Annotated in this window: 51 protein-coding genes and 4 tRNA genes (2 of these 55 running past the window's edge); 23 read left to right on the forward strand and 32 right to left on the reverse strand. The window is 41.7% G+C overall.

Going from position 1 to position 57,671, the window contains the following annotated elements:
• Positions 1 to 2,130, reverse strand: the 5' portion of a protein-coding gene (locus tag A7sIIA15_RS06540; RefSeq protein ID WP_095686327.1) for a beta strand repeat-containing protein. It extends 594 nt beyond the left edge of the window; only the first 2,130 of its 2,724 coding nucleotides appear in the window; it begins with the start codon at positions 2,128 to 2,130; its stop codon lies off the left edge, out of view.
• A gap of 142 nt (positions 2,131 to 2,272) precedes the next feature.
• Complete coding sequence (locus A7sIIA15_RS06545) at positions 2,273 to 3,688, reverse strand: RNA polymerase sigma factor (RefSeq protein WP_095686328.1); 1,416 nt, start codon at positions 3,686 to 3,688, stop codon at positions 2,273 to 2,275.
• Between the two features lie 289 nt (positions 3,689 to 3,977).
• Between A7sIIA15_RS06545 and A7sIIA15_RS06550 the strand changes: the two genes are divergently transcribed.
• Positions 3,978 to 4,682 carry a glycosyltransferase family 2 protein gene (locus A7sIIA15_RS06550; RefSeq protein WP_095686329.1) on the forward strand — a complete coding sequence of 235 codons (705 nt, stop codon included), beginning with the start codon at positions 3,978 to 3,980 and terminating at the stop codon, positions 4,680 to 4,682.
• A 244-nt stretch (positions 4,683 to 4,926) separates the two neighbouring features.
• On the opposite strand, the gene A7sIIA15_RS07125 is transcribed toward A7sIIA15_RS06550, so the two are convergent.
• From A7sIIA15_RS07125 to A7sIIA15_RS06575, 6 genes are all read right to left on the reverse strand, one after another.
• Positions 4,927 to 5,082, reverse strand: coding sequence for a hypothetical protein (locus A7sIIA15_RS07125; protein ID WP_190279131.1), 156 nt, complete (start codon positions 5,080 to 5,082; stop codon positions 4,927 to 4,929).
• Positions 5,083 to 5,941: 859 nt separating this feature from the next.
• Positions 5,942 to 6,014 (reverse strand) — tRNA-Lys (locus A7sIIA15_RS06555).
• Between the two features lie 79 nt (positions 6,015 to 6,093).
• Complete coding sequence (locus A7sIIA15_RS06560; protein WP_095686330.1) at positions 6,094 to 7,149, reverse strand: glycosyltransferase family 61 protein; 1,056 nt, start codon at positions 7,147 to 7,149, stop codon at positions 6,094 to 6,096.
• 69 nt (positions 7,150 to 7,218) lie between these two features.
• Positions 7,219 to 8,043, reverse strand: coding sequence for a glycosyltransferase family 2 protein (locus A7sIIA15_RS06565; RefSeq protein ID WP_095686331.1), 825 nt, complete (start codon positions 8,041 to 8,043; stop codon positions 7,219 to 7,221).
• 18 nt (positions 8,044 to 8,061) lie between these two features.
• Positions 8,062 to 9,675: a hypothetical protein gene (locus A7sIIA15_RS06570; RefSeq protein ID WP_095686332.1), complete on the reverse strand. Its 1,614-nt coding sequence runs from the start codon at positions 9,673 to 9,675 to the stop codon at positions 8,062 to 8,064.
• Positions 9,676 to 9,728: 53 nt separating this feature from the next.
• The gene (locus tag A7sIIA15_RS06575; protein ID WP_095686333.1) at positions 9,729 to 10,661 is read right to left on the reverse strand and encodes an L-threonylcarbamoyladenylate synthase; all 933 of its coding nucleotides are present in this window, start codon (positions 10,659 to 10,661) and stop codon (positions 9,729 to 9,731) included.
• A 104-nt stretch (positions 10,662 to 10,765) separates the two neighbouring features.
• Here A7sIIA15_RS06575 and A7sIIA15_RS06580 point away from each other — a divergent pair, with 104 nt between their 5' ends.
• From A7sIIA15_RS06580 to A7sIIA15_RS06610, 7 genes are all read left to right on the forward strand, one after another.
• A complete protein-coding gene (locus A7sIIA15_RS06580; RefSeq protein WP_095686334.1) occupies positions 10,766 to 11,491 on the forward strand; it encodes an SIMPL domain-containing protein in 726 nt (241 codons plus the stop codon).
• 72 nt (positions 11,492 to 11,563) lie between these two features.
• Positions 11,564 to 11,636 (forward strand) — tRNA-Glu (locus tag A7sIIA15_RS06585).
• 66 nt (positions 11,637 to 11,702) lie between these two features.
• A tRNA-Asp gene (locus A7sIIA15_RS06590) sits at positions 11,703 to 11,776 on the forward strand.
• Positions 11,777 to 11,828: 52 nt separating this feature from the next.
• Positions 11,829 to 11,902, forward strand: a tRNA-Phe gene (locus tag A7sIIA15_RS06595).
• A gap of 126 nt (positions 11,903 to 12,028) precedes the next feature.
• A complete protein-coding gene (gene rfbG, locus A7sIIA15_RS06600) occupies positions 12,029 to 13,099 on the forward strand; it encodes a CDP-glucose 4,6-dehydratase (RefSeq protein ID WP_095686335.1) in 1,071 nt (356 codons plus the stop codon).
• Complete coding sequence (gene galE / locus A7sIIA15_RS06605; RefSeq protein WP_190279132.1) at positions 13,096 to 14,037, forward strand: UDP-glucose 4-epimerase GalE; 942 nt, start codon at positions 13,096 to 13,098, stop codon at positions 14,035 to 14,037. The genes rfbG and galE overlap by 4 nt, the downstream gene beginning before the upstream one ends.
• Positions 14,038 to 14,056: 19 nt before the next feature.
• Positions 14,057 to 15,031: an acyltransferase family protein gene (locus A7sIIA15_RS06610; RefSeq protein WP_095686336.1), complete on the forward strand. Its 975-nt coding sequence runs from the start codon at positions 14,057 to 14,059 to the stop codon at positions 15,029 to 15,031.
• Here the strand turns inward: A7sIIA15_RS06610 and A7sIIA15_RS06615 are convergent.
• Complete coding sequence (locus tag A7sIIA15_RS06615) at positions 15,018 to 15,947, reverse strand: glycosyltransferase family A protein (protein WP_190279133.1); 930 nt, start codon at positions 15,945 to 15,947, stop codon at positions 15,018 to 15,020. The two genes, A7sIIA15_RS06610 and A7sIIA15_RS06615, sit on opposite strands and share 14 nt — an antisense overlap.
• 38 nt (positions 15,948 to 15,985) lie before the next feature.
• Between A7sIIA15_RS06615 and A7sIIA15_RS06620 the strand changes: the two genes are divergently transcribed.
• Positions 15,986 to 16,918, forward strand: a complete 933-nt coding sequence (locus tag A7sIIA15_RS06620; protein WP_150123730.1) for a hypothetical protein — start codon at positions 15,986 to 15,988, stop codon at positions 16,916 to 16,918.
• Here the strand turns inward: A7sIIA15_RS06620 and A7sIIA15_RS06625 are convergent.
• Genes A7sIIA15_RS06625 through rfbA form a run of 3 tightly spaced genes read right to left on the reverse strand, consistent with a single transcriptional unit; the run spans position 16,902 to position 19,397 of the window.
• Positions 16,902 to 18,011, reverse strand: coding sequence for a DegT/DnrJ/EryC1/StrS family aminotransferase (locus A7sIIA15_RS06625; RefSeq protein WP_190279134.1), 1,110 nt, complete (start codon positions 18,009 to 18,011; stop codon positions 16,902 to 16,904). The two genes, A7sIIA15_RS06620 and A7sIIA15_RS06625, sit on opposite strands and share 17 nt — an antisense overlap.
• Positions 18,004 to 18,513 (reverse strand): sugar 3,4-ketoisomerase, encoded by a 510-nt coding sequence (locus tag A7sIIA15_RS06630; protein ID WP_095686340.1) that lies wholly within the window; start codon positions 18,511 to 18,513, stop codon positions 18,004 to 18,006. The genes A7sIIA15_RS06625 and A7sIIA15_RS06630 overlap by 8 nt, the downstream gene beginning before the upstream one ends.
• A complete protein-coding gene (gene rfbA / locus A7sIIA15_RS06635; protein ID WP_095686341.1) occupies positions 18,510 to 19,397 on the reverse strand; it encodes a glucose-1-phosphate thymidylyltransferase RfbA in 888 nt (295 codons plus the stop codon). Before rfbA ends, A7sIIA15_RS06630 begins: the two co-directional genes overlap by 4 nt.
• 39 nt (positions 19,398 to 19,436) lie before the next feature.
• On the opposite strand from rfbA, the gene rfbB reads away from it, so the two are divergent.
• A complete protein-coding gene (rfbB, locus tag A7sIIA15_RS06640) occupies positions 19,437 to 20,420 on the forward strand; it encodes a dTDP-glucose 4,6-dehydratase (protein WP_095686342.1) in 984 nt (327 codons plus the stop codon).
• Here the strand turns inward: rfbB and A7sIIA15_RS06645 are convergent.
• Positions 20,417 to 21,454 (reverse strand): glycosyltransferase, encoded by a 1,038-nt coding sequence (locus A7sIIA15_RS06645; protein WP_095686343.1) that lies wholly within the window; start codon positions 21,452 to 21,454, stop codon positions 20,417 to 20,419. The two genes, rfbB and A7sIIA15_RS06645, sit on opposite strands and share 4 nt — an antisense overlap.
• A gap of 44 nt (positions 21,455 to 21,498) precedes the next feature.
• On the opposite strand from A7sIIA15_RS06645, the gene A7sIIA15_RS06650 reads away from it, so the two are divergent.
• Together A7sIIA15_RS06650 and A7sIIA15_RS06655 are read left to right on the forward strand one after the other, a co-directional pair.
• Positions 21,499 to 22,287: a glycosyltransferase gene (locus A7sIIA15_RS06650; RefSeq protein ID WP_095686344.1), complete on the forward strand. Its 789-nt coding sequence runs from the start codon at positions 21,499 to 21,501 to the stop codon at positions 22,285 to 22,287.
• Between the two features lie 27 nt (positions 22,288 to 22,314).
• The gene (locus tag A7sIIA15_RS06655) at positions 22,315 to 23,274 is read left to right on the forward strand and encodes a GDP-mannose 4,6-dehydratase (protein ID WP_095686345.1); all 960 of its coding nucleotides are present in this window, start codon (positions 22,315 to 22,317) and stop codon (positions 23,272 to 23,274) included.
• Here the strand turns inward: A7sIIA15_RS06655 and A7sIIA15_RS06660 are convergent.
• A complete protein-coding gene (locus A7sIIA15_RS06660) occupies positions 23,271 to 24,509 on the reverse strand; it encodes a nucleotide sugar dehydrogenase (protein ID WP_190279135.1) in 1,239 nt (412 codons plus the stop codon). The two genes, A7sIIA15_RS06655 and A7sIIA15_RS06660, sit on opposite strands and share 4 nt — an antisense overlap.
• 69 nt (positions 24,510 to 24,578) lie before the next feature.
• Between A7sIIA15_RS06660 and A7sIIA15_RS06665 the strand changes: the two genes are divergently transcribed.
• A complete protein-coding gene (locus tag A7sIIA15_RS06665; protein WP_095686347.1) occupies positions 24,579 to 25,739 on the forward strand; it encodes a glycosyltransferase in 1,161 nt (386 codons plus the stop codon).
• Here A7sIIA15_RS06665 and A7sIIA15_RS07130 read toward each other — a convergent pair.
• Entirely contained in the window at positions 25,701 to 27,038 is a 1,338-nt protein-coding gene (locus A7sIIA15_RS07130; RefSeq protein WP_190279136.1) for a hypothetical protein, read from the reverse strand. The two genes, A7sIIA15_RS06665 and A7sIIA15_RS07130, sit on opposite strands and share 39 nt — an antisense overlap.
• Before the next feature lie 209 nt (positions 27,039 to 27,247).
• On the opposite strand from A7sIIA15_RS07130, the gene A7sIIA15_RS06675 reads away from it, so the two are divergent.
• From A7sIIA15_RS06675 to A7sIIA15_RS06705, 7 genes are all read left to right on the forward strand, one after another.
• Positions 27,248 to 28,180 (forward strand): GDP-L-fucose synthase family protein, encoded by a 933-nt coding sequence (locus tag A7sIIA15_RS06675; protein WP_095686349.1) that lies wholly within the window; start codon positions 27,248 to 27,250, stop codon positions 28,178 to 28,180.
• Complete coding sequence (gene gmd / locus A7sIIA15_RS06680; RefSeq protein WP_095686350.1) at positions 28,177 to 29,157, forward strand: GDP-mannose 4,6-dehydratase; 981 nt, start codon at positions 28,177 to 28,179, stop codon at positions 29,155 to 29,157. The genes A7sIIA15_RS06675 and gmd overlap by 4 nt, the downstream gene beginning before the upstream one ends.
• Positions 29,158 to 29,253: 96 nt before the next feature.
• Positions 29,254 to 30,561: a lipopolysaccharide biosynthesis protein RfbH gene (gene rfbH / locus A7sIIA15_RS06685; protein WP_095686351.1), complete on the forward strand. Its 1,308-nt coding sequence runs from the start codon at positions 29,254 to 29,256 to the stop codon at positions 30,559 to 30,561.
• Positions 30,558 to 31,262 (forward strand): sugar phosphate nucleotidyltransferase, encoded by a 705-nt coding sequence (locus A7sIIA15_RS06690; RefSeq protein WP_095686352.1) that lies wholly within the window; start codon positions 30,558 to 30,560, stop codon positions 31,260 to 31,262. The genes rfbH and A7sIIA15_RS06690 overlap by 4 nt, the downstream gene beginning before the upstream one ends.
• Positions 31,263 to 31,267: 5 nt before the next feature.
• Positions 31,268 to 32,044, forward strand: a complete 777-nt coding sequence (locus tag A7sIIA15_RS06695; RefSeq protein WP_095686477.1) for a transketolase — start codon at positions 31,268 to 31,270, stop codon at positions 32,042 to 32,044.
• Positions 32,041 to 32,955, forward strand: a complete 915-nt coding sequence (locus A7sIIA15_RS06700; RefSeq protein WP_095686353.1) for a transketolase family protein — start codon at positions 32,041 to 32,043, stop codon at positions 32,953 to 32,955. Before A7sIIA15_RS06695 ends, A7sIIA15_RS06700 begins: the two co-directional genes overlap by 4 nt.
• Complete coding sequence (locus tag A7sIIA15_RS06705) at positions 32,955 to 33,836, forward strand: NAD-dependent epimerase/dehydratase family protein (RefSeq protein ID WP_095686354.1); 882 nt, start codon at positions 32,955 to 32,957, stop codon at positions 33,834 to 33,836. The genes A7sIIA15_RS06700 and A7sIIA15_RS06705 overlap by 1 nt, the downstream gene beginning before the upstream one ends.
• 9 nt (positions 33,837 to 33,845) lie before the next feature.
• On the opposite strand, the gene A7sIIA15_RS06710 is transcribed toward A7sIIA15_RS06705, so the two are convergent.
• The gene (locus tag A7sIIA15_RS06710) at positions 33,846 to 34,490 is read right to left on the reverse strand and encodes a VOC family protein (protein ID WP_095686355.1); all 645 of its coding nucleotides are present in this window, start codon (positions 34,488 to 34,490) and stop codon (positions 33,846 to 33,848) included.
• A 184-nt stretch (positions 34,491 to 34,674) separates the two neighbouring features.
• Positions 34,675 to 36,657: an acyltransferase family protein gene (locus A7sIIA15_RS06715; protein ID WP_095686356.1), complete on the reverse strand. Its 1,983-nt coding sequence runs from the start codon at positions 36,655 to 36,657 to the stop codon at positions 34,675 to 34,677.
• Positions 36,658 to 36,704: 47 nt separating this feature from the next.
• On the opposite strand from A7sIIA15_RS06715, the gene A7sIIA15_RS06720 reads away from it, so the two are divergent.
• Genes A7sIIA15_RS06720 through A7sIIA15_RS06730 form a run of 3 tightly spaced genes read left to right on the forward strand, consistent with a single transcriptional unit; the run spans position 36,705 to position 41,082 of the window.
• Entirely contained in the window at positions 36,705 to 38,417 is a 1,713-nt protein-coding gene (locus tag A7sIIA15_RS06720) for a hypothetical protein (RefSeq protein ID WP_095686357.1), read from the forward strand.
• Between the two features lie 43 nt (positions 38,418 to 38,460).
• Positions 38,461 to 39,210 carry a polyprenol monophosphomannose synthase gene (locus tag A7sIIA15_RS06725; protein WP_095686358.1) on the forward strand — a complete coding sequence of 250 codons (750 nt, stop codon included), beginning with the start codon at positions 38,461 to 38,463 and terminating at the stop codon, positions 39,208 to 39,210.
• 42 nt (positions 39,211 to 39,252) lie between these two features.
• Entirely contained in the window at positions 39,253 to 41,082 is a 1,830-nt protein-coding gene (locus tag A7sIIA15_RS06730; protein ID WP_095686359.1) for an ATP-binding cassette domain-containing protein, read from the forward strand.
• Here the strand turns inward: A7sIIA15_RS06730 and A7sIIA15_RS06735 are convergent.
• The 15 genes from A7sIIA15_RS06735 to topA form a co-directional block, all read right to left on the reverse strand.
• Positions 41,079 to 42,554: a glycosyltransferase family protein gene (locus tag A7sIIA15_RS06735; RefSeq protein ID WP_150123732.1), complete on the reverse strand. Its 1,476-nt coding sequence runs from the start codon at positions 42,552 to 42,554 to the stop codon at positions 41,079 to 41,081. The two genes, A7sIIA15_RS06730 and A7sIIA15_RS06735, sit on opposite strands and share 4 nt — an antisense overlap.
• Positions 42,555 to 42,562: 8 nt before the next feature.
• Entirely contained in the window at positions 42,563 to 43,846 is a 1,284-nt protein-coding gene (locus A7sIIA15_RS06740) for an aminotransferase class III-fold pyridoxal phosphate-dependent enzyme (protein WP_095686361.1), read from the reverse strand.
• Positions 43,836 to 44,597: a cytidylyltransferase domain-containing protein gene (locus A7sIIA15_RS06745; protein WP_190279137.1), complete on the reverse strand. Its 762-nt coding sequence runs from the start codon at positions 44,595 to 44,597 to the stop codon at positions 43,836 to 43,838. The genes A7sIIA15_RS06740 and A7sIIA15_RS06745 overlap by 11 nt, the downstream gene beginning before the upstream one ends.
• Complete coding sequence (locus tag A7sIIA15_RS06750; RefSeq protein ID WP_095686363.1) at positions 44,594 to 45,445, reverse strand: aldo/keto reductase; 852 nt, start codon at positions 45,443 to 45,445, stop codon at positions 44,594 to 44,596. The genes A7sIIA15_RS06745 and A7sIIA15_RS06750 overlap by 4 nt, the downstream gene beginning before the upstream one ends.
• Positions 45,446 to 45,469: 24 nt before the next feature.
• Positions 45,470 to 46,444, reverse strand: a complete 975-nt coding sequence (locus A7sIIA15_RS06755; protein WP_095686364.1) for a glycosyltransferase — start codon at positions 46,442 to 46,444, stop codon at positions 45,470 to 45,472.
• The gene (locus A7sIIA15_RS06760; protein WP_095686365.1) at positions 46,441 to 47,508 is read right to left on the reverse strand and encodes an N-acetylneuraminate synthase family protein; all 1,068 of its coding nucleotides are present in this window, start codon (positions 47,506 to 47,508) and stop codon (positions 46,441 to 46,443) included. The genes A7sIIA15_RS06755 and A7sIIA15_RS06760 overlap by 4 nt, the downstream gene beginning before the upstream one ends.
• A complete protein-coding gene (locus tag A7sIIA15_RS06765) occupies positions 47,505 to 48,389 on the reverse strand; it encodes an SDR family oxidoreductase (protein WP_095686366.1) in 885 nt (294 codons plus the stop codon). Before A7sIIA15_RS06765 ends, A7sIIA15_RS06760 begins: the two co-directional genes overlap by 4 nt.
• A gap of 6 nt (positions 48,390 to 48,395) precedes the next feature.
• Positions 48,396 to 49,379, reverse strand: coding sequence for a UDP-N-acetylglucosamine 4,6-dehydratase (inverting) (gene pseB / locus A7sIIA15_RS06770; RefSeq protein ID WP_095686367.1), 984 nt, complete (start codon positions 49,377 to 49,379; stop codon positions 48,396 to 48,398).
• Positions 49,380 to 49,475: 96 nt separating this feature from the next.
• Positions 49,476 to 50,627 (reverse strand): DNA polymerase III subunit delta', encoded by a 1,152-nt coding sequence (locus A7sIIA15_RS06775; RefSeq protein ID WP_095686368.1) that lies wholly within the window; start codon positions 50,625 to 50,627, stop codon positions 49,476 to 49,478.
• Positions 50,624 to 52,780 carry a dTMP kinase gene (gene tmk, locus A7sIIA15_RS06780; RefSeq protein ID WP_223298255.1) on the reverse strand — a complete coding sequence of 719 codons (2,157 nt, stop codon included), beginning with the start codon at positions 52,778 to 52,780 and terminating at the stop codon, positions 50,624 to 50,626. The genes A7sIIA15_RS06775 and tmk overlap by 4 nt, the downstream gene beginning before the upstream one ends.
• An 84-nt stretch (positions 52,781 to 52,864) precedes the next feature.
• Positions 52,865 to 53,737 carry a hypothetical protein gene (locus tag A7sIIA15_RS06785; RefSeq protein WP_095686369.1) on the reverse strand — a complete coding sequence of 291 codons (873 nt, stop codon included), beginning with the start codon at positions 53,735 to 53,737 and terminating at the stop codon, positions 52,865 to 52,867.
• Positions 53,721 to 54,785, reverse strand: coding sequence for an NAD-dependent epimerase/dehydratase family protein (locus A7sIIA15_RS06790; protein WP_223298309.1), 1,065 nt, complete (start codon positions 54,783 to 54,785; stop codon positions 53,721 to 53,723). The genes A7sIIA15_RS06785 and A7sIIA15_RS06790 overlap by 17 nt, the downstream gene beginning before the upstream one ends.
• Before the next feature lie 2 nt (positions 54,786 to 54,787).
• Entirely contained in the window at positions 54,788 to 56,050 is a 1,263-nt protein-coding gene (locus tag A7sIIA15_RS06795; protein WP_095686371.1) for a class I SAM-dependent methyltransferase, read from the reverse strand.
• Positions 56,050 to 56,481, reverse strand: coding sequence for a WxcM-like domain-containing protein (locus tag A7sIIA15_RS06800; RefSeq protein WP_095686372.1), 432 nt, complete (start codon positions 56,479 to 56,481; stop codon positions 56,050 to 56,052). The genes A7sIIA15_RS06795 and A7sIIA15_RS06800 overlap by 1 nt, the downstream gene beginning before the upstream one ends.
• 103 nt (positions 56,482 to 56,584) lie before the next feature.
• Positions 56,585 to 57,671: the end of a type I DNA topoisomerase gene (gene topA / locus A7sIIA15_RS06805; protein WP_095686373.1), read on the reverse strand. Its footprint extends 1,682 nt past the window's final position; 1,087 of the gene's 2,769 nt are visible here — the last part of the coding sequence; its start codon lies beyond the right edge, outside the window; the stop codon is at positions 56,585 to 56,587.

Consider the following 57,671-nt stretch of genomic DNA (forward strand, 5'->3'; position numbering starts at 1 on the left):
AACATTAGGAACAACGTTTCCGAAGCGATCCTTAGCAGTTACGAGATGACGGTTTCCGTCTGCAACTACAGAGATTGAACGAACCTCAGCTGCGTCCGCTTGACGGTAGTTAACTGTCTCAGTTGAAGTAACTGTTCCAGCAGTAACTGTGAATGTCTTAGCTCCTGAAGTCCAAGCATAGACCTCAGGTGCAACAGTTCCAGCTGCATCTGTGTAAAGAGTTGCAGATGTTGAAACAACTGCTGCTCCTGCAGAGGCTGTTGTAACTGTAACTGGTACGCCAACCATGATTGCTCCGTTAGCGTCCTTGATAGTTACTGTACATAGTGAAGCAGCGCCTTCTTCAGCACCGTCACCTGATGAGATATCACGGTATGTAACTGATGTTGCTGTATCTAGCTCTGCACCTGAAGTACAAGCGATTGTAGATACTGCTGTTGAGCCGTAGATAACAGTCATCGTCTTTGTTACAGCAGAACCAGTTGTAGGTGTGTGTGTGAAAGTTACAACATCCTGCTTGTTAACAGATGCTGAAGTACCTGCATCTGTACGTGTATACGTGATGTAACCACTTGCATCTGAAACAACTGTAGTAGATGTTGTTGATGCATTGCGGCCTGTAGTTGCAACTGTCACAACTGATGAAGCCACTGGAGCACCAAATTGATCTTCAACACGTAGTGTCATAGCTGTGCTTGCGCCATCAGCCTGGCGAACTGTTGTCGCTGTAGGTGATTGCGCTGTGATTGCTGTCACTGCAGATGTTGCAGATGTAACAGTCAATGTTCCGCCCGCTACAGTAACAGAGAAACTGTTTCCTGCAGTTGAAAGAGTTGCAGTGATTGAAACAGCTGCGGTTCCACCAGTTGTGGCGGTACCTACTGCTGCTGTAGCAATCGCGTAACCGTAGGTTGCGCCAACAAGACCAGAGATCTTGCCTGAAGTATCAACTACTGCTCCGAGAACAAAGTCACCTGCGAGTGTTGCTGCAGTTCCAAGAGTTACCTTGTATGAGTGTGAAGTTGCTGTACGTGATGCAGCTGATGCATATGTACCTGTAACAGCTGTGTGACCACCTGTACCAGCTGTAATTGCTGCAGCCTGAGTAGTTGAGTCAGTGAATACACCTGTTGCAGCTACAGTTGATGCTGTCTTTGTTGTCAAAGAAAGCGTTCCTGTTACTGTTGAAGATAGTAGACCTGTTCCAACTGCAGTAATTACTGCTGTTTCAGCCACGGTGTTTGTAAACTTCAAATACGCAACACCATTGGTGAAGTCTGCATTTGTCAGTGTGTACTCAGATGTTGTTGTCTGAGTTGTCAAAGTGTTTCCGGCAGCAGCTGAACGGATTGCATCCATTGTCACTGTTCCAGTCGCTGATGATGCGTAGACACGAATTGACTCGTTTGCACCTAACTGAGACACAGTTCCAGTTGAATCCTTAATTGTTGCCTTAAAGATCATACCGTTTGCCTTAGTTGCTGTAGCAATACCGTTTCCAGTAGGTGCTACCTGTGCAAGAGTTACAGTTGCGGCTGCAGCTGCTGTTGTGAATGTATATGAAACATTCGCATCGCCAGCTGTGTACTCCTCATTTTCATGAGCTCCATTAGCATCTTCTTGTGTTGAGACAAGAACAGTGTATGAACCAGCAACATCTGGAGTTACGTTGATTTTAAACGATGCTGCAAGTGATGTTGCAGCAACCTGAGCTGTTGATGGTGAGAACATAGCTGAGACAGTTAGGCCATCAGCAAGATCTACTCCATCGCCAGTCAATACGCCACCATTGCCGGTTGCGACATCGATAGTGATCTTTGCCTTGACAGTGTTTCCTGTCGCAGCAACACCTGCGTTAAGACCAGATGCGTTGATGCTGCGGTATGCAGAACCAGCTGGCGCAGATGTAACACGAACGCTGATCGCGTAAGTGTCTGCTGTTGTCGCTCCGCTTGGCAATGTGATGGTGATTGGAGCTGTATTAACAACACCCACCTGTGCCGTAGGAATTGTTCCCACAGTAACTGCTGTTGGAGCGGCTGCGCTCGCAGATACTGAAGAAAGCATTCCAAAGCCCAAAGCCGCAACAGTCACAAGCGCGATGCGCTTGAAAGTTGTCTTTGTAGACATTTGTTTCCTTTCGATTAGTCGATCGAGAGAATTTCTCCCGTTCGGCTTGGAGTTAAAGTTCTTAACTCCGGTTCGATGAATCGCACGTGCTGATTCACCAAATTCCCCACCGTGTATCCGGACGCGGCGAGGAAACCTATTTTTAGTTGTTCACCTGCACTGCTTGCGCTAGTACTTGTGTTTTTCCCGCATTCATAAGAATGCGAGTGGTAATCGAGGCAGGAGCATCAGCTAGGTCATAGCCGCGGGACCCTGTTGGGATTACGAAATCTGATTCGTTGAGATAGCCAAGGTTGAACGTGGCTGTGATGAGGTACTGGCCATTGGCTAGGCGATCGATTGAGGAATCTGTGCTCTTGATTTCAACTGAGTTCCAGTTGCCAACCCATCCAATGTTGATGCCATTTGTTGAATAACGGGTTCCGGTTCCATCAACTGTGATGAGCTGATCGATAATAAGGTTTGGTCCAACTGAGCCTGTGATGAACTGGTTATTGACAACGATTCCTTCGCTGTCAACAGATGTTACACCCTTTGTTACGCGGCCAACACCTTGTGTGCTCTTTGAGTCTGTGACTGTAAATCCAGTTGGAACTCCATCTTTATTCAGTCCGAAAAATGAAAGCGCTGCAATCTTTGCATTCAGCGCTGCAATCTGTGCCTTCTTAGTGGCAGCAGCAACGGCTGCCTTAGTTGCAGCAACAGTTGATGGTGACTCACTCACAGCTGCTGGTGCTTTGGCAACAGATGACATTGAAGGAATAGTTGAAACAACAGATCCTTCATTGCCAGTCATTGAGTTAAAGCCAAAGAATGCTGTGATAACTAGAAGAAGAGAAAGTGCGGCCTTAGATGATTTTTGGGCAATCTGAGCAGCTTTTTTGTATGTGGTTGAAAGAGCGTTAAGTGCAGTTAAGCCAGTTGCATCATCAACGACCCACTCTTCAAGAACGCGCACCATAGATTTGCGAGCGCGAACAAGGATGTGGCGAACATTTGCTGGGCTTGTGTTAAGCGCAGTTGCGATTTCCTCTGTTGTGCGGCCTTCCATTTCCCACATCACTAGCGCTGTGCGCTGATCTGATGTCAGGCGGGAGAGAGCTTCGCGAATAATCGCGGCATCTTCTGCTGCAGTAATAGAGGTATCAAGGTCGATGTGGTTTTCAGAGGCGATCTCATTCAGTCGCTCCTGGGTTGTGTCAGCATCGATAGCAACCAAGTTAGGACGTGCTCCGCGAGCGCGGATGATGTTAAGAGATAGGTTTGTAACAGAGGTGCGAAGGTATGCAATCGCACGATCTGTTGAATCTAGCTCTGGGGCAGCAAGCATGAACTTCAAGAATGCTTCCTGGACTACTTCATTGGCTTCTGCCTCATCGCGGGTGATGCGGCGAGCCTGTGAAACTAGCTGTGTGCGGTGTTCTGTGTATAGCGCTGAGAGCTGAGAGATAGACCAGTCTGCAGCAGAGCCTTGAGCTGATGCGGGGGCAGCTTCAAGAATGCGGGTGGCGGCAGTCATCGCAGCTAGTTTCGCTGCCTTTGACTTTAATAGTGCCATTTAAGTAACTCCCGCGAGTTTGAATAAGAAGAACAACGTCTTGCCCTCTATTAGTTAAGACACCGCGCAGGGGCAAATGTTGTTGCCTTGGTGGATTTATTTTTACCTTATATATGGGGGAAGTGCGAGCAGGGCTTTCGCCGAATGGCAGCGTGAAACAACCCTGCCGGAATCAGGTCTCTAGTCTATGGGATGGGCAAGCCTAAAGCCTGCATTGAGGGTTTTGAGCGTGTCTAGCCGCCTGTCGCGGGGTTGGAAGGCGAGCCTTTGAACCTATTCTTTGAAGACTATGAAGACCCTCGCCGTCTTGATCCCCATCTTTAATGAAGAGCGAACTATTTCTGAGCTTGTGGCTCAACTTTCTATGCTCCCAAAAGGCACTGTCGATCAGTATGTCTTTGTCGATGATGGAAGCACGGACAGCTCTGTGATGCTCCTAAACCAGGCGTTAACGGAGGTTAACTTCCCGCACCTGCTGCTGAAAAAGGAAAATGGCGGAAAGGCCAGCTCTGTCAGGGAAGGTGCAATCCACCTAACCACCTCACATGTTGTTATTCTCGATTCTGATCTTGAACTTGCTACTTCAGATATTGCACGGCTATGGGCGGTTGTTCAAGATGGAAAATCAGATTTTGTCTTTGGTTACCGAAAGTTTCTTGCTCATTCATCTTTCACTTGGAGATACAGCCGTGGAAATCAAATACTCTCAAATCTATATGGGTTGTTTTTCAACGAGGTAATAACCGACATCATGTGCGGCTACAAGCTCATTCCTACCAGTAGCTTGCAACAGCTTCCCTATAAGTACAATAAATTTGGTATTGAAATTGAAATCCCTATGAATATGTGGAAAAACCATCAAAGAGCTTATGAAGTAGAAGTTTCATACAAAGCGCGCTCACGAGCCGAAGGTAAATCCATTTCTGTCTCCGATGCAGTTCGAGTGATTCTCTCGATGGTTGTATTTCGGCTATCAAACAAGAGATCTAAATGAAACTTTTACTCAGAAATACTGAACTTAAACACTCCTTGCTTAGGAACTCATTAGTCCAGATTTTTTGGTGGATTGTATTTTTCCCAGGCTTTTTCTCTGGGGATTCCTTTGCAGCAGTTGATATGGCCAAGTCTGGTGAACTAACTAATTCTTATACCGCCTCCTGGGCCATATATGTGCGGATTTTTTCATTTCATGGGCATGCAATTGCACTTCTAACTCTTGTTAATGGGTTGTTGCTGACTTACTCCATAACGAGGTTTGCATATTCAGTTATGGCAAAAAAGAATGCCTCTATCGCATCATTCATCATAATTCTCACGCCGCTTGCATGGGGCATGGGAATAACACTGTGGCATGACATTCCAATGACCTCAGGCTTCTTAATCTTAACCGCCATTTACACTGAGGTCCTCCGGAAAAAAACCCTCACCAAATTAAACTTGTACTTGAATTTAATTCTTGGCTCAATTCTGATTACTTTTCGGCCAAATGGATTACCTACGCTAGTTATATTTGGAATTCTGTTCTTCGTCATAATTAGAAATCGTAATTTAGTTCGATTATGGTTGTTATCTACAGTCACAGCATTGTTGACTATATTGATAACTTCTTATGTAATTGTAGGAATGAGTCCAATTAATAATTACTATGCTCAGGAGTGGATGCGAAATGATATTTCATGTTTTGCAAGTACAGCTAAAGGTGAAGGCTTCGTTGAGGCCAATATTCCTTCAATAGGCACAACCGAAACTTGGAGATCGAATCGAGCCTGTACATTCTTGAATGATGCAGAGATAACCCAAGACCAGAAAGTTGCAGCTCAAAGGTACATTTCCGGTGCGTGGGGAAAACTTTTTTTAAGTGAGCCTGGTTTTATTCTCTCAACACATGCGCAAAGAAATGCCTACTTGATTCCCCTGCCAATTTACGGGATACCAAAGCCACCATTCTTACACAGCACAATTGAGTTTCAAGATCGAGGAATTGTGTGGGCCTTTCCTGCTCTTGCAGAAAATGCAAGGATTGCAATGAGACTCTGGAATGCATTGAGTGGGTTATTGGCTTGGGCTGGGCTTTGGCTACTTTCTCTTATCGCCTTTGCAATTTGGAAAGCACCGGCTCATCTTTATATACCTATTTCGATGGCAATCTCGTCGACGCTGATTCTCTTTGTCTTTTCCCCAATTCCAGACGGCCGATATACACTTCCAATTCTTCTCATGGCACAAATTTACCTAATTGGGAATTCAACAATGTGGGCCCAGACGGGCTCGAACCGTCGACCCACGGATTAAAAGTCCGTTGCTCTACCGACTGAGCTATAGGCCCTCGAAGGCAACTATAACGACTTAGAGGCATAATTCCTAAAGCGCTTATGCAACTAGTCAGTATCTTGAGAAGAAGATACCTACTCCGATTGTAGTCTTTCAATTCCCAGCCGGATTAATTCCATATTGACGGGATCTAAAGGTGTGCCAGGAAAAACTACTGGAAAATATCTCTGCCTTCGAATATCTGTGATTCTTGGTCCTAGCTCTGTCCAGTAATTTTCATTCACAATATCCAGTAAACTCGCGCCTTCTGGCATGAATATAGAATTTACATGTGCTGAACCATGAACGCCAGCAAAATTCTTCGTTTCCGCTAGCAACTTTATTTCATCCATAAAATTCAATTCCTCAAGAGCAACTACTTCGAATCCACTCTTTTGAAACTCCAATTCAATTAATTTCTCATTTCTTGGGGACCTCTTCGTGTTGCGACGACTTGCATAAACGGAATTTGTTGGTAAGTCAAAACCTAAAACTGCTTTAAATTGTGGAAGGTTTCGAATTTCTTCTACGTCTTTCGGATGCATCCAACCTGAGTCTTGCGACTTAGACACAAACAACAAATTCTTAACTCTTACGGGTCCTTCAAGTTCAATACAGTCTTTATCGATTATTGAAAGAAAGTCTCTAACATATTTTGGTGCAGATTTGCTGACAAGAATCTTTGCATTTGGATAATTTGATATCAAATGAACTATCGATCCGAGATCTTCTGCAAGCCAGTGACCATAAGCATTTGATGTGATCAAAATTGATTCACCAACATCAATTACCTTGGTTATATGTTTCGGCATCCATGGGAAGGAATAGTAAAGTTGATACAAAGGCCAAACGGTTGATTCTGCAAGGAGTGATCCGCTTAAATCATATACTAATCCTTGAACAGGTTCGATTACTGCCTCGCGAAGGCAGTACACATTTCGTGCGTTAAAGTAGTGGCCAACAATATTCCCATTTCGATGGTCAAATGATGATATTGACGTCCCTTCAGAGTAAGTACCAAGGAATTCACTACTTAAGGAACAAGGCTTCTCGTCTCTAATGAGATAGGTTGATGAAAAACTTCCCCCCGATATTAGCCTTGCCAAATTTCTGCGAAACCCTAGTTTAAATCGTAAGGCCGATTGATTCATGAAATAAATTTTACTACCTCTGATCCATAACTTGACTCAATACCTCAAAATTAGTCAAAATTCAACGATTTAACTGAGTGGTGATTTATCTGGCTTGTTGGATCTTTGGCGCATTCCCAAAAGAATATGTCTAGTCATTTGGAAATTAAAATAGGCTGAAGAAAAGTGTCCTTTTAACAGTGGTCTAAGTGATCTGATGATTGGAATTCGCACCAAAACATGAAAGTAAATCGGGAGTCGACGAGCTGGGAATTTCTCAATAAATTCAATGTATCCCACTCCATAATTCGTCCATTTCAAAATATTTCTGCTCATAGTATCCGGCACAATTCGATATGAAATAACTTTAGAAATTCCTTGCTTCAAACCACGATCCGTAAAAACCTTTGAGCCTTCCGTGTCGCAATGTATATGTTGTATATTCTCCGGAAGAGCTTGAAGATCTTCTGCACGGTGAATAGCGGGCCTACCGACCATGTTAGTGGATTTCTTTGGTCTAAGACTCTCTTGAAAGTAGTCATTCCATCCCTTTGTAATCCAATTCGTTCTGTTATAGACGCGCAAACCAGAGCCTAATGATGAATAATTCCCATTTTGCAAGCTAGATAACATCAATTCAAGCCAACCCTCAGGAATGCGATCATCCGCATCAACTACGGCGATGTAATCCAGACTTGTATTCAAATAACCCATACGATGCCGAAATCCTTTTGAAGTATTCGGAAAAACAAATACTTTCGCGCCTAAGCCTCGAGCAAGTTCTACGGTTCTATCCGTCGATCCCTTATCTATCACGAGTATTTCTCTAGGACTATTGGCAAGAATTGAATTTATGCAATCGACTATGTTGTCTTCTTCATTGAAAGTAACAATCTGTACAGATACTGGAAGCATGAGATAATTCTAGCATAACTAATTCTTTGAAATTTTCTGAAATATCACAGCCGCGAAATAGTCTGAAATTGCCAGCTTGTCCCTAACCTCGAAAACTTCTTTTTTGACTATGACTTCTGCACGGCGATCTACGAGAAAGGTATCAATTAAAAAATCAGCATCTTCGATGTTTTCTACAATGACAAAGCGTGAGCTGAATTTTGTATCAATACTCTCCAATGTCTTTCCCATCGATGAATCGCTGAGTAGAAAAATCTTGATTAATTCCCCGTCGTTGTATTTGGCAAGTCTATGCAATATCTCTTTATTAGCCGTACCCCAATAATCTACATCAAACTTAACTTGTACATTTTTGCTAAATTGAGAATTAAAATACAAATTTCCATAAGGATGATATGTGATCATCCAAATTAAATTAGGAACTAATGTAAGCAAAACAACAGATATGATTTTTTTGTAATCTAAATGGAACTCTATTTGTATAATCCTAATGCCAGCTAAGCACAAATAGACGAGGGATGGATAGATGAAGAATAGGTGCCTCCAACTATTGTAGAGACTTGAGTTTAGAACTATTACCGAGGTTAGGGCCAAGAAGAAAATCATAAAATGGAATGTTACAAAAGGTACTTTAGGCAAATTCAGGCTCCTGTTTTGTCCTGTTCCAAAATGTATACAACAAATTAGAATCGAGAGCGAAACCAGTATTGTCAGAGAGAGGGGGTTAGAAACCAAAAACCAACTGAAGAAGTAATGCCAAGGAAGGCTCTCTGAATTAATTATATTTCCCCAATAGTTCATGTCTAAATCCAGGGGATATCTTGCGAATTTCATAATCGCAATTAGGAAATTCTTTAAGGGGTTGGACCAGAGGAAGGGAAACGTCACAATTGTTAGAGATGAAATTTGGAGAAGGTAGATTGTAAAAATATAGCCAAGTTGCTTTATTGATTTCTTCTGCACGACATGTAATGTTTGGAGAGTATAAATGAAGACCAAAATTAAAAGCACGCCAGTCATTCGCGTGTTGATAGCAAACACGGTAGCTACAGAAACCAAAGATAAATTCACAAGATTTTGCTTCGCTAGATATCTAACTATCGACAAAAAACCTAACATAAAGGCACACATATGGACAATGTCTTTTGTATTGTAAAAGCTATCGACATATATTCTTGGGTTTAATACAAATAGTAAGAAACATAGAACTCCAAAAAAATGCCCTCTGAACAATGTGGATGCTTTCTTCGAAAAGAAGTAGATAACGATAATGAAAAAGGTATTATTCAGAAGGTGTCTAGTTTCAAAGATATTTTCTGGCCGATTAAGTCCGAATAGAATTTCGATTACGATGAGACAGATTTCATATATTGAACCAAAAATGGAATCTCCGAAATCGAGCAGTTTCGGTATGTTCTCAAATTTTGCCAAACTTGAAAAATTCAAGACTTCCTCATAAATAAATTTTGAATTTACCAAACCGATTAATCTCTGTTGTCTTTCATCCGTTGAAATGCCATAGTCTTTGTAGGTAAGCAGGCCTACAATTAGAGCGATGAACGTGATTACCTCGAGGGAATACTTAAATTTCCATTTATTTAAAGTGATTTCTCTAATTCTAAGATTAGGCATGTCGAAATCCTACATTTTATGTTATGGCTTTTATCCCAAATTTTGCTAGAGTTCTACTTATAGTTCGAGGCGCGCTTTAATCGGTCACGAATCGCGGTTGCTATTCCTTCTCCGGGTGGTTGATTCACAACAACGGTTTGTAACCCTTGTTCATCGGCTGCACGAAGCGCTGCATATAAAACCCGCCCAAACTCATCATCACTTTTCGGCGCAGCCAATCGCACAACTCCATCAGGTGTTGCCACATCTGACATTGCTATAAACCCTTGACCTGCGAGGGGGGATTGATCCAAAACAACTGTTGCCGCCGGCGCATAGTGACTATCTAAGGAACCACTGACTCGAATATCGGATTTATCCATATCTTCTTCAATGGTGTCTAACCCAGTTGCCCCAGCAATCATCGCAACAGTCACCGCACCTGGACGCAAGATCCTCGGCAAATCACCAGTGCAATCAATAATCGTTGATTCAACACCGACATCACACGCCCCACCATCAAGAATCAAATCATCATCGGCCAAGTAATCACTTAACTCATCTAACACGGCTTTCGGAGTTGTAGGTGAAACTTTTCCAAAGCGATTAGCACTGGGAGCAGCAACTCCCGAACCACCAATACGCGCAAATGCTTCTAACAAACCCAATGCAACTGGATGATTCGGAACACGCACACCGACTGTGTCCTGTCCTCCCGTTACAAAATCTGCAGCTAACCGCGAGCGATGAACCACCAAAGTCATTGGCCCTGGCCAAAAAGATCGAGCAAGTGCAATTGCATACTCAGGAACATCACTTGCCCACTCACCCATGCGATCCATAGATGCAATATGAACGATTAAAGGATGATCGTTAGGTCGTCCCTTGACTGAATAAATCCTTGAAACAGCCTTTGAATTAGAAGCATCTGCCCCAAGGCCATAAACAGTCTCAGTAGGAAAGGCCACTAAATCCCCTGCTTTTAAGTGCGCAGCAGCATCGAGCATGGCATCTGCCGTGCAGTTAGATAGGAATTGGCTCACCCTCTAATTCTCTCACTTTTCTCAGCATTAATTAACGCTAATGCAAGCCATTGAGGGATAATAGAGACATGAAACTAAAACTATTTCGCATAATCGCATCCATTATTACCGTCTCTGCAGTGGCAGGAGTTGTTGCCCTGGCTATCCCGGCAAATGGTGCTGACACCACCAATACCCGCTACATCACTGTCACAGGCGTTGGCACAATCTCAGTTGTCCCTGATGCAGTTCGCTTTAATGCAACAGTCTCATCCCTAGCATCAACAAATGCTGCTGCACTCTCTTCAGCTAGTAAATCAGCAGCAGCTGTGCGCGCAGCGCTAAAAGATAAGGGCATTGCCCTTAAAGACATCCGCTCAGCAAACATCTCTGTCTATCCTGAATACAACTGGACACAAGAAGCTGGCACAAAGATCACCGGCTACCGTGCATCACAATCATTTGATGTTCTTGTAAGAAAAGCATCTGATGCTGGCACAATCATTGAAGCAGTCGTCACCGCAGGTGGCGACAAAGTCCAACTTGGTGGAGTTATCCCAACTACTCTCAACCCAGCGATTGCAACTGAAGAAGCACGAGCAGCTGCAGTTGCTAATGCAAAATCTAAAGCCTCTTCCTATGCAAAGCTTCTAGGAACAAGCATCGGTAAAGTCCTTTTTCTTGAAGAGCAATCTTCACCTATCTACTCATCACCATTTCCAATGGCAAAGGCCGAAGCAGACTCAGCTGTTCAGATCGATCTAGGTGAGCAAGATGTAACAGTGACAATTACTGTGCGTTGGGCGCTCAATTAATAGGTAATTAAGCACAATAATCGCGGTTTGGTTACCCGCCTTTAGGCGGGTAAGATTGCCAAGCCTTGAAACGTCCCCATCGTCTAGGGGCCTAGGACATCGCCCTTTCACGGCGGTAACACGGGTTCGAATCCCGTTGGGGGCACGCACGAAATGTAGTAACGGCTTTAAGGTGACATAAGAGCCACTTATGTTTATGAGTTTCACTTAAGGCCCGGTAGCGCAGTTGGTTAGCGCGCCGCCCTGTCACGGCGGAGGTCGCGGGTTCAAGTCCCGTCCGGGTCGCAAAGGTTTTGGTGTCGTATGCCTTTAGGTGAATGACATTAGAACCTTGTTTGGCTTGGTAGCTCAGTTGGTACGAGCGAACGACTGAAAATCGTTAGGTCGCCGGTTCGATCCCGGCCCAAGCCACACTTATTCAATTCTTGGCACTCCCAATTGAGTAATTAAACTAAAGACCAATCAGTGAAAGCAACTAATGAGTAATCTTAAAGCAATCGTCTGTTGAATCTCACCTTTGCAAAGTATAGTTAATTTATGCTCAGTGAAGACTTGCGAGGTCTTGAAAAACTCAATGGGCCTGTTTTGATAACAGGACATACCGGTTTTAAAGGAACTTGGCTTACTTTCTTGTTAGAAAAATTGGGTGTTCCGAGCATTGGCTTCTCTTTGCCTCCTGAAAGAGATTCACTCTTCTCTCGAATTCATAATTCTAAGGAGCCAACAGGAGAGTATGGCGATATTCGAAATCCCCATGCTTTGCAAACTATTTTTAACAAACAAAGGCCTTCAGCGGTGATACATCTAGCTGCACAACCTTTGGTTTTAAGGTCATTCACAATGCCGATTGAGACATTTGAAACTAACTCAATGGGAACTGCCAATCTTTTGAAGGTAGCGAGTGAGTTCAGTTCTGTGAAAAGCATGATTATTGCTACAACGGATAAGGTTTATGACAACGACGAAAGTGGAAAGTTCTTTAAAGAAAGCGACCCCCTAAGAGGGAAAGATCCCTACAGCGCAAGCAAGGTTGCTGCCGAGGCAGCTGTAGATGCATGGAGGGAAATTTCAAAACTAAATGGCGGACCAAAGATTACTTCCGTTCGCGCAGGAAACGTAATCGGTGGTGGAGACTGGGCTGAAAATCGATTGCTTCCTGATGCTATTCGATCTTTTTCAAAACTAGAAAGCTTGATTGTAAGGAACCCCAATAGCGTTAGACCTTGGCAACATGTTCTTGATCCATTAATTGGGTATCTGAAAGTGCTCTCTCGCTCACTTCATGAGGAAGAATTCGACGTAAGAGCTGTAAATTTCAGTCCTAAGGAGTCAGGTCTAAGTGTGCGCAAAGTTGTCGAGGTTGCCGAGCAGAGTTGGCCTCAGAGAACCTCTGTTGACTTTGGTCAAGAGGAATCCAATATGAAAAAAGAATCAGCGATTTTAAATTTAGATTCAAGTTTTGCTGAACGAGAATTCGGTTGGATACCGAAATGGAGTCAAGAAGAAGCGGTTATATCCACTGTCTTGTGGTGGCATGATCACTTACTCAATGATATCGATGCTAAAACACTATGCCAGAGAAATATAGAAGAATTGCTCGAAGAATGAATTGGCTTATCACTGGTGGGGCTGGATATATAGGTTCGCACATTGCAGAGCTTTTTCAACAAGAAGGTCTTAATTACTACTGTTACGACAATCTTAGTACTGGAGATCCAGCCCGAATTTCCGATAGTGAAAGGTTGATCATTGGTGATATTCATGATGAAGTTAAGCTAGAGAGAATCATCAATAAAATGGAAGTTTCGGGCGTAATACACTTGGCAGCAAAAAAATCTGTTGAAGAGTCAAGAGAAAAACCAATCCTATATGAGAAAACAAACTTTGAAGCAACTGAAAGAATCTTAGATATATGTAGTAGAAATGGTGTCTCCCAATTTATTTTTTCTTCCACGGCAGCTGTTTACGGCGAGAGTAAATCAGGGTTTGTTTCTGAAGATGCAGAGCTTCACCCCATATCTACCTATGGTGTCACTAAAATGAAAGCTGAGAGTGTTCTTACTTCATACATTAGCCGGGGACTTATCCAGGGTGTGTCCCTTCGTTACTTCAACGTCATTGGGCAAGCTAGTGCGGCCCTGAAAGACAATTCAAGTGATAACTTGGTTCCAAGAGTGCTCACAGCAGCACGCCAACACTTAAAGCCGCAAATCTATGGAAATGACTATCCAACATCAGACAGAACCTGCATTCGAGACTATGTAGATGTCAGAGATATCGCGAGATTGCACCTACGGCTTTGTAGAGATTTTGATGGTCCTAAACTACCTCCCGCTCTTAATGTGGGCACCGGTGTTGGGGTCTCCGTACTTGAGGTGATGCAATCGATTTACTCGAGAATGGGATTGTCCTTGAATCCAGAAGTTCTGCCAAGACGCCAGGGAGATCCTGCGACACTTGTAGCTGAAATTGGAAAGTTAAAGGAAAAAATAGGCTTCGTTACAAAATTTGATTTCGAAAGTTCTATAGAAAGCCTCCTCCATTGAGGCGTAGCCGGAGTATTTAATGTCAAAAATTGCAAACATCCAAGTTATGCGAGGGATGGCCGCCCTCGCGGTGACCTTCTTCCATATAGCGGGGACGCAGAGAAAGGAAGGGTTCGATACTTGGATTTTCTCTCCATTTAGAAATTGGGGTAGTTGGGGAGTCGATCTATTCTTCATTATTTCTGGATACGTCATGGCGGTTTCACTAGGCCAAAACTTACAAACCTCCACCCAGTTTCTTCTGAAAAGATTCATTCGAATCTATCCCTTGTATTTTTTCTTAACTGTTTTGTTTTGCTTGATATCGATCATTACTCCTAAGCTTTTTTCCAACTTTTCTTTAGAATTTGATTGGTTACTAGCTTCACTTACCATGACCTCTGGTTTTTTGGGTTTTGGGGAGCCTATTTTGGGACAGGGTTGGACTCTGGAATTTGAAGCTCTCTTCTACATCCTGATTGGTCTTGTGATTTTCTTCAGGCAAAGCAAAAGACTTGAGTTGTTAACATTTCTGCTACTGCTAGGTTTCTGTCTATTCGGAGTCAACACAATAATTTTAGAATTCAGTTTTGGGTTGTTCGTTGCCAAGTTCAGGAGAGAAGTTAAAAAGTTATACCGTTATCGATTGCTAATCATTTGGTTTGGAATAGCAACCTTGTTGATACAATTAAGATATGGTGTTGAAACGCTACCAAGATTTATCTTAATTGGAATCCCTTGTTTACTGATGTTTTTGGGTTTTATTCTAATTACTCCCGCTAAAAATACGGTAATCCTCTATCTTGGTGAGATTTCATACAGTATTTACCTTATCCAATTCTTCATTATTCCAGCTTGTTTTAAATTTTTTAAAGAAAGTTCTCAATCTGAGATTATTGCAGATGCCCGTGGAATATTCGCAGTTGCATTGATAATTGGCTCTTCACACTTGACACATAAGTTTATTGAAGTTAAAAGTGCTATTTTTTTAAAAACAGTATTTAAATTAATTTAAATTGTCTTTTGAATTCAAATTTAATTCTTCGAAAAATCCTGCCAAGCAAAGGTAGTTTGGGAAAAATTCGATAGTAGTAAGCAATCAATTGTTCTCTTCCTACTTCTGACTCAGCAATCACCTCTGGGAATACCCAATTTGTTTCAGTAGAGATTTCTGTTTTCCAAAACTCTGAATTTTCAACCACATGTGTTCCTGAACCGTCAGCTCCAGCATACTCCACTAGAGATGTACCAGGAAAGAGAGTTAGACGCCCTTCAGAAAACATCGAAGCATGCCAATAAATTGCCCATGAGTGGAAACCTTTTTTTGCCTCCCCTTGTAGAGCTGAATAGTATGAATGAGAGCCATCTAAGTTAAAATCTTGAATCTGACCAAGGTTTTCAATCCGATTCAATAACACTCTTGGATCCCAATTAATGCTTTCCCATCTGTCTTTCCATGTTGCCCAGCCTAGACAATCAGCACCCCTTAAGAAGAATGGGTCTTTAATTGGCTGATCAAACCCAAAACAGTATCCATGAATACTGGCAACTTTAGGTTCAGTTTGATATTTGGTTAATCCCGCGTTCATGTACTTTAAGAACGAGTTCGTTACAATTAAATCATCCTCTAGCACAATAATTTTATCACTCTTACTAAGGACTTCTGTGACTCCGGTTTTGAGTGAGCTACCTAAGCCTAAATTTTGCTCACGCATCACAAGATGCTTTGCTTTCACGCCCAAGAAGCTTTTAGCCACTTCTCTGGTTTCTTGAACCAACTTTAGGCCTGAGCTATCTCTTGGACCATCAACATAAATGTAAAGTTCGCTTTCAGCAAACTCTTTGTTCTGCGAGAGTGATTTCAAGAGTTCTGCTAAGTGATTGGGTCGGTTAAAGGCGAAGATGACTATGGGAGCCAATTGTGTCGTCACACTGGTTCTCCTAACTATTTTGCGGCTATCCTAACATCATGTCAGTGTATGTGACCCACTGTGATGGCAACTACATCACGCGAGTAATTTCGCTAGAGGATTCCTTGCGCAAAAATGGAGATTCCAGAACTCTTTACATAATTGCCCATGATCAAGCCACACGAGTTCAGATTGAGTCCTTAAACTTAAAGTTTAGTCGGGTAATTGAGTTAAGTGAACTTGAGCAACAGTATCCGGAATTACGCGTTGCAAAGATGAACCGGAGCAAAATTGAATACATATTCTGTCTGTCGCCGTTTGTTGTCTCCTATGCCCATTTCATTTCAGGTAGTTCACTGGTTACCTATCTCGATGCTGACCTCTACTTCTTTAAGTCACCCGAATTTGCGATGGAAGGGTTTTCAGAAAATGCAAATGTTTCAATAATTGAGCATGATTTTCATCCAAAATTTCTTCATCTTAGTGAATATGGGACTTTCAACGTCGGATGGATGTCCTTTAGGATGCAAAAACATGGAAACTCGACCTTAGATTGGTGGAAATCAGCCTGTATCGAAAGTACGTCAACTTCAGTTAGTGAAAAAGTGTATGCCGATCAAAAATATTTGAATGAGTTTTCATCGCAATTCAGCGAGACCCAAGTAAATTACAAACAAGGGTTGAATATCGCACCTTGGAATATTGAAAATTACTTGCAAAAAAATACTAGCGAGATAGAAGCATTATCGAATATAGTGTTTTTCCATTTTTCAGGTTTGAGAATTTATGGAAAGTTCGTCGTGCTAGGGCTATCCGGATATTCATGCACACCAAGCCGACAAGTTAAGCGCAAAGTGTACAAACCGTATGCTAAATCATTAAATGAAGCAGGTAAGAAACTTAAGTTGAATCCTCAGGCTGATTCAAGAAAATACAAATTGAGAGAAATTTTTAAGATTATTCTGCATCGAGATTTTATTTTGAATTTATAGCTTCGACTACAACACACATCTCTTCGTGAGTAAGTTCAGGATAACAAGGTAGCGAAAAAATAGAATTTGACAGCAATTCTGAGTTCATTAAGCTCAAATCTTTATTGTTGCTGATTATTTGATGATGATCCGTAATCGGATAATGAATCGCATACCCTACGCCGGCATGCGAAAGCTTCTCCAAAATGCTGTTACGTGAACTTGATGCAACGGCATATATGTGAGCAACAAACTGTCCCTCCTTCCATTGTGGCTTTAGAATCTCAACAGATTGAATCTGTTCATTGTAAAATTGTGCTATCTGCAGTCTTTTTTCATTGTCTAAAGTGAGGTGGCGCAGAAACACTCTAAGAATTGCTGCTTGCACTTCATCCAAACGGCTGTTTCGTCCACGAGCAATTTCAACTCGATACTTTTCCCCCCAGCCATAAGTTCGAAGTTTCAACAATTTTACAAATAGCTCGTCGTCGTCGGTAATCAAAGCTCCGCCGTCACCCAAACCACCTAGATTCTTGGTTGGATAAAAACTGAAAGTGGAAATACTGCCAAATGTCCCGACTTTTTTTCCAGAAATCTCCGCACCGTGTGCCTGTGCGCAATCCTCAATGAGGATGACATTGTTATCTTTGCACAAAATTGAGATCTGATCAATATCTCTAATTGCCATTCCATACAAGTGAGTAGCAATAACATATTGTGCGCCTTGTTTAATTGCGTATTTGACTGACTCAATCGTTATGTTTCGGGATTCCAGTTCTACATCCATAAACATCGGCGTAGCACCAATACAGCTAATTGCAGTGCTGGAATAGCCTCCGGCATTTGCACATGTAGCTACCTTAGAACCCAACCCTGCACCAACAGCTATTAGTGCAATTTCTAATGAGTCAGTGCCATTTGCTGTTCCAACGCAATACTTTGCGCCGAGGAAATTAGCAAATTCTTTTTCAAAACTAGCCACTTCGCTGCCGAGTACCAAATTTCCAGAGTTAAATACACGTTCTACTGCCTCATTGATTTCACTACGATACTTTGCAATCTTCCGTGAAGAATCATAAAAAGAGACTTGGAATCCTGGGACTGATTTATTCACTTGCGCTATCCCGAATCATTTGAGAATACAACTCAAAATCCTCAATGTAATCTTTTGGATCATATGTGTGTGATGCAAGAACAATCAGAACGGTATTTTTGTCTTTATAAGTTTGGGTAGCCCAAGTCATTGCTGGTAAGAGGACCCCTATTTCGGCAGAATCCATGATTATCTTGAGGTTCTTCTGCCCCCTTTTGATTTCAAGGGTACAAACACCATGTGCAGCAATCAATAGCTGAATGCAATCTTTGTGCGCATGGAATCCTCTTGAATTATTCGGTGGAACATCATGAACAAAAAAGAATCTTCTTGGAATAAAGCTATCCAGCTCCGTAAATTCAAAGATAGAAATTGAACCATCAGATCCAAGGTGATTTTGTAGATTAATGAACTTGATTCCGGGAGCAAAAGACTCGGAATCAAAACTCAAATCCTTATCAGTATTGAGTAGGTTCGAAAGTGTAAGTTCTTTACAATCCGTTTCTTGAACTTGGTTACTCATTTTAAGTCATTTCCAAATTCACGCGAACGCGGAAGATGACGTAAGTAATTGCCATATGGCGAATTCGCGTATCTATCTGCAATAGATTCTAAGTTTGAATCTTCAATCCAGCCTAGACGCCAAGAGACTTCCTCTATGCAACCAACTTTACTACCCTGTCGTTCTTCAATAACTTTAATGTATGACGATGCATCATGGAGGTTTTGAATCGAACCAGTGTCTAACCATGCCGTGCCACGCGGCAAAATTGATACATGAAGCTTTGAGTTGTCCATGTAGTTTCTAATTACATCGGTAATTTCTAGCTCACCTCTCGGACTAGGTTTCAGATTTTTTGCAATCTCTATCACTGAATTATCAAAAAAATATAAACCTGGGATAGCAAAGTTGGATTTTGGCTCTAGAGGCTTTTCCTCAATAGAAATTGGAACGCCCTCATCACTAAATTCAATAACTCCATAGTCTGATGGATTTGATACTCCATATGCAAAAATCTGCGCTCCATCAATTTCGGTGTTTTCCATTAGTTGTCGTCCCAAACCAGATCCATGAAAGATGTTATCTCCTAGGATTAAACAAACCGGAGAGCCTTGAAGAAACTTCTCAGCGATTATGAAACACTCAGCGATTCCACGGGGATTTTCCTGAATCGCAAAATGAAACTGAACCCCTATTTCGGATCCATCTCCCAATAGTTTTTTGTATGAATCTAAGTCCGATGGGTTAGAAACTATCAATATTTCCCGGATACCGGCGGCCATTATGGTCGCTATCGGATAGTGAATCATTGGCTTGTCATATACAGGTAAAAGGTGCTTATTGGTACCTAATGTGATGGGCCAAAGACGTGATCCAGTTCCACCCGCAAGCACGATTCCCTTCATGAAAATAAGTGTACAGGTTGCTTGAAGTACAATATAGAAGTGCAGTCACTTAGTGAAAAAACCCTCGTTGTCACTGGCGGGGCGGGTTTTATAGGCTCCAGTTATGTCCGAATGTTGCTTGGAGGACATCTGGGCGAAATTCCTAAACGCGTTTACGTTTTGGATTCCCTGACATATGCAGGCTCCCTTGAGAATTTGTCATCCTCCTTGGACAATAAAAATTTTGAGTTTGTTAATGGCGATATTCGGAATCCAAAACTAGTAAATGACTTGTTCTCCGAAATTGATTTAGTTGTCCACTTCGCTGCCGAATCACATGTCGATCGCTCAATTTCAGATAGCTCCAATTTTATTTCAACAAATGTACTTGGAACTCATGTTTTACTTGAAGCTTCCGTCCGGGAGAATATTGCTACTTTTCTTCATGTCTCCACAGATGAGGTATACGGATCCATCGATGAAGGTTTTTGGGATGAGAATCAACCTTTGCAACCAAACTCACCGTATGCCGCCTCAAAGGCAGCATCTGATTTAATCGTAAGATCATTTGGAAAAACTCATGGCTTAGATGTCAGAATTTCAAGATGCAGTAATAATTATGGGCCATTCCAATATCCAGAAAAACTCATTCCGTTAGTTATTACAAATCTGATGAGTGATAAGAAGATTCCGGTCTACGGTGACGGAATGAATAAGCGTGAATGGATCCATTGCGAGGATCATTCACGAGCAATACACAAGATATTGTTAGGTGGAACTCCACAAAATGTTTACAATATTGCCGGACAGATTGAAATATCAAACTTAAGCTTAGTAAAAATGATCCTAGGCATCATGGGGAAAAATGCTCATGAAATCGAATTCGTAAGGGATCGCAAAGGGCATGACTTCCGTTATGCACTTGATGGTGGCAAATTACAAGACACCTTAAACTTCACTCCCAAAATAGATTTTGAAATCGGACTTAGAGAAACCGTCAACTGGTATGTAGATAACCAGAATTGGTGGAAATCTCGAGTTTAGGATGCAACTAAATTATGTATTAATACTTTCCAAGAATTTCCAATTGCGTCAATCCCACGTTCATTTTTGAGTGACTCAACAGCCAATGTGGCTGGAATCAAGTCATCAATTTTCATAGAAAACTCACGGATTCTTGAAATGAATTCCTCTTCGGAGTCGCAATAGCAGTATTCTGAGAGACGAAACTTTCTAAACTCGCTAATTTGGGATGCCAATAAAGGGAATCCGCCTAGTACTGCTTCTGCAATTACCAATCCATCACCTTCGAACTTTGAAGGCACAATGAGTAAATCACCATCCTTAAGCAACTTCCAAGGTTCCAAGTTATGGCCGGCAAACTCTACATCTGGCAATTTGTCTGCAGTTTGATTCTTAAGTCCTTCCATTAAGACTCCATCACCTATTACTAGCCCTGGATAATGTAAGCGGCGAAGTATCTCAATAAATGCTTCGGGGTTTTTGTCGGACGCCAATCTTCCAATAAAAACAAGTCTTTTGATTGACTTATCATTCCTATTTTTCGGATATTTACTAACTTGAAAAACAGGATTTGGAATTGTACGAGTTTTGATTTCTGGAAGCGACCAAATCTTTAAGTGCGCGGACACAGTGATAAAAGTCGACTTGCGCAGTTTAAGGATTCTTCTAACCACCAGCCCTAGGGATTCTCGCCCAAGCCAAGGATTTCTGGAATGTTCCACAACCACAAAGCTTGTTTTTACTGGAATGAAGCACGCAAATAGTTCTGGAAGCGCACAATTGAGAATCATGACTTTTGGCTTTTCACGAACGACGAGTGAAATAAATTTTAAATAACTAAATAAAGTGTTACTGAAAGTCCCACGCCACTTTCTTCCAATTGGAATTACTCGACAATTGGGATCCACTAAGTCTCTTGGTCCCTGATTTATTGGAACTAAAGTAAACTGATAATCATTTTGATTCTGTTTGCTAATATCCGAACAAACCAAATTCATGGCCCGTTCTGCTCCGCCACCTGTCAGGGAATTAGTTACAACAAAGACTTTTTCCATTTCATCATGTTACTACTGGTACTCTTTTATCTAGGGGAAGTGAGGTGTTGCAGGTGGTACCTTCAGTCTCCATAATTTCAATTGCGCGCAATAACAAAGAAGGATTGGCTAATACCTATAGAAGTGTCTTACCCCAAACATACAAAAACTGGGAATTAATTCTTGTCGTTGCCCCTTCACAAGACGGCACAATCGCGTTGAGCGAGAATCTCGCTAGTTCCGATCCGAGAATAAAAATTCTTGCTCAAAATGGTCTCGGAATCTACTCGGCAATGAATCAAGGATTAAAGAAAGCTAATGGCGATTATGTGTGGTTCTTGAATAGTGGAGATGAGTTCTATGATGACGCCACTCTTGAATTTGCCCTAAAACAAATCCAACTGCTAAACGCAGATTTATTGATAGGTGGTTACTCAGTATCGGGTGATAGTAATTCGCAACCATACTTAAAGAGTGCCAAGAGGTTGAGTAGCTTTGAATTTGCATTCAATAGACGCGGTGGATGCCATCAAGCCATGTTATTCCATAAGAAGAAAGTTCTTGAGTTTGGAGGGTTTGATATAGATTTTGAATTAGCCAGTGATTTCGATCTAGTTATGAAAATAGTTAAAGGGGAAAATTCATTTCGAGCCGAAAGAGTATTTGCATGTATTGAGCCAGGAGGAGTTTCGGATCAGCGGATTTATGACGTTATTCGTGAAAAACATCAGATTAGGCGAAGCCACTTTGGGAGAAAGACTCCTCTTTTGTTTATTTCGATAGGATGGGGAATTGCCGTAAAGTCAAAAATTCGTGCAAGAAACTTCCTCAGGTCGCTAAGTAAAGCGCTTTAACTGACTTATCTGAGATAACCTATCCTAATGAAAATACTGGTGACTGGTGGTGCAGGATTTATCGGTTCGCACCTTGTAGAAAGATTGCTCAATCTTGGTCACGAGGTTTCTGTTCTCGACGATCTCAGCACCGGTTCAATGGAGAATCTAGAGAGCACTTCGGACAAGAAAAATCTAGAAGTAATCGAGGGTTCGGTTCTAGATTCTGAATTAGTTTCTAAGCAAGTGGCAAATAGCGACTATGTCTTTCACTTAGCTGCGGCCGTAGGTGTATTTAACATTGTCCAAAAACCACTACAAAGTCTGTCTATTAATCTAACCGGCACAGAAAACGTTCTGTCAGCTGCAGATAAATTCTCGGTGCCTGTTTTAATCGCGAGTAGTAGTGAGATTTATGGGAAAAATACCTCTGATTCTTTGTCTGAAAATAGTGATCGAATTCTTGGAAACCCCCTCACTCTACGTTGGTCTTATAGTGAAGCCAAGGCGATAGATGAATCTTTTGCATACGCTTACTTTGTTGAGAAATCGCTCGAAATTAGGATTGCTCGTTTCTTCAATACGGTCGGCCCACGACAATTGGGAGCATATGGAATGGTAGTACCGCGATTTGTATCGTCAGCACTTGAAAACTCTCCCATCACTATTTATGGAAGTGGGGATCAAAGTCGTTGTTTTATTCACGTCCAGGATGCTGTTGACGCACTAGTTGGAATTGCATTTTCAAAGAATACTATTGGTAGGGCCATTAATATTGGAAACTCCACAGAAATTTCTATATTGAAACTAGCTGAATTCATTAAGCAGCGACTCAAATCCAAAAGTGAAATAGTTTTTCTGGATTACGAAGAGGCTTACGGTAACGGTTTTGAAGACATGCAACGGCGTGTCCCTGATATCACATTAATAAAGCAATTGATTGAATGGGAGCCACAACTTTCTCTGGAAAACATCGTGGATGACATTGCAAAGGCTATGAAACGTTAAAGGTTGAATACTTTTTTTCCCATAATTTTAGAGTTGGTGCAATCTAACAATGGCTTTCGGTCATTGCGAAGTAAGTTTAATTGCATACCAGGTTGATTTGTTGCCAAGATTGCGACATCATAATCCACATTCAAATCAACCGAAGAAGTTCCTTCCCAATTAGCAACAAGGGGATCATGCCAAACCACTTGCGCTCCTAGATCTTCGAGGGCTAATTTTAATTCGCTTGCAGGTGTCTCGCGAACATCTGCCACACCGGGTTTATACGAAACTCCCAGAATCAAGATTTTTGGATTTGTTATTCCTGCTACTAAGCTCAAAGCACGTTGTGCAACGTAGGACGGCATGTTCCTGGAAACTCTGCTGGCTGACTTTGTCAGATCTAATGAGACTCCATTCGAATCTGCCCAACTTGTTAAATACGAATGGTCGACAGGGATACAATGGCCCCCAATCCCAACACCAGGATAAAAAGCCATAAATCCATACGGTTTGGTATTTGCAGCAGCTATTACCTCATACACGGATAAGTCCGCCGCAGAGCATGCTTGAGTTAACTCATCTACCAGTGCGATATTCACGAGCCTGAAGGTGTTTTCTAAAAGCTTTGCCGCTTCAGCTACCTCCGGGGAAGATACAGACACCACAGAGTCACAAATTTGTTGATAGAACCCGACGGCACTTTCCAGTGAATCAGAATCAATACCACCTACCAGCCGCGGTGTATTGCCTTGATTCCAAACCTTATCTCCAGGGTTTACCCTTTCCGGTGCGCACGCAAACTTCAAATCTTTTGATTTGTTCTCCTGGTGTTCCATAATTATGGGGATAATGACATTCCTAAGCGTTCCAGGAAAGGAAGTTGATTCACTAACTAACAGGGTTCCTTTTGCCAAGTATGGGGCAATACTCGTGGCTGCCGATCGCAACATAGACAAATCTGGCTTCAGCGAATCATCTAATGGCGTTGGGACGCAAATGGCGATAACCTTCGCTTGAGAAATTCGCTCAAAGTCAGCTGTTGGCTCATATAGATCTCGTTCTAAAGCTGATTTAATCTCACTACCTTGAATATCCTCAACAGGACTGACGCCTTGTCGGAGTTTCTCAATTTTTCCAAGATCAAGATCTACTCCATAGACTTTCCAACCAGCTTTTACAGCGGACATTGCTAGTGGGAGCCCAACGTATCCCTGTCCAATAATCGCGATTTCATCTGGTTGTCCTTTGGGCATGGGTGTTAGCATACATTTTGAAGGAAAAAAATCACCCAAATAATCTATTTTTTAGGATAATTTGAAAAAATGACTGCTAGTAACTCAAAAATCAAGATCATGCACGTCATTTCTCGCATGAATGTAGGTGGACCTGCGGTTATGATCTCGAACAGTATTCAAATGCTGGATTCTGACATGTTTGAGCAAAAAGTCTTTGCAGGTGAATGCGAATCTGGAGAAGCGGATTACCTCCAAACACACGGTCAAGAAATTGATGTGACGATGGTTAAAGGCCTTGGGAGGAAAATTAATTTAAGAGGAGATTTGTATGCATTGATTTCACTCACTAACGCGATTAAGCGAGATCGGCCGGACATCATTCACACCCATGCATCAAAGGCAGGACTACTTGGGAGAACGGCAGCAGTCTTATCAAGACATAATGTTCATCTAGTGCATACATTTCATGGACATATACTCTTTGGTTATTTTAATAAGTTGAAAACAACGATCTTCGTTTGTATAGAAAGAATACTTGCAAAAAAGACAGATGTACTAATTGCTGTTGGACACAAGGTTGCCGCGGATTTATTGGCTGCCAAAATTGGCAGACCAGATAAATATGTTGTTGTTCATCCAGGTGTTATCCAACCAAAAGAATACTTAAAGAATTTCGCCCATGAACAACTAGGTTTGGATTTTCCGGAAAGCAACTTGGTGTGTGGTTTTTTTGGAAGAGTAACCGGCATCAAAAGACCAGATCGATTCTTGGAGCTCGTGCAAAAATCCTCACAAAGGTCTCTTCCGATTTCATTTTTCATAGCTGGTGAAGGTGATCTTTCCCAATCAATTAGGAGTCAAATCAATGACTTAAATCTTCCAGTTAAATGGTTGGGGTGGCAAGCTGATGTTGGTTTAGTGATGTCAGCATTAGATGTTCTAGTGATTTGCAGTGACAACGAAGGATTACCACTAAGTGCAATTGAAGCTGGTTACATGTCAAAACTAGTGATTGGCACAAATGTTGGTTCTATCTCTGAGGTCATCTCGGATGAAATAACCGGATTCATCACCGAGAGAGAGAGTAATGAGGTCGTAGAAATCCTAGAGCTTCTTCTGCGGAACCAATCAATGCTTAAAGAGATGGGTATCTCTGCTAAGGAAAAAATCGAGAACCAATTTGGTTTATCAAAGTATCTTGCAGAAATGTCAAGACTTTATATCAGTTTGGCTCCTTTTAAACACTGAAAGTTTGGTACTAGCTTCAACAGTAGCAAGGACAATGATTAAAATCAAAATAGATCGATGCCTGACTAATGTACCTAGATTGATTTCTATTAATGCGGATTGGACAGTGAATAAAACGGCAAATAGACACAATCCGAAAAACAGTTGGGGCTTTCTTGGTTTTTTCCTTGTGACGATAAGCAGATACCAAAATAGGATAAAATATGCCAAATACAAAAGTGGGCTCTCTATAGATTGTAAATTCATAAAATAACTTCCGTTATTTGCAAATGGAATTGGAAGAACCAGGAATTTAATTACAGCCAGAACTAGTTGACTCACATTAGTCAGTGACCCGTTCTTGAAAACATTGCTCACCACAGTTGACTCATTCTCAGACTCTCTGACCGATGCCACTTCACTCAGGTGATCTAAAATACCGAGCTTTGAAAGTGTTGATTCCAAAAGTGAGTTTTCATTTAACTGCTCCAATAGTAATTTCAGGGTTTGGCCATTGTCGGCTCCATTCACACCCGAACCAGAACCATTCACACCCGAACCAGAACCATTCACACCCGAACCAGAACCATTCACACCCGAACCAGAACCATTCACACCCGAACCAGAACCATTCACACCCGAACCAGAACCATTCACACCCGATTGGGAAGCTGTCTCAGATAGAATTGCACTACGAGCCCCCGAAATCAATTCCCCTTTTACTCCTGGAAGTGTTAAAAGGGGCGACAGTAAAACTAGAGCCATCAAGACAATATTTCTGTATCCTTTTGACCTTACCAACAGGATTAAAGTTATAAATCCCATAAAAAGTGCAAGTGTGTACAAATAAATTTTTGTTGTTGCCAAACCGTTAACGCTGAGTGCCAAAAGAACAAGATATCTTATTGAATGTTGATCAATCAACTTATGCAGTGACAACCAAATTAAAGTAATCCAAAAAAATATATAACTTTCGCGTAGTCCAAGTGATGTCCAAACAAATATGCTTGGTAAAAACATAAGACCTATAAGCAGTGCGATGTTGGCTCTCCTATAAATATTACCAATTTGTCTAAAAATGATCCAGCAAGTGATGTAGAAGAGGACAGAAGACTGAATTCGAAGTGCTAAATAGTCGGGTATTCCAATAAGCGAAACAAGTTTAGCGGGAAGATATATAAGTTGAAGTAGGGCTGTGCTATTAGTTGGCCAACTAATCTGAGAATGAATGTCAAAAGATCCTGAATATATCTTCCTGAATACTTCAAGGTACCCATCCTCATCGATTCCAAAAGCTGTGATCTTTCCTAGTAAAATCAAGAATAAGAGATGAAAAATGACGTATGCTGAAGTTATCGTAAACCAAACACTGGAGTAAGGATTACTTCTTAAATGGTTGTGTCGCCAAGGTCCAACCATTGCTCTCCCTATGTGAGGTTGTAAAGCGATTATATATGAACCACTCAATTGGAAGTCTTTATGGCCCCCCGATCAAGTGTGTTGAGAAATATTCCTGATAACCTAATTTAGTGAGAGTCTATGTTGCTGGTTCAAGCGGCCTTGTTGGCTCCGCTATCTCTAGAGCTGTTGTTAACAAGGGATACGAGTTGATAGCTTCAAAAAGATCTGAAGTAGACCTCTTTGACTTTTCACAGACGCTCACATTTATTTCAGATACAAAGCCTGATCTTGTCATTGATGCGGCGGCCCGTGTGGGTGGAATCCTGGCTAACCGAGAGCACCCTGTAGATTTTTTGTTAGAGAATTTACGTATCCAAGAAAACTTGATGCGTGCATCAAATCTAGCAAACATTAGTCGGTTCGTGTTTCTAGGCTCTAGCTGTATTTATCCGCGCAATGCGCTTCAACCAATCAAAGAAGAATATTTAATGACTGGCCCACTTGAAGAGACCAATTCAGCATATTCGATAGCAAAAATTGCTGGAGTAGAATTGATTAAGTCATATAGACGCCAATTTGGTAGAAAATGGATTTCTTTGATGCCTACCAATATTTATGGCCCCAATGACAATTTTAATTTAGAAACTTCTCACGTCCTGGCTGCATTAATCCATAAGTTTCTAAGTGCAGCTAATTCTGGCCAAGCATCCGTTACCTTATGGGGAACAGGGAGTGCGCGTCGTGAGTTTCTCCATGCCGACGACTTGGCCCGTGCGGTTTTAGTTGCGGTGGATAAATATGACTCTGAAAGCCACCTCAATGTAGGGACAGGGGAGGACATCTCAATAAAGGAGGTCGCTCAATTAATCGCAAAGATTTCAGGTTATTATGGCGCAATCAAATGGGATCCGACAAAGCCGGATGGAACTCCGCAGAAACTCTTGGAGGTCACTAAAATTAAAAAACTAGGGTGGAATCCCGAAATTAGCCTTGAAGATGGAATTTCATCAACCATGACATGGTTTAAAAGTGCTATCGAAAGAGGTGAGGTAAAAAAGTGAGCCGAAAAGTAGCATTTATCACAGGAATTACAGGTCAAGATGGTTCATATCTAGCTGAATTTTTATTGAGTAAGGACTACGAAGTACATGGTCTCATACGTCGCTCTTCTACCTTCAATACTTCCCGTATCGACCATATATATCAAGATCCTCATACCGAAAATCCGAGATTATTCTTACATTTTGGGGACTTAATAGACGGAGTTGGCCTGACGACTTTAATACGCGAATTGCAACCAACTGAAGTTTACAATTTAGCTGCACAATCTCATGTTCAAGTGTCCTTTTCAATGCCGCAATATACTGGGCAGGTAGACGGTGTGGGCGTAGTCGGAATACTAGAAGCAATTAGATCCGCGGAAGTAAACACTAGATTTTATCAAGCTAGTACATCCGAACTATTTGGCTCTACTCCTCCACCTCAAAATGAAGAGAGCTCTTTTAGGCCTAGAAGTCCTTATGCTGCAGCTAAGTTGATGGCTTATTGGGCAACCGTTAATTACCGTGAAGCATATGGTTTGCATGCAAGTAACGGAATTCTGTTTAATCATGAGTCTCCGCGACGTGGTGAAACATTTGTGACTAGGAAAATATCTCGCGCCGTTGCCGCAATTGCAAAAGGTTCAAAGGAGAAATTGTTTTTAGGAAATCTTGAATCTGTCAGAGATTGGGGGTATGCCAAGGAGTACGTAGAGTCAATGTGGTTAATGCTCCAACAAGATAGTCCATCCGACTATGTAGTTGCCACGGGTGTAGGGGCGAGCGTTCGTGATTTTGCTAAAGCAGCATTTTCGCATGCAGATCTTGACTGGGAGGAACATTTAGAGATTGATAAGAAATATCTTCGCCCGACTGAGGTAGATTCATTGATAGGAGATCCTTCAAAAGCCAAAAAATTGCTCAGGTGGGAGGCCAAAACTAAGTGGCAGGAATTGGCTAAACTGATGGTTGATTCCGATTTACAAAGTAAAAATTAGAGCCGTAAACTTCCTTTCAGGCGGCGGTCAACCACTTCCAAGCTGTACCCTTTGTATGATTTTTAATTCGATTCCAATCGATAGGGGCTTGCTTCAATGCAGAATTTAGAACCTTTAATTGAGCAGCTTGCCTCAGATGCATTCCAAACTTTGCATGCGAAGTCACCGTTTATAGCTGGAATCTCTGCGATTCCTGTAACTGGAAAAGTCTACGGCCGTGAAGAATTAATCGCCGCAACTAAAGCAAGTCTGGAGTTCTGGCTAACCTCCGGTCCATACACCGAAAAATTCGAATCTCGTTTTGCAAAAACTGTTGGAATGCGAAACGCATTCATGGTTAATTCGGGTTCCTCGGCGAATCTTTTAGCTCTTAGTTCTCTTACTAGTCGCGAGCACGGCCGGCGGGCCCTAAATCAAGGGGATGAGGTAATAACGGTTGCCGCAGGCTTTCCTACAACCGTAACGCCAATACTCCAGAATGGTTTGGTACCCGTTTATGTTGATGTGGATCCAGCAACTTACGTGGCAATAGATGAGCAATTGGAGGCTGCAGTTTCTTCAAAGACCAAGGCAGTGATGATGGCACACACTTTGGGGAATCCATTTAATTTAGATTTCGTACAAGATTTAGTGAAGAAACACTCACTTTGGTTAATAGAAGATAGTTGTGACGCACTTGGCGGCACTTATGATGGTCAGAATTTGGGTACTTTTGGAGATCTTTCTACATTTAGCTTTTATCCAGCGCATCATATAACTACAGGTGAGGGTGGAGCTGTTCTGGCAAAAAATGTTGCGCATAAACGGATAGTTGAATCATTCCGTGATTGGGGTCGTGACTGTTGGTGTGCACCTGGGTGTGATAACACATGCTTCAAGAGGTACGAATGGAAACTTGGTGAGCTTCCAGAGGGTTACGACCATAAGTACACATATTCACATCTTGGTTACAATTTAAAGTCTGGAGACATTCAAGCCGCAATTGGTCTGGCTCAATTAGATAGATTGGACTCCTTTGTTGGGTTGAGGCGCCGAAATTGGAATTACCTTTTAGAGGGATTGAAGAGTTTAGAAGATTTCGTCACACTTCCCAAGCCAACTCCAAAAAGCGATCCTTCATGGTTTGGCTTTGCCCTCACCGTCAAGCCATCTTCGCCTAAAACTAGAAATGAGATTGTCCAAGAGTTAAATGAGAGGAAGATCGGCACAAGGCTGTTGTTTGGTGGAAATCTCTTAAGGCAACCTGCGTTTATTGGTACACCAAGGAGAGTGATTGGAAGCCTTGAAAACACCGACCGTATTATGAATGGTACTTTCTGGATAGGCGTTTGGCCTGGCCTCTCGACTGAAATGTTAGATTTTATGATTGAATCAATTTACGAGATTCTAGGGATTAAGCCATGAAAGTTTTGATCCTTGCTGGTGGGTTAGGAACCCGCATTTCTGAAGAAACTGCAGATAAGCCTAAACCTATGGTGACACTGGGTGGTAAACCAATTCTTTGGCACTTAATGAATATTTACGCTAAGCAAGGTCTGAATGAGTTTGTGGTGGCAACTGGATATCGAGGCAATGTAATTTCAGATTGGGTGTCGCGACTAGAGAGTGACTGGAAAATCTCAACTATCGACACTGGTCTTGAAACACAAACAGGTGGTCGTATCAAGTTGTGCATGGATCTATTTCCTGGGGAAAGGGTACTTGCTACTTATGGCGACGGATTAGGTAATGTAAATCTTACAAAACTCATTCAATTTCATGAAAATCATGGTCGATCAGCAACTTTGACTGCTGTCCGACCTCCCGCAAGATTTGGTTACCTAAACACCAAGGATGGGCAGGTCATACACTTTGGTGAAAAGAATCAGAGTGATGCTGGGTGGATAAATGGTGGATTCTTTGTCTTGGAGGCCCATGTCGCAAGCTACATTCACAATCTGAATGAACCTTTTGAAACAGGCGCGCTTCCAAGGCTGACGGAGCATGAACAGTTGATGGCTTATGAACACTTTGGCTTCTGGCAGCCTATGGACACTCTCCGAGAAAAAAATGATCTAGAGAAACTTGCAACCAAAACAATCCCCCCTTGGCTTGAAATTCTGTGACTTTGATGTTTGAAATCGAAAAATCTATTGCAAAAAATTCTCGAAAAACTGCTTTGACCATGGTCCACCATGCTCGAAGCGCACACATCGGTTCGTCACTTTCATTAATTGATATTGCTGTCCAACTCTTCTTGAAATCAACAAGAAACGTCGATGACGTGGTATTAGTCTCAAAGGGCCATGCAGCGGCGGGCGTTTATGCAGTCCTAAATATTCTTGGCATGGTGCCTGATGGATGGATTTCAAACTACTGTACAAATGGTTCGAAATTGGGTGGACATGTAACCTCTACAAACTTACCATTTTTGGAATTGTCTACTGGCTCGCTAGGCCATGGACTTCCATATGGGGTCGGTCGCGCCCTTGGAAAGTCTCGAGCCGGACAAAAAGGGCATGTTTACGTAGTTCTCTCGGATGGTGAGTGCGATGAAGGAAGTAATTGGGAAGCTGCTCTCATCGCTCCACAGTTGAAGTTAAACAATCTGACGGTAATAATTGATAGAAATCGCATACAGTCCCTAGGTGGCACTGAGGAAACAGTTGCCTTGGAACCCCTAGCAAGAAAATGGGAAGCGTTCAATTGGGAAGTCTTTGAGATCGACGGTCATGACTTTAAAGATTTAGCGAAGATAACTCAACACATCAATCAGACGAAGCCAAGGGTTTATATCGCTGAGACGATAAAGGGAAAAGGTGTGAGCTTTATGGAGAATTCAGTGCTTTGGCATTATCGTCCGCCAAATTTTGAAGAACTGAATGCGGCAATCAAGGAATTAGAATGAGAGATACATTCGTCAGGAATTTAATGCGGCTTGCCCATGAAGATCCTGATATTTTTCTAATTGTCGGCGACCTTGGGTATGGCGTAATAGAAGAATTTGCGACAACCTATCCTGGCAGATTCTTGAATGCAGGTATATCGGAACAAAACATGCTGGGCATGGCAGGTGGGTTGGCCGCCACTGGTTATAAAGTCTTTGTCTATTCAATCGCTAACTTTCCTACAATGCGATGTCTAGAGCAAATTCGAAATGATGTTGCATATCATGATTTGAATGTAACGATCGTTTCCGTCGGTGCAGGATTTGCCTACGGAACTCTGGGGTACTCACACTTCGCGGTGGAAGATCTTGCGGTGATGCGCGTTCTACCGAATCTGGAAATCTACTCACCGGGTGACACAATCGAGCTCGAGGTCTTAATGCCCTATATTCTAAAGAAACCAGGACCTAAGTATTTAAGACTGGGGAAAAATGGAGAACCCCCTTTGAGTGATTCGCGATTAACTAACGTAGAAATCCCTCGTCTCTTGAATGAAGGCCAAAAAATTGTAGTACTTAGTACGGGCGGTATAGGAATTGAAGTTGTAAAAGCCATTAATGAATTAACAGCGACGGAAAAAATCCAAGTCTCACATTTTTCAGTGCCGACTCTAAGTTTCAAAAGTATAGGCTCTATCAATCTGCAAAATTATGAAAAAATCATTACAGTAGAGGAACACATACTTGATGGTGGATTTGGAAGCTTTGTTTTGGAATTTCTAGAAACAACTCAGCTCCAGGTTCCCGTGAAAAGAATTGGGATATTACGAACATTCGTTTATGAAATTGGAGATCAACAGTATTTACGTGAATTAGCAAAAATAGACTCACAATCGATAAAAAGGGAAATTGAAATTGGTTTAGGTTTTTAATGACTTTCCAAGATACTCTACAGAATAACCGTATTTTGATCACTGGAGCTTCAGGCTGGATTGGACATGAGTTTTTATGCCAACTGCAAGGCAAGTTCGGAAGACTCGAACATCTCGATTTGACCTGTGCCTCGAGTAAGCAAAAAACGATTTACATTCATGGTGAACCGATTGAGTGTAAATCTCTTACATCCATAACTGATTCGTTCTCCTACGACTTAATCGTTCACTTAGCATTCGTGTTACCAAATCCATCAAAAGCCATTAAGGTTGAGGAATACATCAGGATGAATCAGGAGATTTTAACCTTAACCAAAGATTTGTTTGATCAAAGTCAGAATGCATTGAAACTCATCATGTCGAGTGGTGCGGCATTAGACGGTAGCAATTTTTCTCACTCAGATATCTTGAAAAACTACAGTTTGCTTAAGCAGAATATGGAATCAGTCTTAAGGGATTCAAATAGCTTGGTGGTTCGATTATGGTCTGCAACGGGCCACCATATGCCTTTGGAATCTCATTACGCTTTAGCGGACTTTATTAGAAGGGCCAAGATAAATGAAGATATTTTCATTCAAAATGACGTTCTTCGTTCATATGTTTCTGCGCCTGAAATACTTGAAGCGGCCTTAGATCATTTATACAATGGTGGGCGGGGGATGATTAATTCAGGCGGTTCCGCTATCACTCTTTCAAAGCTAGCAGACATTACGGTTAAAGCCATGAATTCAAATAGTCGTGTTATTGTCAAAAAACTAAGGCCTGACAGCAAATTAGATTACATTTCGCCTGAATCCAAACTATATTTAAACAATTTTAAAAAGCTAAGCTCAATTGAAATTCAAATCTCAGAAATGATTCAGGGGATTTACAAGTCTTGACTCTATGAATTAATCCAGTCTCACAACACCACTAGGTGTTATCAAATCCACTGCAACAATTCCTGACTCACCATCATTTGTTGACGGGTCAATAAACTCAAGATTTGTGCCGTTTAATCCAGCAAGGATCTCTGTTTTAAACCATGAGTCTGATAGTTGATCAGAGTCAGAAATTGTAATCTTTTCAATTGCAGCAACCGCTTTGCCATCTTGTGATGGGTGATCAGCAGTTAGCCATTGAATAAAGAATGGAAGTTCGCGAGACTCGGCAATTTCATTCACTCCGATTTGCTTCCACTTAAGATCGCTTCCATCTGGGCGTGTGCGGTGACCTTCGATTGCACTGCGCCCAAACTTCTCTTCAACCTTTGAAATATTGTCAGTTGCGAAAACCCAGGTTAGCCAACCGCCGCCTTCTTGTGCTTTCTTGCTAACAGCCTTACCCCAAGGAGTTTGCTCTGTTGCAGGATGATCAAGTGGGCAGACAACTTCGATGTATTGACCGTTTTGAAGAGGCAGTGTGAAGTTGCGTGTGCCAAAGCGTGGGTGGACACCACCATCTACGAAGGTGCTGCCGAGTCGTGAGCCAAGGCGTTGAACTGTGTCGGCTAGTTGATCATGGGAAGTTACATATGAGACATGGTCTAAGCGCATGGGTAAATCCTGCCCTATGAAAGGGGGTGGTCGTTACCATTCTGAGCCGCACTTCGAATATTGCTACGAAAATAGCCCTTCCGAGCGTGGAGGGTCGAAATCTTCCCATAAATTCTCCGCTGAATTGATCGAGAGTTTGTCTGACAATCCAAATAGCTGCTCAGGTAGCAAAACTAATCTCAGACTATGGCCGTTGATTATCATCGGGCTTGGTCACGAAATTTTGATTGACCGCCACCAGTGGGGTACTCGCCAAGTTCGCAAGTGCGAGTTTTGTACCTATCAGTCGGCTACCGGGAACAGACAGATGTCCTGAGTCTCTGTATAAGGCAATACCATCCATGGTTGCTAAACAATATTTCTCACAAAGGAGATGATCTAGCCATATTATATTCGTACCTTGGTTTTCAACTCTCTGAATAAAACTAATTGTGCTTCCTCTGGCCTTGATCCAATCAGACTTTAAAAAGTCACAATCTCTAATTGATTGGTGTAAAGTCACTTTTCTCAAAACACATTTTCCAAGATCAGAATCATTGGTTGGTGGTGGTGAGATGATAACTACATGGTAACCCAAAGACTCTATTTCTTTAATTGATTTCTGAAAAATCTCTTCAGCAACATTTGCGCCTACCAATCTATTTGACAATCTATACTTTCTACCTTGTTCAACAAATTGAACAAATGGTGACGAAACAACTACTGTCGCTAATGCATATTTGCGGGAAGAAAATAACTCACGGACCTCCCCATTGAATTCTTTGCAATCTCTCGAATTTGGAAATCGACCAAATGAATCTGAAATTTCTAAGTCAAAAACCGGAGTACAGCTGGAAAACGTAGCTTGAAAGATGCCGATCTTTGGATTTGAAGCATTTATTCCATCAACCAAATGCATCGCATAAGAATCACCCCAGACGATGAATCGTACATTGTCACCTGATTGACATTCAGTATAATCCAAGTTCTTTGAATCACATTTAGGTGATAAGCCAACATTTGGGCGTAGGTCACTTTGTAATTCTTGTATTTTCGGTCTCAAATCTTCCCTAAGTAAATAACCTCCCGAGAACATTTGAACTCCGGACAAAAATGTAATTGAAGTTGCAATGATCAGAATGCCGGAGAGAAATCCTCTATCTGAAGCGAAGGTTTTTCTAAAGGGCATTTCTATGTACTTCCAGGTTAAGAATGACACACTGATAAGAACAAACAACATAAAAGCCAATGAACTTATATGTGTTTGATGAATCCCTGCTTGGATACCAAATGCAATAATTGGCTGGTGCCAAAGATAAAGGCTGTAACTGATATCGCCTAAAAATACAAAAGGTTTTTGCAAAGTTAGCATTCTTAAATTACTCGCTGGCTTCATTTCTCCTAACTTCAGCAAAATTGTCGTGGCGATTAGTGTTGTAAACAATCCGGGAAGGGGAATTGAAGTACTTTCATCAATCAATATCACTTGGTAAGTCAAGACAAACCAAAGCAGTATTCGAATTAGGCTTGCATGTTGCATTAGCAAGGGTAATTTGTATTTTCCTGGCAAAACTGTGGCCAGAACACCAAAGAAGAATTCGAAAACACGCGATGGGGCTAGAAAAAATGCTGCAATCGGTGAAACGCGAGATAGCCAGAATGAAAGAATAATTCCTATAAGAAGGACAAAAAAAGTGGTAACGCCCTTTTTCCGTAATTTAAAGACTATAATTGCAAAAATTGGAAACAACAAGTAAAACTGCTCTTCAACGCCAAGCGACCAAGTATGGAGAAGAGGGTTTTCAGCCTCGCTTGGATTAAAATAATTTATGCTCCTCCAGAAATAGATGTTAGAAACCATAAACAATGCCGATATTGTGGACTTACTGTGTTTGATTGTCTCCGGTGGTGGGGTAAAAAACATTGACAAAAGCAATGAAATAGAAATTACAAAAAGAAAAGCTGGAAGAATTCTCCTAGCCCGCTTTAAATAGAAATCGCCTAAAGAGAATTTTCCAAGACTTATTCCACGAAGAATAATTCCAGAAATTAGATACCCGCTTATTACAAAGAAGATATCTACACCAATAAAACCTCCGTCAAATCCACTAACGCCGAAGTGATCCAAGATTACGATTCCGACCGCAAATGCTCTAAGGCACTGGATATCAACTCTTTTTAGGGCCACTCATGTATAGTATCTGAGGGGATCAACGATGAAAATGAACGGAATTCATGACACATAAATTCTGGAATCTGAGTCTCGCGGAGCAGCGCGAAGGTGACCTTGAGTTCTACGGAGAAGACTCTAAAGAGATACCTAAATTAACTCATGGGGCATCCCTTGAAAGTGAATTGAATTTAGACCCAATTAATATTGGAATGTCAATAGCGGGTTCGTGGGCTAGTTATAACCCAATTAAACAAAGTTTAATCACGTCAGTTAATTTCACTGGTGCATACCATGATACTTCTGGAAACTTCTCTAGCAGTATCTCGAATCTACTCGGCCTCTCTGGTAAATCCGCTATGTTAGATTCAGATTCGACTCGAGTTTTCCTCTCTAAACGGAATGGTTCCCCTGTCCAACCACTTGCCTGCAAGACACCTTTTTCTAATGTAAGTTTTGCAACCGCATTAACGAGTTATTCATATCAGCCCGAAGATAGATTGAAAATTTCGCGTACGGCACTAAATGACTTGGGTAACCTGCCAGAAATTTCCTTACTTGATTCATTCCTTGAGACTGCAGCGCTCTACGAAAAGCAGTACTCTAAAGTAGGAGTGCTTTTCAGTGGGGGTAAAGATTCTTTAGCTGTGGCTTTGGCCTTGAGATCAGCCATGGGGCCAGAGAGAGTTATTTGCATATATGTATTAACTGACGGTATTGAAAGTGGCGGAAGCCTTGAACAAGCAAGGCTTGTTGCCAAGGAATATGGGTTTGAATTAGAGATTATCTCAAGTAGTTTCGGTTGGCCCTCAGATAATCCATCAGATGTCCAAGAAATTCTAGATTCCATGAAGCATCGAATCATGTCTCCTTTTGAATATCAATTTTCTGTAAAGATGAAACTTGATTGCCTAGTATCAGGTCAAAATATGGATTCAGTATTGTCTCTCGCCATACCCAAGCCCCCACAATTTGGGTGGATGTCAGAACCTGGTTACCGAAATTTTCTGATTCATCGCATCGTTCTTGGTTTGCCATATACATCGTTTTTTGCAAAGTCACCTATATTGGATTCTTCACTTACAGGATTAATAAATCTTCGTAGCAAATTGCTAAGAAGCAAAAAACGTGCAGAACGTTGGGGTTCAAATTTAAATGAACACGTGTCTCGACTTGCAATGGCTTCAGAATGGACCGATCCTGAATGGGAAAATCGAATTCCAGATATCGAAGCTTCGGCTGACCTAATCTCAAGCATCATTCAAGGTCGTGGCGATATTCAACTCCACGATACGGTGAGAAAATCTTGGTATTACTTACACCCAGGTATGGCCGTGCATATGATGGGGGTACCAAACTCCCTAGGCCTGAACTCGAGATCTTTTGTAACTGAAACTCCATTTTTAAAACATTGGATAAAACCTGTTCCAATAAAGAATATATTTAACAAGAAACCGCTTGAAGATGTTATTTATCAAATTTCTGGGATCCCCTGGAGAAATGTGGCAAAAAGTGGTTTCTCATTAGATCGAGGTATTGATGGTGGAAACGAGATTAGCAAGCAATTCTTCAATATACTTTCGTCGGAAAAACTCGCAATTTATGATCACGTAAATGGGGCTGAATTTACTGATTTAATCAAATCTAAGATCGAATTTTCGAATTTGGGTCTTAGTTCAAAAAAAGTTGGAGTGACTTTTCGTGAGTCTAACTATACTGTAGTTTTTAACCTGGCTGCTAGACTTACCAACCTTGAGCTTATTCTTCGGAATGCTTGAAGTGATTAATGTTTGGAATTTCACTTGAGGTGGAGAGAATCGCGTGAAAGAATCGAAATCAATTGTAATTATTCCAACCTTCAATGAATCCCTAACCATTGAAGGTTTGATAGTCGATCTATGCGACTTACAGGCTAATGTGCATATTCTTATAATCGATGATGGGTCCCCGGATGGGACCGCAAATATATGCAAGAGATTGGCAGTTGAGAACCCAATCGGAAAGATTAGTGTTATTGAGAATAGTTCAAAAAATGGCTTGGGGGCTGCCTACCGGCAAGGTTTTGAGTATGCCGTGAGTAAATACGACTATATCTTTCAAATGGACGCCGACAGATCACATGAAGTCGCTGACCTAATGTCGATTTATAGGAAAATTACGTGCGAACCTAATGTTGGCTTGGCATTGGGCTCAAGGTGGATAGAGGGTGGGAATGTCAAGGATTGGTCCTTTTTTCGAATTTATCTATCTAGATTTGCAAACAGATTTGCTTCCTCAGCGCTGATGACTAATCTGTCAGACTCCACATCTGGATTGAGAGGCTATAGAGCTTCTGCTCTAAGTATCATCCCTTTCTCCGCAACGGAATCAAATGGTTATTGCTTTCAAATAGAAATGACCAAACTCATGCTCGAAACAAACTTTGATATCGTCGAAGTACCGATTTCATTCACCGAAAGAAAACTAGGAAGTTCAAAAATGGACTCGAAGATCGTTTGGGAAGCACTAAATATAGTTGCAAAATGGTGGTTATTGAATAGAAAAAAATCACTTTTCAGCAAATGGGGTTAATCACAGTGCATCGTTCTGTAGGTAATCGGATAGACTTGGATTATGCTGGAGATATTACTAAAGACAAGTAGACTAGTTGGTGCTCGAACTAGGACTCGATTAATCGCACTTACAGCTTTCCAATCTTTACTAAATTTCTTAGATCTTGCCGCCATAATTGGTCTAGGCTTTCTAGGGAAGTTCGTGAGTTCTCCGCCCGAAGTGCAGGAGAGTTTACTACCCAATTTTCTGCAGAAATCCTCTCTTTCCCAATCACCTGATGGCTCCGTATTTATAATTGGGCTGAGCGTCTTACTGCTTTTTCTCCTTAAGAATATAACTTACTTGGTTGTTTCTAAAGAAATCTTCAAAGCCATCCAAACTGGTCAGAATGAGACTAATAACATGCTTGTTGATAAGTTGTTCTCAACGAATTATTCAAATGTGCGGAGTCAAAATCCTCATCACATCGCATATTTTCTTAGCAATGGACTGTCAGGGATCTACATTGGAATTCTCGCAACACTAATTGCTTTAATTTCAGAAATTACCTTGTTAATAATTCTTTTCTCGTTCTTAGTTAGTTTAGACTGGATTTCATCTTTACTTGCTTTTGCCTACTTTTGTTCAATTTTGGTTCTATTAAACCTTGTCTTTCTGAAGAGAATTTCCAAATTAGCCCTTGATTCTATGGAATCTTCAGTAAAGGCTCGAGAGCTATTGATGGAGTTTATCAAACTCTTTAGAGAAATAAGGATTTCAGGCAACTCGTTCTGGTTCAAGACTCAGTACATTGGAACAAAAAAGGTAGGCATAGACGCCGAAAGCAAATACTCTTGGTTCCAGCAAATTCCAAAAGCAGTAATAGAGACTTCTCTAATTATTGGTATCTTCCTTGTCATAGTTATGGTTAATGCTTTTTTCCCTGAAGAGTCAAGGCTTTCTGTCATTGCCATTTATTCAGGTGTTGCAATCCGACTTATGCCCTCTTTGTTGAAAATTCAAAACAGTGTTTTTACTTTAAAGAATTCATTGCCTGGGTGTGAATCTACTTTTAGCACTCTAAAGCAGATTGAAGATTCTAGAGAAAGTAGCTTTCCTCTTAGTGATGGATCTGCTGCTTTCAATCCATTAGCGCCTGATTTCACCGCGTCTATTGAACTTCTCGGCGTAACTTACTCTTATCCCGATAGACCAAGCAATCCAGTTCTTAATGACATAAATCTAAGATTTTATCCAGGCGAGAGAGTTGTAATTTGCGGCCCGTCTGGCAGTGGAAAATCAACATTAACGGACGTTCTTCTGGGTCTACTAAAGCCTGATGTCGGATCTGTGCGAATTAATGGAGTCGAATCTCAAGAAAGTATTTTCCAGGATCAATACTTTGTAGCTTACTTGCCACAGGACACCACTCTTTTCCCTGGAACTATTTTGGACAACCTAATGTTCGGTGCTAAAAATCGGGTTGACATTGAATCCAATTTAGATAGAACATTAGAAGTTGCCCAATTAACTTCGTTCATAGATAGCCTACCTCTTGGTCTAAATACAGTTGTTGGAACGGGTTCGTTACAATTAAGTGTTGGGCAGAGGCAAAGGATTGGAATTGCTCGACTACTGTTACAAAATCCAAAAGTAATCGTCATGGATGAGGTTACAAGTAGTCTTGATGCTCTGACTGAGAATGCATTTGTAGACTCTTTATCTAAATTCGACCAAGATACCTTGCTGATCTATGTAGCCCATAGGCTAAATGTTATTCCCAACTTTAACAGAGTGATTTACATGGAAAATGGCCAAATAATCAGTGATGGTTCTTTGCAAGAGGCGATAAAGACTTCGAAAAATTTCCAAGAATCAGCAAGCCTCTTCGGAGTAAAAGATATAGACTAACGTCTATTCATGAGTCTTGGTAATTTACGATGGAAATGAAAATTCATTCTTTGAATTTGTAAACGAAGATTTTTTTTGGGTTTTGATTTAATTCGTTTGCCAAATAGTTCATAATCCCTTGATTGATCATCGTATTTTACGTATTCGTAAATTTGACCATAATTCACATTCCAAGATCCATATTTGATTGCATTTAAAATCGGTTTTGGCGTAAGGTTTTGCCGAAGTAAGTTCTTCAATTCTCTAAAATCCTTCGGCTCATAAACAGAATTTAGACCCATATATCCGCATGGTCCGGCGACGACTGAGGTCTTGCCATAATAGGTCGCCTCGATTCCAAGCGTAGATCCAAAGGTGAGTACCAAATCTGCCTGGAGAAGAAGCTGATAGGAATCAACATTACTCTCTGGCTCGAACTGTAAAACATCATGATCAGATGAAAGAATTTCCTTCATCCTCCGCCGTTCATGTTTTCCTGCGTTCACTAAGTTTGGGTGCCACCTGATAATAATTTCGTAGTCTTCCAAAATATTTGAGTCATGAATTAATGTGTTCAACAAATTATATGGGTCACGAAAATCATTTGGTACTTCGACTCCTGAGGCTGCGATCCACTCCCAATAGCTGCTTGTAAAGATGACGAGCTTTTTTCTGTCAGTGTGAAAGTAGTCAACATTATTCGTCTCAAAATTTCCCCCAAACCACTGAGCTGCTAAATCAGTTTGTCCGGTATATCTCTGGCGGTAGAAGAAATCGCTCCCGTCCTTAAAGTATTTGTTCTTTAGCTCCCCAACGGTGTTTTTCTCGTAGTAATCTTCAATTAATTGCATCCTTATTCTTGTTGAATGGATTCCCCCTTCTGGAAATATTGCGTATTTCTCTGGGGTACTCCCTGAGATGTGACTAAACACTCTTTTCCCTTCTGAAATTCCCGCATAAAGCACCGGTCCATCACATCCTCTACGACCGTTCCAGACATAGACTTCGTCAATATCACTTTCGCGAATAATACTTAGAGTTTTTTTGTATAGTTTAACTGCGGATAAAATCTCTCGCTTACCACGCTTTTGCAGTATTGATTCTTCGACATATATATCCTGTAGCTCATCAACTAATTGTGAAAGTACCATTTTGCCAATTGGTACACCTTCATATTCAAAATCTCTAAAGCCTTCAAAATTGGTCGGCATCTCTTGGATATCGCATTCTTCCGACAAGTTCAAAATCAAATGATTCACATTCAATGGTAACAAATTCGATTTTGAGTAGGTGGTCTGTTGTGAACAGAGGTTGCAAACGAATTTATCTTTTGTTGGGTTTGCTGGGCATGATGCCAAATCGCCTAGACAGCTCAACAAGAATACTTCGTGGCCGCTATGAACCAGACTATTCACAATCTCTATGGTTTCTGCGTGGTGCACCGACCATAAAGGCACGTGCGAATAAACAAGGACTTTCTTACTCTGTGACATTATCTTGACTAACGAACCCTAAATAAAGGAGTTAGTGGAGCAACCTTCAGATCGAGGTGTAACGTTTCTGCTTCAATGGCATTTGCAATGCGGTGTAAAACGGCGTCATACTTGTCAAGTATCCGATCAATGACTTTATTGCTGTGGGCTAGTGTAAGGTTGTGGGTGTTAAGAACAAGAAGTCCAGCAGAAAATGCTTCCTGTAGAAAGTATGTCTTTATTTCATTCTCTGCGTATCGCCCACCCTCAAACCAGTTTAGAAATGTCCAGGTGGGATGACCTGATAATTTCAGTACGGCATCGAGTGCCTTATCTGAAATCAACTGATTCAGCTTAGTATTTAGATTTTCCCCACTTGAATATAAACTTTCACAAACTTTATTATTAGAATGATAACTTAGATTAACTCTGGCTGCGGTTAGAGAAAGCAACTCGCCACCGAAGGTCCCTGAGAAAAACACTTCTGACATTTCCTTCATCACTTCGTCGGAACCTACTATGGCAGATATTGGAAACCCATTCGCCAATCCTTTTCCAAAAGTGGAAAGGTCTGGAATAACATTAAAAAGCTTTTGAGCTCCGCCATTGTTGAATCGAAATCCAGTTATCGTTTCATCAAATATCAATAGTGCGCCATATTTATGGGCTAATTCTTTTACACTCTCTAAGAATCCTGGATTGGGATAAGTGATGTTCATTGGTTCCATGATCACAGCTGCAATATCTTTAGGAAAACTTGAAAAAATCATCTCAAGAGATGAAAGATTGTTGTAGTTGAACGCGTGAGTTAAATCAATGACACTTTTTGGAATACCTTTGTTTCGAGTCGTCGACGCAATCGACCAGTCTTGCCATCCATGGTAGCCGCACATCGCAATGTGGTCACGTCCGGTATAAGCCCTCGCTAGTCTTATCGCAGCTGAGGTTGCGTCACTACCGTTCTTACCAAATCGAACTTTTTCAGCCGAAGGAATCATTTCTATCAGCATTTCTGCAACTTCAGCCTCAAGGCGTGTTGGCAGTGAGAGAGTTACTCCACTTTTGAATTGCCGTTTGACTGCTCTACTAATCTTCTTGTCACCGTAACCAATCGTTACTGCAGCTAGAGAGCTCACTAAATCAATGTACTTATTTCCGTCCAAATCCCAAGAATAGGGTCCCTTAGATTTCTTCAAATAGAGCGGAGATACTCCGACGGGGTACTGAGTGCGGGACTTACTAAAGGTTTGAGAGCCAAGGGGAATAGAGGCTTCCGCTCTATCTAGATGTTGTTCAGATAATTCATATCTCATCTATTAATCCATCTCTTTGTTTTGCCAAGGATTCATTTCGTTTATGGCTACTCATGAGACTTTCATGCGCCTTCGAGCTGTCCACCCAGTCTAGAACATCGCTATAGCTGAATACGTCTTCCGAGCCCGCGAAATGACCATAAACTTCCCTTACAAAAAGTAGATCTTCTTCATAGTCTACTGTCCAGCGAAAACTCGAGTGATTTTCACTTGCGTGAAAGTTCACTACCTGAAATTGATCTTGCCGATTATGAAAACCGATCGTTACATGTTCCTTTTCATATTCCTTCAACTGCAATTTACTGAGCTCAATTAAGGCTTTGGGTTTGAAAATCTCTATATCTAGGCCATCCGGAAAAGTAGGGTGGACTGTGTTGGAAAGGTAGTCTGGTTTCAATTTCAGGAATTTCCCTAGCATTTCGTCGATAATTTCTGGCATAACTAATGGGCAATCTGCAGTTAGCCGGATACAGATGTCTGGTTCTGACTCCGTGATCACCTTAAGAAATCTCTCTAAAACGTTATTCTCGGGCCCTCTGATTACCCTGTATCCAGATTCCTGCAAGATCCGTGCTAGTCCACTATTCTGCGTGCCTTCTGGAATAGCAATGATAATTTCTTTAATCATACTACTGCGGCTTATCCGGCTTAGTTGGCGAAGAATCATGGGCATCTTGTTGATTTCTGCTAAAACTTTCTCTGGAAACCGTTTTGAACCGATTCGTGCTTGGACAATGGCAACAATCTTCAACTTCTCTTCCCCCACTTTCTGGGATCCGCAAATTTAGGTTTCATGCTCTTCAATTTCAAATATTCTAATATGTCGGAATCTCTTGGCTCTAAATCGAAAAGTTGCTTTACGTGTGTAGGATTGAGAAACCCCACTACTAAACTGGTGAAAAGACTCTGACATTTATAAACTTCTAACGCTACCTCTAAATGTGTCGACTTCTTGTATTTCACATAATTCGTAAATTCTTCCAGACCTTTAAAAAATGGATCTTGAATCATTTGATGACTATTCAGAAGCAGGCCTTGGAGAAAAATGCTCCGGGCTTGCAGTTCAACACCAGCTGACACTAATTCTAAGACCAAGCTAGAATTCAAAAATTCAACATTAAAGAAATTCAAAGGCGCTTGAATTATTCCCAAATTAACTAGTTGAGGCGATAATTCACTCTCTTCGTATACGGATATACCTATAGAATCTGTAATTCCAAGGTTTTCAAGAGCCGACAAGAAATCAAGAGCTTCAAGCCTCTCAAGAGTTGATAGGTCATACCAATCGTGAACCATAATCGATTGAAACTTTGTCACGCCAAGGGTTTCTAAAGAGCTCTCGAGTTGACCTAATATCTCTTTGGGATTCAAATTCTTGTAACTGAACTTTGTGTTGTAAGAAAAAAACTTGGAAACTCCTGTATCGCGTAGATTCTCAACAGCGCCTTTGTAATTTAAGCTCAAATCAATCCTTTGGAACCCACAATCTAAGCAAGCTTGTAAGGTTTCAATTCTATTTTTTTTGTCTGGGAATGCATTATTAGTGAATGTCCCATACTCGTGGCCAAATTGTGCGCCGCCGATGACAATGTTTCGCATTTCCCAACTTTAGCAGTTTAGACTCTAGGACTTAAATGTTTGGTATATGGCTTTTAGAAGGACTTTGGAATTCTCCGACCACTGAGCTTCATTCTTGCCATAACTTCGTGCCTTTAATGACATTCGAGATTTTTCTTTACTTGCGAGGCTACTCAGATACAATATCTTTTCGATCAAATCTCGTATATTACTAGTTTCAAAATTTTTACCGATTTTTTCATCCTCTATAAATTGATTTGTTGGAAAGTTCGTCGTCAAGCAAATCATTCCCATTGAAAGAGCCTCCAGGAGTGAGACAGAAGTTCCATCTGATTTTGCAGCAGAGAGATACATCCAATGTTGTGACATTAATTCCGGAAGGTGTTGATTTTCAATGTTCCCTAAGAACGAGACTTTGTCTTCGAAGCCGTATTTTTTGGCGATAATCTTCCCTGAGGCTAAATCTGGGCCAGCTCCGACAAAAGTACAATTAAATGGAATGCCACTTTCGTGCATTCCTGCAAGTGCTGCAAGTATGATTTCGTTACAGTACAACTGGCTCCAATTTCGTAAAACAATAATCGAGGGGCTTTCCTTAAATTTTGGTTCGTACTTGGAGAAATTCGCCCAGTCACATCCATACTTTGTTTCATAAATCGGTTTGTTGTACTTAAAGTTTAGTCGCAATTCCTTGCTGATATATCCACTGTCTGTCACTATTGCAGAACATCGAAGCACATTCGTTTGAATTTGTCTGACACTTTTGATTTCGTTAATTTCAGAGGCGTAACAAATTCCGAGAATTGGGGTTTGTGATTCAAACGGAATTCTCGAAATTGGATCACTCAGAGGACCGGCAACGATCAGATCTGCCTCTTTAGACATCCTCGCAAAATTTTGATTAGCTCCAAGGGGTTCGTCGATGGGCAGAATATCTACATCAAATTCTTCCGCCATCGCTCCATAGAAACGATTTTCATGAATTCCTATTCTGTCTACTACATAAAGAAGTTTCTTCATGAACTCGTTAGGAGGTCCTTTGTAACAAGTTCGTCGCCGTCGACATCGCGCAATAGGACTTTTCCTAAAACTTCATCCTTATTAAAAGGACTAATTCCATTAGCTGGACATGGTCTTAGTGCAATCAGATCATTGCTCGTAATTGCTGACCCGGCTTTGAGGCTTCGTGAGAATCGAAGTGCTCTCCTTTGAACTATTCTTGCGTCAACTTCGTTGGCTTCAACTCTCTTTGTGCCGTCTCCGAGTGCCATCTCGAGGATCCGTGCATCTTCAATCATTTTCTTCCAAGCGGTAGGATCCAGAGAAAATGCGTGATCCGGACCAACTCTATTCACGTCGTCTGTAAAGTGCTTCTCAATAGCGCGCGCTCCTAGAGCAATGGCGCCCAGAACGGCAACATGGCCTTGCGAATGGTCTGATAATCCCAGCACGGCTTTTGGAAACTCTTCTTTAAACGATGCAATCACATTCAAATTTAGAAACTTGAAGTTATCGAATTCCCCAGTGTAATTAGTGTTACATTGCATCAAAATGTAAGGAAGATTATATTTTTCAATTAAAGACACAGCTTCTCTGACTTCCTCAATATCGCTCGCTCCCGTAGCTAACAGAATTGGCTTTCCAGTACTGGCCATTAATTCAATAGATTCTTTCCATGTTATATCTCCCGAACCAATTTTGTAATATGGCATGAGAGTCGCAAACATTCTAATAAAATCTAGATCGTAAGGAGCGGTGAAGTAATCGATTTCAAATCTATTACATTGCTCGATCAATTTCTCAGTCCAGGAAATTGGTAATTCTGCCTCTTTGTAAACTTGAAACACATCTTTTTCCCATTTTGATTGATGTGTGAGCTTTTTCCCCAGTTCAGAAAAACCACGCTTTGAGACGATTGTCTCTGCTTTAAAGTTTTGGAACTTAGCTGCATTAGCACCTGATTTGGCGGCTAGTTCGATCAGATCTAATGCCCGCCCTAAATCACCATCATGATTTGCGGCAATATCTGCAATAAAATAAGTTGGGCTGTTGATGGAACTTGCACGATCTAATGAGAGCTTCACTCGAGTTCTCCTCTAATTGCTTGCCGGTATGCCTGAAGACTATCAACAATATTCGGGAACACAATTCCAAGATCGGTTATCTTGGAGGTGTCTAAACTTAAATCCAAGGCTCTAGAAATGCTTGAAGTGTATGGGGCTCCTGACAGGTAGCTCGCGTCTAGATCCCAAATTTCACAAACCAACTTTGCGAAATCAAACTTGCTTAATCTCTCCCTTCCTGCGACATGGTAAAGACCACTTAGAGATAGTTTATCTAACGCCAGAATTGCAGATGCTGTTTGATTTACTAAAAGAGGTGTAAAATAGATATTTGTGTATCCAGTTACACCCTGCTTACCCGTTAAATTCCTATAAAAATAATCAAAAAGAGTCATTTTCCTATTGCTATGTCCTACGAAATTTACTCTAGCAACTAAAGAATTGTGTGAGTGCTCGAGTACTTCTTGCTCACCCTTCAACTTAGATCTTCCATAGACTGTAGAAGGTATGGGAATATCTAGTTCGCTCCGAAAGGGAGTTTTGCCATCAAAAACTGCATCCGTGGAAATATGAATAAGTTTAAAGTCATACAACTCTGAAAATCTAGCAAGTTTTTTCGGCAAATGACTGTTTAGAGCAAATGCCTTTTCTTGATTTTTTTCACAATCTTCGACATCAGCGTTAGCAATACAGTTGATCACTGTCTTGAATCTATACTTTCCAAAAAGCTCATCAAGTGGGTAAAATTTGTCGTCATCCAACTTGAATTGCACAAAATCACTTCCCTTGAGCAAATCGCTTGCCCTGTTTACGTGGAGAAGTGCATTTCCATTCAAAGTTTTCGCTAATTGCGAGCCAAGAAATCCACTAGCACCTAGAACGAGATAATCTTTAAAAATCAAGTGCTTTTATTCCAAGTTAGCCAGGAAAGTCTTGATTGAGTCAATGCCCATCCAGAGGTCATTTGTATTTGAAGCATAAGCTTTACCCTCTTCCATATTGGAACCAACAGGTTGCTTATAATTCCATTCGGCAACAACCGGCAAAACTAGAAATCTATTCTCAGAAATTCTAATGGTCCGCCGACTATCTTCTGCTGAAATCATTTCTTCATGCAGTTTTTCACCTGGTCTAATTCCAATTTCAACAAAATCAGAATTTGGTGAAATTGCGCTTGCTAAATCAACAATTTTCATGCTTGGAATACGAGGCACATAAAGTTCGCCACCCTGCATAATTTCAAAACTATCCAAAACAAATTCAACGGCATCTTGGATACTGATCCAAAATCGCGTCATTCGAAGATCCGTAATGGGCAGCGGTTTGCCCTCTAAAGCTAAATTTTGGAAAAATGGGATAACAGAACCTCTGCTACCCATAACGTTTCCGTAACGAACAACACAAAACGATGTCCCGTAACTTTGGCTGTAGTTGTTTGCTGCAACGAAGAGTTTGTCTGCTGTTAGTTTTGTGGCTCCATAAAGATTAATTGGGGAAGAGGCTTTATCTGTTGATAATGCAACTACCTTTCTTACACCTGCATCAATGCTTGCTTCGATTACGTTTTGGCTTCCAAGCACATTTGTTTTAATAAATTCCATTGGGTTATATTCGCCAGTATCGACTTGCTTAAGAGCCGCCGCGTGAACGACATAATCAACGCCATGCATTGCTCGCACTAATCGATCTTTATCTCGAATGTCTCCAATGAACCAGCGCAAACGAGAATCATCATCAAATTCAGATCGCATATGAAACTGCTTTAGTTCATCTCTAGAGAAGATGGCGATACGCCTAACATCAGTATTGTCCAATAATCGGCGCACCAGAGCTTTGCCGAGTGATCCAGAGCCACCGGTAATTAGTATTGATTTTGAATCAAAAATTGACATTTTTCTCCACGCCTAGAAATGATTGGTGTTTCCAGCCATATTCTAGTAGGTCGATAGCGCCCTCTTAGTGCTGAAAGCAATGAAATGTTCAGCTGACTATCTGGCCAGCACGCACATCAACGCCTCAACCGTCAACAACGGCGCAGCGTTATGACCCAAATTAACCCGTGCTTCCATAATGGCGCTTATTTTGTTGATCGTGGCTTGTGGCTTGTTATTAGCTGCATAGGCATTGATCTCATTTTCAAGCTCTTTATTAATCAGGCCGTCATTGCTTCCCGCCTGCACCATCATGACATCGCGGTAGAACGTGGCAATATCTAACAAGGCAGCGTCCAATCCATCTCGCACCATTCTCGTGCTGCGGGTCTTTTGTTCTCTTTCTAACTCCTTTATTGCTTTACTTCCCCCACTTGCCATACCCCGACCCGTTGCACCTTTGCCATAGGCAAGTGATAAATCATCAATTTCTTTTTCATTTCTCTCATCAGCCGCAGAGTTAGCTTGCTCGGTTGCTAAATCAACTAGGGCCTGCGCTGCAGCAAAAGAAGAAGAAATTCCTTTCAAAGAAAGTGGTAAAGCCATGATGGTGGTGCGGGTATTTCGCACAGATTCGTTGTTAGCTAAATACCGTGCTCTACCAATGTGTCCTTGGCTCACCCTTGCAGCAAAATCTGCCATCTGAGGGCTTATGCCATCGCGCTTTTGGAGCACCTGTGCAACAGCCGTGGTGGATGGTGTAACAAGTTGTAGATGACGGCAACGGCTACGGATTGTTGGCAACACATCATGCAATGTTGGAGCGCAAAGTAACCACACAGTTCTATTCCCTGGCTCTTCAATTGCCTTAAGTAATGCGTTGGCTGCAGATTCTGTAAGTCTGTCAGCATCTTCCATAACAACCACGCGCCAGCCGCCCATTGATGGCGCCCACGCAACTCGAGTTAATAGTTCTCTTACTTCATCAATCTTGATTGAAAGACCTTCGGTTCTAATAATCTCAACATCAGGATGTGCTCCATTTGCAGCAGATCTGCATTGATTGCAATCACCGCACCCATCCTTTGGACACACAAGTGCTTGCGCAAAGGCAACGGCAGCAGATGATCTGCCAGATCCTGGTGGGCCAGTGAAAACCCACGCATGAGTCATCTCTTGTGATTCTGCGCCAGACCGTGTGGCAGCAACGGCCGACTTAATAATCTCGACAACATGTTCTTGTCCTACAAGATTTTCAAAGACGCTCACTTCTTTGTTTTTGCTTTCTTTTTAGGCTTAGCTTTGTTCACAGCCTTAGTCGCACCAGCGCTAGTTTTCTTAGCAGTAGTTCTCACAGCTTTTCCTGCAGCCCTTATTGGGCGCAGAAGTAAATTGCCTTTATCTTCACGGGCATTGCGCTTTAGGGCAGCGATTTCACTGACTCTGGTAATGATTGCTGCATGTGTGTCCTCAATTGATTTGTTGCCATCAACGATGAAATAGCGCTCAGGGTCAAGTAGAGATAACTGCAAGAACTCTTGGCGCACGCGCTCATGGAATGCAAGTGGTTGTGACTCAAGGCGATCTTTACTCTTTAAGCGCCCTAACCCAATCTCTGCTGGCAGATCAATAATGATTGTTAGCGTTGGAAACAATGACTCTGTTGCCCATCTAGAAATTCTTGCCACTTCACCAGGCTCTAAGACTCTTCCTGCGCCTTGGTAGGCGATAGATGAATCAAAGTATCGATCACTAATTACTACTTCCCCAGCGGCCAGCGCTGGGCGAATAACAGAGAAAACATGATGTGCACGATCTGCTGCATAGAGAAGTGCTTCAGCGCGTGGACTAATTTCTCCTGTTGAGTGAGAGAGAAGAATTTTTCTAATCTCTATTCCTAGATCACTTCCTCCAGGCTCACGCGAGAGAACAACGCTCTCACCTTCCTGTTCTAGCCAGGCCTTTAATAGTTTTGCTTGAGTTGTTTTGCCAATTCCTTCGCCGCCTTCAAAGACGATGAAGACACCTTGTGTTGGGGCACCAGTAATACTTCCTAGCTCGCCTTTAAATGCGTTAACAATGTCAGACCACAATGAAACATTAGGTCGATCCTTCATTTGTTTGTAGGAAACAAAACCAATCAAAGATGCAAACAGGCCTGCAATAAGAATTGTTACGGCTGCGCCGTTATAGCTCACTTGTGTGTTTTGGAATTTAAAGGTGTGTTCACCAACTGCAGCTGCAATCAAAGGCGCAGCAGCTAAGACAGCAACTAAAACCACGCGGATAAGGCTTTGCACGAAGGCAAAGGTGCGCCCTCTAACATCATCTGCAACTTCCATGCCCAGCATGGTGAAGCCAGTTACCCAGGTGATGCCGCTAAATGCACCCAGGATGATGACGATAAAGACAGCTAGAACAAGGTTGGGAATTGCTGCCAGGGCCACAAGGAATGCACCACTAATAGTTAGAGATGCTCCAAAGAGCCTTCTTCGGGAGAACTGCGCAAAGACTTTAGGGCCAAGTGCAATACCTGCCGCTAATCCCGTAAAGACTGCGCCAAAGAGAACACCATATGCAGCTTCACCGCCACCTAGATCTCCCACAAATGTTCGAGCTAAACCAATCACTGCCCCTGCTGCAACAAATGCGCCCACCATTCCAACGATGAGACCGCGAATGAGCTTGCTACCAGAGACTGCTTTCCAGCCTTCGTGGAGAGATTTAAGAATTGAAGTTTCAGCAGCGTGCTTTGCTGCAGCTCCCTTAGGTATTTCACGCAATCCCCACACTGTGAAAGCTGCAAAAGCAAATGAAAGAGCATTTGCATAAAGCGCTAAGTCAACTGCTGTTACGTTAAGTGAGAAAGCAGCGTTGATTGCTGATGTGAAAAGAGAAAGGAACGTAAAGATTGCTGCTGCAACGGGTGCTGTGCCATAGGCAGCTAGCAGTGAAACTTGATTTGCATTCTCTAACTTGTCCCGGGGGACAAGGTTTGGAACTGAAGCTTCTTTGGCCGGTGACCAGAAGAGAGTGATGCACTCAACCAGAATCATTGCGGTGTAGAGCCAGAAGTAGTTATGGAAAATAGGTATTGATATATAGAGCCCAGTTCGCAAGATGTCGCAGTTGACCATCAATTTACGGCGATCTAACTTATCTGCGATCACACCAGCGATAGGGCCAAGGAAAACTGCTGGAAGCAAGCGTGCAATGAAAACACCTGCAATTGCAAAGTTAGCTTTTGCGTAATCTCCACCAGAGAGTTGTTGAGCAAGAGCAGTTGTTGCTAAAAGACCCAGCCAATCTCCAAGGGAAGAGAACACCATGGAGTTCCAAAGCTTTCTAAAGGGTTTGATTGCAAGGACCCCGCGGGTTACATCTGGCGCAGGTGCGGCAGGTGTGGGCAGGGTCTTTGGCATTGGATGAGTCTATCGGGCGCATGAACTGGGCTGAAAAGGCTTAATCAGGGCTAATATTTAAAGCTTGGACCTTTCGAGAGAGTTTTACCGATCCCCACCCGTTGCCAGAATTGCCTCCGAATAAAGCCGAAAGATCAGATCCCAATTTACGTCCGAACTACTTGCCCGATAATTCTCTAACATGTTCATGATTGGGTTATCAGAATCAAATTCTTCAGTAGTCTCTCCAACTCCCTCCCTTTTTACAATCCTTTTAGAATCAAAATCGATTTCAAGACGGATTTGATCAGCAACTGAAATACTCCAAAATGCCCTCCGGGAAGCTGACTTACCAGCTTGAAGATTAACCCTCATATCTTCCCCAACTTGATAATCAAGGCAAATTTCCACGGATGACCCTTTCGAAGATAAAAGCTTAAGAGACTCATTTCCTAATTCTCTAGACTGCATTAAAGAAGCCAGCAAATATAGTTCATGTGGCAACCAATCCAAACTAGGAGATATCCTTTCGCGTTGCAATTCACCTACTCTAAGAGCATCAATTTCTAAATCTCCATGGTTTTGAAGAATCTGCGTAGAGGCGGATTCCCAAAGTTTGCTAAATGTCCATGGTTGTGACAGATAAACTGAAGATTTAACTTTTGGTAAAGTTGAGTGCAATTGTTTAATACCTTCAAGCGTTAATGCGATTGGCTTCTCTAATATAATTTTAGAATTTAAGTCTTGTAGCTGTTCCAATATTTTGAGTTGGATTTCCGGAAATGTTGTAATCCAAATGAAGTTGAAATCTTTAAGGATACGTCCTTCTGGTAGTGCCAGTTTTTCAGTATTGAGAAAATCTCGTGCAGAAATTACAACAGGTTTTAGTCTTGATTTACTTGCAACAAGAATGTTTGAAACTTTCCGTGACCATTCACCATTACCAATAAACAGAATGCTCTCAGTTTGTGAGTTCATCGGTATAGTTTGCTTGAGACCAGGAGATAAATCTGGCAAGGCCATCACTTAAATCCACTTTGGGTTTATAGCCTAGTTCTGTTGAAATCTTGTTGATATTTGGACATCTTCGGTTAGGTTCATCTTCAGGATAAGAAGAAGGGTATTTGACTAACTCAAAGCCTTCGTTACTTTTCGAAATTTCTGAAAAAAGCTTTGCAAGTGTCGCCATATCTAACTCAGGTTCAGGATTACCAACATTGTAAACATCCGGTTTTTCTGTCTCTATCAATACTTTGAGAAATCCCGTGATTGCGTCAGTAACGTAACAAAATGTTCTTGTTTGCCGTCCATGGCCGTAGACTCTTAGAGGTTCTTTTCTATACAAAGCGGTCGCAAAATTTGGAAGAACTCGATAATCTCGCGGCATCATGCCTGGGCCATACACATTAAATGGGCGGACGATGCAGGCATGAACGTCAAAGTAATTCTCATAAATCCAACAAAGTGCTTCACCCATCCGCTTTGATTCATCGTAACAAGCACGAGGGCCACGCGCAGCGACATTTCCTCTGAAATTCTCGTCCGTTGGGATGAATTCTGGATAAGGATCCCCATAAATTTCTGATGAAGAGAAGAATAAAAATCGTGACTTATCTGTCTTTGCTTTTTCAAGCAGAGAGCGCGTCACATCCACTGCAACTTTTACGGTCTCAAGAGGATTAGCCCGATAATGTTCCGGAGAGGCGATTCCAGCCGCATGGATGATGTAATCAAATTTATTGGGTAACTGAGCGCCAATTGAAGCATCTCCAAAAATCCATTCAATCTCTGGCGAAGTTCTTTGCCACGACTGATCTTCGGTATTACTCGACGTGATATAGCTATCTAGGGCAACTATCCCAACTGGATTTTCTGGATGACGTTGATTTATCAAATGGAATAGTGACATGAAGTATCGACCTAGAAATCCAGCTGCACCCGTAATAAGCACCTGCTTACCGAGCAACTTTTCAACCGAAACCATTGAATTCTCATAGATTTCATCTATGTCAGAGTCGATGATCATCTTCACTTTTGAGGCCCCACTTCCTTGTATTTTGGCAAAAACCAAATCACCTTTAAAGCATACTTGGAAAATCCTGCTAGTTTCGAAGCAATCTCCGCTGACAGGTTCCAAGGAAATATCACACAATTCAGGTTTATTGGCTTTAGTCGTGGAATCAAATCCGACTCCATTTCAGCATGCGAAACTACCTTAATGCCACTTCTTGGCAAAAATTTGCCTTGCTTGCCTGGATTATCATCAATAATTCCGATTAAACCAATTTGGTCTAAATCGAATTGATTGATGAACGTAACAGCCTTAGCCGGTGCACCATAACCAAACCAAGTAGTGCTTATAGGCTCTGCTTGAATAGCGGTCTTAGTCTCAAGTGATAACTGCTCCAAGTGTGTATTGAATTTCTTCATCCAATCAGAACTATCTAGACCAGCTAAGACTTCGCGGCGAAAAATCTCTTTAACTTCCGGCAACATCTCGCTTTGAGAGGCACTCTTTTGACACGTAACTCTGATACTTCCACCGTGCATTTCAATCTCTTCCACATCAGTGAGATTAAAACCAAGTTTGCGGATGAAAATATCTAATGAAATTACCGTGTGGTAGGACATGTGTTCATGATAGATGGTGTCGAATAATTGGTGCTCAACCAATTTAAGCGCATGAGCAACTTCAAAAACCAAGTAGCCACCTTGCTTAAGAATAGTTTGGGCAATTTTAAATGCACCAACCAAGTCGTCTATGTGTGCAAATACATTGTTTCCAACCACAAAATCAAAATCACCATACTCATTAACTAAAAAATCAGATAACTGTCTATCCAAAAAATTTGTATAAACCGCTTCGCACTTTCCTTTGCTTATCTCGGCCAACTGTTGAGATGGCTCGACTCCAATAGCACGCATGCCATGAGTTGTGAGTGCTTCTAAAAGGGTTCCATCATTTGAACCCACTTCAAGCACTAATCCACTAGGTACTACATCTGATAGCTTCTTAGCCAATTTTGTAAAATGGTCACGAAATGTTTTAGACGTTCCAGATGCATACACATAATTCGAGAAAAGCCGCTCTGGATCGACTATGTGTTTTAACTGTATGTGTTTGCAAGATTCGCACTCCACTACCTCTAATGGAAACAAATCTGCATTCAAAGCTTCTTCTTTGGAGAGGTATAACTCATTTGCTAAAGGCGAATCTTTTAGTCTGATCGCCTCTGGATAAAAATTACCTTCGCAAATGCGGCAGCAAGTTAGCTCTCGATAGTTTTTCATTAACTAGAGAAGTAGTCTTCCGGTAGACGCGTTGTATCTGACTCGTAATTCTCGGAAGAACGATTTTTTGCCGCAATAGCAATAAATGATGAGGCTTCTAGAAACAACATTTTGTGGGGGGTTTCTGGAGGTGAATAAACCATTTGCCCGCTTTTTACCTCAACAATTTTCTCTTTACCCTCTTCATCCTTCCAAAAGTAGTTCATCGAGCCCTGAACCATATAACTTAAGTGCCAATCATCTTTGTGAACATGATTTGCTCTAATTGCGCCAGCGACAGATTTAATAATTGCTACATCACCCAAATTTCCGTCTGCAATGTTTTCAATACTGCCACGCTCATCACTAAAACTTTGTGGAACCTCAACGAATGGGTAATTAGCGAAATGTTTCTCTTGGAATAGCTCACTGAGTTCTTTAGGGATCCGCATCACTACTCATTCTCTAGGTTTTGTTTGTTTATCTGGTGGATTCTAACTTAGGCCAACCCGCTTTTGCCTGCAGGCATCGCTTAAATCTCTTTTTTACTCATGCCTAGGCATTATTAGCCTTACCTGTTGCAGCTTTCTTTGCTGCCTTCTTTGCTCCTGCCTTTTTAACAACATTCTTTGTAAGAGTCGGCGCAGTATCACCCTTCTTAGCTTTAGCTGCAGCTTTCTTTCTACTCTTCTTAGGTGATGGTCCGTTCTCTGCTTCCCATGCACGGCGTCCTGCAAGGAGTTCTAGTCCACGCTCTAACGTCATTCCTTCTGCAGTATCTCCTCGGCGCAGTGTTGCATTAGTTTCACCATCGGTTACATACATACCAAAGCGACCATCTTTAACAATCAAAGGCTTTTGCGTTGTTGGATCAATACCAAGCTCTTTCACTGGTGGCTTTGCCACACCGCGTCTGCGCTCCTTTGGCTTTGAATAAATCTCTAGCGCTTCATCGAGTGTCATTGTGAACAACTGCTCTTCAGATGTGAGCGTGCGTGAATCAACACCGGCCTTTAGATATGGTCCATATCTTCCGTTTTGCACAGTGATGTCATCACCTGCAGCATTTGTTCCAAGAGTTCTGGGAAGAGAAAGAAGTCTTAGCGCATCTTCATAGGTAACGGTGTCGAGAGTCATTGTGGAAAGAAGGCTGGCAGTTTTTGCCTTTGGTGCATCTGCTTTCTTTTTCTTCTTCTTTCCTGACGCTGTTAGTTCTACAGGAACCTCTGGTAGAACTTCTGTGATGTAAGGACCAAAGCGACCACTCTTAGCAATGATGGGAAGGTTTGTAGCAGGATCAATTCCTAATTCGCGCTCACCTGACGGTGCCTCAAGTAATTCAATTGCCTTTGCAAGAGTTAGCTCATCTGGAGCGAGGGATTCTGGGATGTTTGCAAGCTTGCGCTCTTCTCCTGGCAGGTTCTGTTGCAGGTATGCCCCATAACGTCCCACTCGGATTTCTATCTCGGGGGATAGATTCATTGTGTTAGTAGCACGGGCATCAATTACGCCTAAATCAGCTGATAATTCATTGAGTCCTGGTTGTCCATCAACGCCATAGAAGAAATCTCTTAGCCAATCACTGCGGCTAGCTTCTCCTCCTGCAATCTTGTCTAGATCTTCTTCCATGCTGGCCGTGAAC

The sequence above is a fragment of the Candidatus Planktophila vernalis genome (genome assembly GCF_002288185.1).
Taxonomy (GTDB): domain Bacteria; phylum Actinomycetota; class Actinomycetes; order Nanopelagicales; family Nanopelagicaceae; genus Planktophila; species Planktophila vernalis.

Coding starts and splice junctions, on each gene's coding strand:
- A7sIIA15_RS06545 (WP_095686328.1), bottom strand. CDS start 3,688: ATGGCACTATTAAAGTCAAAGGCAGCGAAACTAGCTGCGATGACTGCC.
- A7sIIA15_RS06550 (WP_095686329.1), top strand. CDS start 3,978: ATGAAGACCCTCGCCGTCTTGATCCCCATCTTTAATGAAGAGCGAACT.
- A7sIIA15_RS07125 (WP_190279131.1), bottom strand. CDS start 5,082: ATGGCGGTTAAGATTAAGAAGCCTGAGGTCATTGGAATGTCATGCCAC.
- A7sIIA15_RS06560 (WP_095686330.1), bottom strand. CDS start 7,149: ATGAATCAATCGGCCTTACGATTTAAACTAGGGTTTCGCAGAAATTTG.
- A7sIIA15_RS06565 (WP_095686331.1), bottom strand. CDS start 8,043: ATGCTTCCAGTATCTGTACAGATTGTTACTTTCAATGAAGAAGACAAC.
- A7sIIA15_RS06570 (WP_095686332.1), bottom strand. CDS start 9,675: ATGCCTAATCTTAGAATTAGAGAAATCACTTTAAATAAATGGAAATTT.
- A7sIIA15_RS06575 (WP_095686333.1), bottom strand. CDS start 10,661: ATGCTCGATGCTGCTGCGCACTTAAAAGCAGGGGATTTAGTGGCCTTT.
- A7sIIA15_RS06580 (WP_095686334.1), top strand. CDS start 10,766: ATGAAACTAAAACTATTTCGCATAATCGCATCCATTATTACCGTCTCT.
- rfbG (WP_095686335.1), top strand. CDS start 12,029: ATGCTCAGTGAAGACTTGCGAGGTCTTGAAAAACTCAATGGGCCTGTT.
- galE (WP_190279132.1), top strand. CDS start 13,096: ATGAATTGGCTTATCACTGGTGGGGCTGGATATATAGGTTCGCACATT.
- A7sIIA15_RS06610 (WP_095686336.1), top strand. CDS start 14,057: ATGTCAAAAATTGCAAACATCCAAGTTATGCGAGGGATGGCCGCCCTC.
- A7sIIA15_RS06620 (WP_150123730.1), top strand. CDS start 15,986: ATGTCAGTGTATGTGACCCACTGTGATGGCAACTACATCACGCGAGTA.
- A7sIIA15_RS06630 (WP_095686340.1), bottom strand. CDS start 18,513: ATGAGTAACCAAGTTCAAGAAACGGATTGTAAAGAACTTACACTTTCG.
- rfbA (WP_095686341.1), bottom strand. CDS start 19,397: ATGAAGGGAATCGTGCTTGCGGGTGGAACTGGATCACGTCTTTGGCCC.
- A7sIIA15_RS06645 (WP_095686343.1), bottom strand. CDS start 21,454: ATGGAAAAAGTCTTTGTTGTAACTAATTCCCTGACAGGTGGCGGAGCA.
- A7sIIA15_RS06655 (WP_095686345.1), top strand. CDS start 22,315: ATGAAAATACTGGTGACTGGTGGTGCAGGATTTATCGGTTCGCACCTT.
- A7sIIA15_RS06660 (WP_190279135.1), bottom strand. CDS start 24,509: ATGCCCAAAGGACAACCAGATGAAATCGCGATTATTGGACAGGGATAC.
- A7sIIA15_RS06665 (WP_095686347.1), top strand. CDS start 24,579: ATGACTGCTAGTAACTCAAAAATCAAGATCATGCACGTCATTTCTCGC.
- rfbH (WP_095686351.1), top strand. CDS start 29,254: ATGCAGAATTTAGAACCTTTAATTGAGCAGCTTGCCTCAGATGCATTC.
- A7sIIA15_RS06690 (WP_095686352.1), top strand. CDS start 30,558: ATGAAAGTTTTGATCCTTGCTGGTGGGTTAGGAACCCGCATTTCTGAA.
- A7sIIA15_RS06695 (WP_095686477.1), top strand. CDS start 31,268: ATGTTTGAAATCGAAAAATCTATTGCAAAAAATTCTCGAAAAACTGCT.
- A7sIIA15_RS06700 (WP_095686353.1), top strand. CDS start 32,041: ATGAGAGATACATTCGTCAGGAATTTAATGCGGCTTGCCCATGAAGAT.
- A7sIIA15_RS06705 (WP_095686354.1), top strand. CDS start 32,955: ATGACTTTCCAAGATACTCTACAGAATAACCGTATTTTGATCACTGGA.
- A7sIIA15_RS06710 (WP_095686355.1), bottom strand. CDS start 34,490: ATGCGCTTAGACCATGTCTCATATGTAACTTCCCATGATCAACTAGCC.
- A7sIIA15_RS06720 (WP_095686357.1), top strand. CDS start 36,705: ATGACACATAAATTCTGGAATCTGAGTCTCGCGGAGCAGCGCGAAGGT.
- A7sIIA15_RS06730 (WP_095686359.1), top strand. CDS start 39,253: ATGCTGGAGATATTACTAAAGACAAGTAGACTAGTTGGTGCTCGAACT.
- A7sIIA15_RS06735 (WP_150123732.1), bottom strand. CDS start 42,554: ATGTCACAGAGTAAGAAAGTCCTTGTTTATTCGCACGTGCCTTTATGG.
- A7sIIA15_RS06740 (WP_095686361.1), bottom strand. CDS start 43,846: ATGAGATATGAATTATCTGAACAACATCTAGATAGAGCGGAAGCCTCT.
- A7sIIA15_RS06750 (WP_095686363.1), bottom strand. CDS start 45,445: ATGCGAAACATTGTCATCGGCGGCGCACAATTTGGCCACGAGTATGGG.
- A7sIIA15_RS06755 (WP_095686364.1), bottom strand. CDS start 46,444: ATGAAGAAACTTCTTTATGTAGTAGACAGAATAGGAATTCATGAAAAT.
- pseB (WP_095686367.1), bottom strand. CDS start 49,379: ATGTCAATTTTTGATTCAAAATCAATACTAATTACCGGTGGCTCTGGA.
- tmk (WP_223298255.1), bottom strand. CDS start 52,780: ATGCCAAAGACCCTGCCCACACCTGCCGCACCTGCGCCAGATGTAACC.
- A7sIIA15_RS06785 (WP_095686369.1), bottom strand. CDS start 53,737: ATGAACTCACAAACTGAGAGCATTCTGTTTATTGGTAATGGTGAATGG.
- A7sIIA15_RS06790 (WP_223298309.1), bottom strand. CDS start 54,785: ATGATCATCGACTCTGACATAGATGAAATCTATGAGAATTCAATGGTT.
- A7sIIA15_RS06795 (WP_095686371.1), bottom strand. CDS start 56,050: ATGAAAAACTATCGAGAGCTAACTTGCTGCCGCATTTGCGAAGGTAAT.
- A7sIIA15_RS06800 (WP_095686372.1), bottom strand. CDS start 56,481: ATGCGGATCCCTAAAGAACTCAGTGAGCTATTCCAAGAGAAACATTTC.